The following is a 57671-nucleotide window of genomic DNA, read 5'->3' as shown; positions in this document are numbered from 1 at the left end:
TCGGTCTGTTCGGCCCGGCGACACTAACCGGGCAGAACTCCGGGGACGGGCCGCGGCACAGCCGATCTCACAGTGCGGACAGGTCTAGAGGAAGTGACGAATACCGCCCCGCTGTGACGCTTCATGCTCGTCGGTTCTGTCCCTGTCGCATTCCTCGCCGCCGCCTGTCTACTGGCAAAGCCTCCGCGATTGCGCTCCACCGGCACGGGCCGACAGGCCGGCTGTGCCTACCAGTCGGGCACGTGGGCCGAGCCGTCGCGAACGAGGCTTGTGGGATTCGGTACGCCGCCCGCGCATGACTTCACCCTTCCCCTTTTGCCGCACGGATCTGCGGGTCGGTCACGTCTCTTTCCCTGCCGTACGGATCTGCGGCGCCACTCCCCGTTGAAAGACAGTTCGAAGCTGTACCACCGGATGTAAGGATGAGGCACGTTGAGTGACATTCGCCATGAACTCGCCCGGCACATCGAACAGGGCGTCATTCCGCCCTTCAACTACGCGTACCCGTCCCGCTCCGCCTACCGCCCGCTGAACGGAGCCTGGAACATCCAGGACATCTGGGCGGAGGATCTGAAACGGCATCCCGTTCCCGAGCTCAACCTGTACCTGCACGTGCCTTTCTGTCGGTACAAGTGCGGGTTCTGCAACCTCTACACGGTCATCTCCGAGGACATGGACGTGTACGACGCGTACATGGACGCGCTGTGCACCCAGATCCGCGACCACGCCGAGATCATCCAGAGCCGGCGGCTGCGCACCATCTACATCGGCGGCGGCACCCCGAGCCTGCTGAGCCTGCGCCACTTCGACCAGCTCTTCGCGACGCTCGACGAGGTGTACCCCAACTGGCGCAGCACGGTGGAGGAGGTGGCCATCGAGGCCACCCCGGACTCCATCGTGAACGAGCCGGACACCCTGGGGGGCCTCATCGACCTGGGCCTCACCCGGGCCAACATCGGCATCCAGTCCTTAGTACCCGCGGAGATCCGCGAGGCCGGCCGCGGCCAGGCCAACGAGCGGGTCATCCGCCAGGCCGTCGAGATCATCCGCGAGAAGCAACTGCCCAACCTCAGCACCGACTTGATCATGGGCTTCGCCGGACAGACCCCGGAGAGCTGGCGGCACTCCGTCGACGAACTGGCGGCGCTCGCCCCCGAGACGATCAGCACCTACTTCCTGACGGTGCGGCCGGACGCCTGGTTCTCCCGGACCGGCGCGTACCAGTACATGATGAGCCCGGACCTGTACGAGCGGTACGACTACGCGAACGCCGCCTTCAAGGCGGCCGGATACGTCCAGGAGTCGAACGTCCGCTACAAGAAGCTCGGACGCGGCGGCTATCAGCAGAAGGTCCTGACCTTCCACGGCGTCCCGCTCCTCGGTCTCGGCGCCGGCGCCCGCAGCTACACGAGCTCGGTCGACTACATGGTCGGCAGCGTGAAGCCGAGCCTCACCGAGGTCGCCGACTACATCACCAAGGCGCGGAACCACGAGCTGATCCCGGTCACGGGATTCGTCCTCAACGACGAGGAAATCATCCGCAAGCGCCTGGTCCTCGACACCTTCGATCTGGACCTGGGCGAGCTCGACCGCTTCGGATTCCGGGAGAAGGCGCACCTCTTCGAGCCGGTTCTCGAAGCGGCGGAAGAGGTCGGTCTGATCCGGCGACTGCCCACCGACCGGATCCAGTTGACGCCGTCCGGATTCAAGTACCGCGACATTCTGTCGTGGATGTTCTTCTCCAAGAACGTGATCGACCTGGACCGTGAGTACTACGCCGGTCTGCACAAGAGCAACAAGCGGGCGCAGAAGCACATGGGTGCCGAGCCCCTGAGCATCTCGGGTCTGAAGACCGCGAACCGCTGATGCGTATCAACTGAATCCCCCCCCGCAATCCGCGGATCCCGGTGCGGTCGTCGAACGGACTCGGTGACCGCGCCGGCTGCCGTGACTCTTTGATTCCCCTTGCCCTTGCAGCGACTTCTCAGCGACTGGCTCAGGAAAGCGTGATGACGCAACTTCTCATTGCCGCGGGCGGCGGCGGCGACGCGATCGGTACGACCCTGGTGCACCACGCGCTGCACGGCGACGAGCCGGCGGTGGTGCTCAGCTATTCGTGGGAGCGCCTGGTCGTCGACCCGGTCCCCGGCCCGCGCGCGGAGCGGGACTTCACCGGGCTGCGCCCGCTCACAGCGAGGGTCTCGCAGATCACAGCCACCTCGTCCGCCGTCGCCCCGGCAGGCTCCACGCTGCCCCGACTGGCCCACGAACTGCCCATCACTCTCGGGCTGTTGAATCCATACAGGGGTGTCCCTCACTTGGCCGGCCAGATCGCGGAGGCGGCGGAGAAGTACGCCGTCGACGAGGTCAAGGTGGTGGACGTCGGCGGGGACGTCTTCGCCCGCGGCGACGAGCCCACACTGCTCAGCCCCCTGCCGGACGCTCTGGTGATCGCCGCGTGCGCCACCGCCGGCGTCCCGGCCCGGCTCTTTCTCGCGGGCCCCGGGCTGGACTGCGAGGTCCCCGAGCGGGACCTCCTGCCCGACGCGGGCACGGACTACGTCACCCTCACCGCATCCGACACCCGCAGCGTCGAGCACGTCTTCGACTGGCATCCGTCGGAGGCCAGCGCGCTCCTGGCCGCGGCCGCCCGCGGCCTGCGCGGCGGCTGCGTCGTGCGCGACACCGGCCGTCCGGTGGTCCTGAGCGACGCCGGCGCCCGCGTCTACCGCATCCCCATCGACCGGGTCCTGGCCCGCAACCGCCTCGCGCATGCGCTGTACGTGCGCGATGTCGACAGCCTCGACGCCGCCGAGCAGGTCAGCCGGGACGTCTGCGGCTTCTCCGAGCTGCAGCGCGAGCGCGAACGCGCCCTGCGGCCACAGGAGATGGGCTCCTCGGAAGGGTCGGTGGACGAGGCCCTGAACGACCTCGACCTCTGGGTGAAGGAACTCCAGGCCACCGACGCCGAGGCGCGGTACGCCACCTTCCGCTGCGTGGCCGAGGGCCTCGGCCTCACCGGAGCGGCGGCGCGGTCGCTGCGTACCCGCCTCGTCGAGGAGCGCCCCCGCCAGTACGCCGCGCCCCTCTTCGCCCTGTCCGCACCCGACTAGACGACCCCGCAGCCGCCGTCTTCTCCCACACCGCCACCTCTCGGAGGGCCGTACCGCCATGCCCACACTGCTCCTGCTCGAAGCCATGGGAAACACCGGGGAGTACGTCCTCGACGCCGCCCGGGACCTGGGCGTCGAGGTCATCGTCGTCACCCACGAGGACGTCTTCGAGGAGTGGTACTCGCCCACCCTCCAGGCGAAGATCAGGAACCACGCGAAGCTCGTGTTCACCGACTTCTCCGACAGCGAGGGCGCGCTGCGGCAGCTCGCGGAGCTGGCCCGGGCCGAGCACGTCGACGGCGTGGTCGCCTGCTGGGAGTTCCTCACCCCGCTGGTCGCACGACTCACCGCCGACCTCGGCCTTCCCGGCAACGACCCCTCGCGGGCACTCAGCTGCCGCAACAAGCGCATCATGGCGCGGGCCTTCACCGAGCACGGCATCCCGGCCCCGCTCACCCTCGCCGCGCGGACCGTCGAGGAGGCGTTCGCCCGGGTGGAGGCGGCGGGCCTGACCTATCCGATCGTCGTCAAGCCCTCCGAGCAGTCCGGCTCCTGGGGCGTGTCGGTGGTCCGTAGCGACGAGGAGCTGGCGACGGCCTTCGCGCTCGCCCAGTCCCACCTCTTCCAGATGCCGCACGGCATTCCGCTGGACGCCCATGTGGTCGTCCAGGAGTACGTCGGCGGCGTCGAGTTCAGCATCGAGACGGTGGTGGCCGACGGAGTGGCGACACCCCTCGTCCCGTACGACAAGTTCACCACCGACGGCGCCAAGCGCGCCGAGTTCGGGCACACCGTGCCGGCGGAGCTGGAGGACGCGTCGGTACGCATCCTGCAGGAGGCCGCGGTGGCGGCCGCGCGGGCCCTCGGCATCACCGACGGCGTCGCCCACACCGAACTCAAGCTGCTGCCGGACGGCACCACGCGGATCATCGAACTCGGCGCCCGGCTCCCCGGTGACCACGTGGTCGCCCTGATGCGGCAGGCCCGGGGGATCGACGAGGCCAAGGTGTACGTACAGATCGCGCTCGGCCTCGCGCCGGACCTCACCCCCACCGCCGACACGGCCGCGGGCATCCGGTTCCTGGTGCCGCCGCGCGGCGGCGTCCTCCGCTCGGTCAGCGGGATCGGCGAGTCCGCCGCGGTCGCACGGAGCAGTCTCACGGTCCGGCCCGGCGGCCAGGTGCGCGCACCCGGGGACAACGACGCCCGGGTCGGCTACGTGATCGTGCACGCCGACACCGCCGCCGAGGTGAACAGGGCCGCGGCGGAGGCGATCGCGAACGTCACCATCGAGGTGGACTGATGAACACGTACACGCACACCCACGCGCACACCGACGCCGCCGCCTCCGGAGCCGCTGCCCGGCTGACCCGGGAGTATCTGAAGGGCCTGCCGGCCGGCTGCGCCCCGGAACGCTCCTGCCAGACGTCGGCCCTGGCCGGCGACATCTACGGCAGCGCCTTCCTGACCCGGCCCGTCTTCTTCGGCCGCGGCGAGAGCCGCGAGCTGGGCGCCCGGCTCAGCGGGCTGTACGACCTGCTGCTCACCCTGCCCCAGCGCCTCCACGACGGTGATCTGCGTGCCTTCACCGCCGCCCTCGGCTGGTCGCCGGAGCAGATCGCCGCGACGCTGCGGCCCGACGGCAGGCCCCGTGAGCTGCCCCGGTCCGCCCGCGCCGACCTGTACCGGGAGGAGGACGGTTTCCGGCTGCTCGAACTGAACGGCGGGAGCCCACTGGGTGGTTGGGACATCGCCCTGCTCAACGAGGCTTTGCTCCGCGAGCCGTACACGGCCTCCTTCGCGCAGGAGCACCGGCTCGACTTCACCGACGGCATCGACGTGCTGCGGAACCTCTGGCACGAGTCCTTTCCCGGTCCGGACCCGTCAACGAACCCGGTCGTCGCTCTGCTCGAATGGCCCGAAAGCTACCCGGTGATGGAGCGGCATCTGCGCCGGATGGCCGGCCTGCTCGCCGCGCACGGCGTCGAGGCCGTGCCCTGCCACCTCGGTCAGGTGGAGTACCGCGCGGACGGGATCCACGTCGCCGGGCGCCGGATCGACGTGGTGCACCGCTGGTTCGTCATCAACGACGTCGTCACCGCCGGGGACGCGGCCCTGCTCGCGCCGCTCTCCGAGGCCGCCGACCGAGGGCTGGTCCACCTGTTCACCCCGCTGGAGAACGAGGTGTACGGCACCAAGGCCGCCCTGGCCCTGCTCAGCGACCAGCGCAACCGGTCCCTGTTCGACCGGGCCGAGCTGGAGGTGATCGACGTGCTGCTGCCGTGGACCCGGCTGGTCCGGGACGAGAAGGTCGAGGTCGCCGGGGAACGCGTGGACCTGCTCCGCCACGCGCTGGCCCACCGGGAGGACCTGGTGCTCAAGGCGAGCAGCTCGCACAGCGGCCTGGACGTGCTGGCGGGCTGGGAGACGTCCGCGGACGAATGGGCCGGCCGCATCAGCGCCGCGGTGGACGGCCCGTACATCCTCCAGCGGCGGGTCCGCCCCGTGGCGGAGGACTTCCCCGCCCCGGGCGGCGGCCCCGTCGAACCCGCCGTCCTCACCTGGGGCGTGTTCCTGGCCGGCCGGGGCTACGGCGGGGCGTACCTCCGCGGCACGACCGACCTCGACAGCGGAGTCATCAGCTCAGGCCGGGGAGGACGCCTCGGCACCCTCTTCCTCTGCGACGACGGAGAGGAGACTCCGTAGCGGAGAGGCCGACGGCCCTAGCGGGACGACCGTCAGTCGACCGTGAGCCCGACCGTCAGCCCACGTGGACGCGCGGGCGGCGGTCCCGGTCGGGCTCGGCCTCGCGCAGGATCTCGCGGGTGACCGGGGCGACCTCGCCCTGGCCGAAGAGGAAGAAGCGCACGAAGTTGGCGAACGGATTGCCCTCGGTCCACTCGAAGTAGACGTGCGGACGGGTGCCCGTGCTGTCGCGGGCGTGCAGGAGCAGCGCGGCGAGCGCGTTGGGCACGGACGAGCTCTCCACCGTGAGGACGCGGTAGCGGTCGTGCATGATCTCGCCGCGGACGGTCAGGCCGGCCTCGAACTCGGACGGGTCGGTGACCGTGACCTCGATGAAGACGAAGTCCTCCTGCGTGGGGATGTCGTTGTCGTGGCGGATCTGCTCGATCTTGTCGCGGTACTCGGCGATGTCGCGGCTGTCCGGCTCGTTGGCGATGAAGCGCGGCGTGCGGTTCGCGACGTCGCGAATGAATCGTTCCGCCATGTCGTCGAGTTCGACGTGCGTGACGCGCAGCTCGAAGGCGCGGCCGAGCCGCGAGAGCAGGGAGATCAGGATGATGCCGGCGATGAAGCAGGCGCCGATCTTCACGCCGTCCGGCCGCTCGATGACGTTCACGACCGTCGTGTAGAGGAACACCGCGGAGATGATGCCGAAGCCGATGGTCCAGCCGCGCTGACCGGCCTTGCGGGCCGCGATGGTCACTGCGATGGCGGCCGAGCAGATCAGCACCAGGACGCCGGTGGCGTACGCGCCGCCCTGGGCGTCGACGTCGGCCTGGAAGATCCAGGTCACCAGGAAGGCGACCAGGGTGAAGACGATGACCATCGGGCGGACGGCGCGGGCCCAGTGCGGCGCCATGCCGTACTTGGGCAGGTAACGCGGCATCAGATTCAGCAGCCCGGCCATGGCGGAGGCGCCGGCGAACCACAGGATCGCGATCGTCGAGACGTCGTAGATCGTGCCGAAGGTGTTGCCCAGGTACTCGTGCGCCAGATAGGCCAGAGCCCGGCCGTTGGCCTTGCCACCGGACTCGAACTCCTCCTGCGGGATCAGCACGGTGGTGATGAAGCTGGTGGTGATCAGGAAGACGCTCATGATCAGCGCGGCGGTGGTGAGCAGCTTCTTCGTACCGCGGATCCGACCGGCGGGGGCGGCCTCGGTGTCGGCGGCGTCACCCTTCACGTGCGGCATGACGGCCACACCGGTCTCGAAGCCGGACAGGCCGAGCGCGAGCTTGGGGAAGACGAGCAGGGCGACGCCGATCATGGCGAAGGCGTTGCCGTGCTCGGCCGTCAGGGCCGCGGACCAGTCGGTGACCACATGGCCCTCGGTCACGACGTGCCAGAGACCGCTGACCACGACGACCACGTTGAGCACGAGGTAGACCCCGACCAGCGCGACGGCGACACCGATGGCCTCCAGGAAGCCCTTGAGGAACACCGCGCCGAGCAGCGCGATCAGCACCATCGTGATCAGGATCTGCTTGTCGTGCAGCGCCTCTTCGAGATGCGGGTTCTCCACCAGGTGGGTGGAGGCGTCCGCCGCCGAGAGGGTGATCGTGATCAGGAAGTCGGTCGCGGCGAAGCCGAGCAGCGTCAGGACGAACAGCTTGCCCTTCCACTTGGAGAGCAGCCGCGACAGCATCGCGATCGAGCCCTCGCCGTGCGGGCTCTCCTCGGCCACCCGCCGGTACACGGGCAGTGCGCCCGCGAGGGTGACGATGACCAGCACGACGGTCGCGACGGGGGAGAGCAGCCCGGCCGCGAGGGCGGCGATACCCGGCTGGTAGCCGAGGGTGGAGAAGTAGTCGACACCCGTCAGGCACATCACCCGCCACCAGGGCTGCCCCTGGTGCCCGGTCGCCGGTTCGGCCTTCGGAACCGACGGCCGACCCTTGCCCATGTCGGACAGGCCCTCCAGCATCCACGCGCGCAATCGGTTCGCACGCGTCGGGGTCGTGGTGGACATGGGAATGCTCCTGCGGGCTGTCGAGGGGAGGTTTTCGGCCGTCGCCCGTACGGCCGAGCCAGCGTAAGCAGCACGCATCGCGCGAGCCCCGCCGCTCGCGTCAGGGAAGCGTCAAGATCCGTCCTCCGGGCGTCGGCTGCGTCACACCCGGCGCAGCCTTGAGGCGTACGACACAAGGAGGCGGACGATGCGGACATCGCTCCGGGACACGGTCGCCCTGGTGGCCGGGCTCCTCGCTCCGTTCCTGACGGCACTCGCGCTCGTACCGCTGCGGACGAGCGTCACCCACACCAACCTGGCGCTCCTGATGGTCGTCGTGGTCGTCGCCGTCTCGGCGCTCGGCAACCGGTACGCCGGGGCCCTCGCGGCCCTGTCCGGCGCCGCATGGTTCGACTTCCTGCTCACCGAGCCGTACCAGAGCTTCCACATCCGGGACCGCGCCGACATCGAGACCGCGGTGCTGCTCCTGCTCGTCGGCCTGATCGTGTCGCAGCTCGCCGCCCGGGCCCGGACGCTGCGCACGGTGGCGGTCACGGACGCCTCGTACCTGGAGCGGCTGCACGGCACCACGCGGCTGTCCCGGTCCACCGCCTCGCCCGACGAGGTGGTCGCGCGGGTCCGCGCCGAACTCGTCGACGTACTGGACCTGAGGTCCTGCCGGTTCGAGTACGGGACCCTGGTCGGCCGCCCGCCGAGGCTGGAATCCGACGGCTCGCTGGAGGTGCCGGGCTGGATCTGGGACGGGGAGCGGCAGGGCTGGCCGGAGGGCGAGACCGAACTCCGCGCCACGGCTCGGGGCCGGTATCGGGGCCGGTTCATGCTCACCCCGGCCGCCGGCGCACCGCTGCCCTCGCTCGAAGCCCGTCTGGTGGCGGTGGACCTGGCGAGTCAGGCCGCGGCGGCCCTCGCGGAGCGAGCCGCGGACCCGGAACGGGTCTGAACCCGGGGGGCTCGTGAGTGGAGCCCGTCCGTCGAGGCCGGCTTCTGGGGTCGGCGTACGAGAGGCGTCAAGACGGGCGCGGTCGACGTCAAGAGGCCGTCAACGGCGGCGGCGGGGTGGCTGAGCAGGGGTTTCCTCGTAGAGGTCCGCAGGACTGCTCATCTCAACCACTCACATCCAGGAGCTCACGATGGCCGACGTGGCCTTCGTCGTCACCACGATCGCGATCTTCGCGCTGGTGGCCTTCATCGCCAAGGGGGTGGCCAAGCTGTGACTGCCGAGAACATCGTCGGTCTCCTCGTGGCCGTCGCGCTGGTGGGTTATCTCGTCCTCGCCCTCGTCAAGCCGGAGAGGTTCTGAGCCCGGATATGAGTCCCGTTCTGGCTGGAACCCTCCAGCTTCTGGCGCTGCTCGTCGCACTGGGTCTGGCCCACCGGCCGCTGGGCGACTACATGGCGCGTGTCTACTCCTCGGAGAAGCACTACAGGCCCGAGAAGTGGATCTACAAGGCGATCGGTGCGAACCCGAACGTCGAGATGCGCTGGCCGGCGTACCTGCGCGGAGTGCTCGCGTTCTCCGCGGTGAGCGTCCTCTTCCTCTACCTGCTCCAGCGGGTGCAGGGCTCGCTGCCCGGTTCGCTCGGCTTCGCGTCGATCGATCCGGACCAGGCGTTCAACACGGCCGCCTCGTTCGTGGCCAACACGAACTGGCAGTCGTACTACGGCGAGCAGGCCATGGGCCACGTCGTGCAGACCGGCGGCCTGGCGGTGCAGAACTTCGTCTCGGCGGCGGTGGGGATCGCCGTGGCGGTCGCCCTCGTCCGGGGCTTCGCCCGGTCCCGTACCGGTGAGCTGGGCAACTTCTGGGCCGACCTGGTCCGCGGCACCGTCCGCATCCTGCTCCCGATCTCCGTCGTGGGCGCGCTGGTCCTGGTCGCGTGCGGCGCGATCCAGAACTTCTCCGGGATCCACGAGGTGGGGCAGTTCTCGGGCGGCACGCAGCAGTGGAACGGTGGCGCGGTGGCCTCGCAGGAGGTCATCAAGGAGCTGGGCACCAACGGCGGCGGGTACTTCAACGCCAACTCCGCCCACCCCTTCGAGAACCCCAACGGGATCTCCAACCTGTTCGAGATCTGGCTGATCCTGGTCATCCCGTTCGCGCTGACGCGGACGTTCGGCCGGATGGTCGGCTCGCTGAAGCAGGGCTACGCGATCCTGGCGACGATGGCCACCATCTGGCTCGGCTTCACCGCGCTGATGATGTGGACCGAGTTCGCCCACCACGGGCCGGCGTTCGAGCTCGCGGGCGGTGCGATGGAGGGCAAGGAGACCCGGTTCGGGGTCGGCGGCTCGTCGATCTTCGCGGTGGCCACCACGCTCACGTCCACCGGTGCGGTGAACTCCTTCCACTCCTCGTTCACCGGCTTCGGCGGCGGGATCACGATGCTGGGCATGCAGCTCGGCGAGATCGCGCCCGGCGGTGTCGGGTCCGGCCTCTACGGCATGCTGATCATGGCGATCATCGCGGTGTTCATCGCCGGTCTCATGGTCGGCCGCACCCCGGAGTACCTGGGCAAGAAGATCGGCACCCGCGAGATCAAGTACGCGGCCTGCTACATCCTCGTCACCCCGGCCCTGGTGCTCTGCTTCACCGCTGCCGCGATGGCGCTGGACACCCCGGCGAACTCGATGACGAACTCCGGCGCGCACGGCTTCTCCGAGATCCTCTACGCCTACACCTCCGGCGCCAACAACAACGGCTCCGCCTTCGCGGGGCTGAACGCCGACACGCAGTGGTTCAACTCGACCATCGGCATCGCGATGCTGCTGGGCCGGTTCCTGCCGATGGTGTTCGTCCTGGCGCTGGCGGGTTCGCTGGCCGAGCAGCAGCCCGTCCCCGAGACCGCGGGCACGCTGCGGACCGAGAAGCCGCTGTTCACCGGTCTTCTGGTCGGCACGATCATGATCATCACCGGTCTCACCTATTTCCCGGCCCTCGCGCTGGGCCCGCTCGCCGAAGGGCTCGCGGCATGACCATCGACGTGAAGAAGCAAGAGGACACCATGTCCACCGCAGAGACCGCCGTCACCGAGACGAAGGCGCCGCACGGCGGACCGTCCGCCGGGCACGAGCCGGCCGGCCGGGTCGGCGGGGGCCTGTTCGACCCGGAGCAGCTGATCAAGTCCTTCCCGGACGCGGTCAGGAAGCTCGACCCGCGCGTGATGATCAAGTCGCCGGTCATGTTCGTGGTGCTGGTCGGTTCGGTGGTCACCACCGTGCTGGCGGTCAAGGACGCGGGCAACTGGTTCGGGTGGGCGATCACCGCCTGGCTCTGGCTGACCACGATCTTCGCCAACCTGGCCGAGGCCGTGGCCGAGGGCCGGGGCAAGGCCCAGGCCGACACCCTGCGCAAGGCCAAGACCGACACCGTCGCCCGCCGGATCACCAAGACCGGAGAGGAGCAGGTGCCCGGCACCGAGCTGAGGATCGGCGACCTGGTGGTCTGCGAGGCCGGCGACATCATCCCCGGCGACGGCGACGTCGTCGAGGGGGTCGCGAGTGTCGACGAGTCGGCGATCACCGGCGAGTCGGCGCCCGTCATCCGCGAGTCCGGCGGCGACCGGTGCGCGGTGACCGGCGGTACGAAGGTGCTGTCCGACCGGATCGTCATCAAGATCACGGCGAAGCCCGGCGAGACCTTCATCGACCGCATGATCAACCTGGTCGAGGGCGCCGCCCGGCAGAAGACGCCCAACGAGATAGCCCTCAACATCCTGCTGGCGTCCCTCACGATCGTCTTCCTGCTCGCCGTCGTCACCCTGAAGCCCTTCGCGATCTACGCCGGGGCCGACGACCAGACCTCGCTCGTCGTCCTGACGGCGCTGCTGGTCTGTCTGATCCCGACGACGATCGGCGCGCTGCTCTCCGCGATCGGCATCGCCGGCATGGACCGGCTCGTCCAGCGCAACGTGCTCGCCATGTCCGGCCGGGCGGTCGAGGCCGCCGGCGACGTGTCGACGCTGCTGCTCGACAAGACCGGCACCATCACCCTCGGCAACCGCCAGGCCGCCGAGTTCGCGCCGGTCAAGGGCACCACCGAGGCCGAACTCGCCGACGCCGCCCAGCTCTCCTCCCTGGCGGACGAGACGCCGGAAGGCCGCTCGGTCGTCGTCCTGGCGCAGGAGAAGTACGGGCTGCGCGAGCGTCACCAGGGCGAACTCGCCCACGCCAGGTGGGTCGAGTTCACCGCCCAGACCCGCATGTCGGGTGTGGACGTCGACGGTCGGCAGATCCGCAAGGGCGCCACCGGATCGGTCGTGGCCTGGGTCGAGGAGCAGGGCGGCGCCGTCCCCGGCGACGCCCAGGCCCTCACCGACCGGATCTCCGGGGCCGGCGGCACGCCGCTCCTGGTCGCCGTGAAGGACGACGAGGGTGCCCGGGTCCTCGGCGTCGTCCACCTGAAGGACGTCGTCAAGGACGGCATGCGGGAGCGGTTCGACGAGCTGCGGCGGATGGGCATCAGGACCGTCATGATCACGGGTGACAACCCGCTGACCGCCAAGGCGATCGCCGAGGAGGCGGGCGTCGACGACTTCCTCGCGGAGGCGACTCCCGAGGACAAGATGGCGCTGATCAAGCGGGAGCAGGCGGGCGGCAAGCTGGTCGCGATGACCGGCGACGGCACGAACGACGCCCCGGCGCTCGCGCAGGCGGACGTCGGCGTGGCGATGAACACGGGCACGTCGGCCGCGAAGGAGGCCGGCAACATGGTCGACCTCGACTCGAACCCGACGAAGCTGATCGAGATCGTCGAGATCGGCAAGCAGCTCCTCATCACCCGGGGCGCGCTGACCACCTTCTCCATCGCCAATGATGTGGCGAAGTACTTCGCCATCATCCCGGCGATGTTCGCGGTGGCCTACCCCTCGCTGGACAAGCTGAACATCATGGGCCTGGCCTCGCCGGAGTCCGCCATCCTGTCCGCCGTCGTCTTCAACGCGCTGATCATCATCGCGCTCGTGCCGCTCGCGCTGAAGGGCGTGCGGTACCGGCCGACCAGCGCCGACCGGATGCTCCGCCGCAACCTCGGGCTCTACGGACTCGGCGGCCTGATCGCCCCGTTCATCGGCATCAAGATCATCGACATGCTTCTCTCCCTCGTCCCCGGGATCGGCTGATCATGAACAACTCCGCAGGAAACGCAGGGCGACTGCTCTGGGCCGGTCTCCGCGCCCTTCTCGTCCTGACCGTGATCACCGGCGTCCTCTACCCGCTGGCCGTCACCGGCATCGCCCAGATCGCGTTCAACGACAAGGCCAACGGCTCCGAGATCAAGGACGCGAGCGGGAAGGTCGTCGGCTCCGAACTCATCGGCCAGACCTACGACCTTCCGACGAAGGAGGGCGAGGAGACCGCGAGCCCGGACCTGAAGTGGTTCCAGCCGCGGCCGTCCAACGGCCTGGGCAGCAACAGCGTCAACACCCGGTACGAGCTGATCCTCTCCGGCGCGACCAACCGTTCCGGTGACAACGCGGACCTGATCCAGTGGGTGACCGAGGCCAAGGCGGCCGTGGTGAAGGACAACTCCACCGCCGGTCACAAGGTGAAGCCGTCCGACGTCCCGGCCGACGCCGTCACGTCCTCCGGCTCCGGGCTCGACCCGCACATATCCCCGGAGTACGCGAAGCTCCAGGTCCACCGCGTCGCCGAGAAGAACCACCTGACCGTGGCCCAGGTCGACAAGCTCGTCGCCGACCACACCGACGACCGGATCCTCGGCTTCATCGGCGAGCCCCGCGTCAACGTCCTCGTACTCAACATCGCGCTCAAGGACCTGGTGGCCAAGGGCTGATGGCTCTACGCCCGACGAACAGGAGCCGGCGGTCGGGAATCCACCGGCCGCCGACTCCGCGCGCGTCCGGCACCACGCTCGACGCGCCCGGCCGGCGGCTGCGACGCGTCGCTAGGGCCGGACCGCGGCGTGGCCCCACGGGCGGGTGGACAGCATCCGCGCCAGGGCGAGCGTGCTGAGGGCGAACATCAGCACACCCAGGGGGACATGGACCGACGACACGTGCGCGATGCCCACGACGACCTGCACCGTGGCGAGGACGAGGAACCCGGTCGCGTACAGGATGGGCCGGGGCGAACCGCCGCCCGGCCGCCAGGCGAGGATCGCGGCGAGGAGGTACAGCATTGCCGCGGCGTACATCACGCGCGAGCCGATGTCGTGGATCAGGTATCCGGTGGACGAGGTCAGCAACAGCCCGGCGGTGGACGCCTGGAAGAACAGGGTCAGGGTCTGCAGGGCGACCGAGACCTTGAGGAACGTGTGGCTGCGCTGCGTGGCCGTGGTCGGTCTGGCCATGATGTGGTCCTCTTCTCCGTTGTGCGGCAGGGCGTGGGACGGTCTGTGGTCCGGCGAGGTCATCGCAGGGTGAGCGGGGTCTCGGTGCCGACGCGGGTCAGCTTCTCGGGGTTGCGGACGATGTAGAGGCCGGTGATGGCGGCGTCCTCGACGCGGAACGCGATGACGCCGTCGAACTCGCCGTTCACGCGCAGGGCGAGCGCCGGCTGGCCGTTGACCACGGTGGGGTCGCAGCTGATCGTGACGCCGTGCTTCGCTGCGCCGCCGAGGTAGAAGCGGACCAGCTTGTCGGCGCCGACGATCGGCCGTACCGCTGCCCGCTTCACGCCGCCGCCGTCGCTCACCAGGACGACGTCGGGCGCGAGCACGTCGAGGAGTGCCTGCGGGTCCCGGCTCTCGATCGCGCGCCGGAACGATTCCACGGCCGTCCGGGCGGTGCCGGGCGAGACGGTGTTGCGGGGGCGGCGGGCGTCCACGTGCTTGCGGGCGCGGTGGGCGATCTGGCGGACGGCGTCGGGGCTCTTGCCGACGGCCTCGGCGATGTCGTCGTAACCGATGTCGAAGGCCTCGCGCAGGACGAAGACGGCGCGTTCCGTCGGCGTCAACGTCTCCAGGACGAGCATCATCGCCATCGACATGCTCTCCGCGAGTTCGACGTCGTCCGCCACGTCCGGCGCGGTGAGCAGGGGTTCGGGCAGCCAGGGGCCGACGTACGCCTCCTTGCGGCGCTTCATGGTGCGCAGCCGGTTGAGCGCCTGGCGGGTGGTGATCCGGACCAGGTAGGCGCGTTCGTCGCGTACCTGCTCCTGGTCCACCTTGACCCAGCGCAGCCAGGTCTCCTGGAGGACGTCCTCGGCGTCCGCCGCCGAGCCGAGCATCTCGTACGCGACGGTGAAGAGCAGGTTGCGCTGGGCCACGAAGGCCGCCGTCGCCGGATCTGCGCCGTGCTCGCTCATGAGGTCTCCTCCGTCTTCGGTGGTTCGGCCTCAAGACACCGCCCACCCGCTCCCCGTGACACGGTGTGGTGCAGGTCACATGCACTGTCGGGTGGAGGCCGTCGTTGCCGCGCCGCGTGCCGTGCGGTCGTGATCAAGGCCGCCGCGCGCGGGATAGGTTGGAACTCGGCGGCAGGGGCCAGGTGACCACGGAGCCCGGCCGCCGGGGAGCTGAGGGGGAGACGTACATGCCGGACGGCCGGAACGGCCGGAGTGGGCGGAGCGGGCGGAACGGCGGGCCGGAGAGCGGGCGGGCCGGCGGGCCGGAGAGCGTGCGGGAGGCGCTGGAGGGTCCGTACGCGCAGTTCCTGCTGTCGGCCTGGCCGCTGAGATGCTGGGCGTACGTGTTCAGCGGGGCCGTGTTCGGCTACGCCGTCCTGGTTCTGCTCTTCATACTCACGCTCGCCGGTGTGGCGCTCTCCGTTTTCGGGATCGGCATCGCGGTCCTGGCCGGCACCTCGGTGCTCGGCGTCCCGGTCGCCGCCGTGGAGCGCCGCCGGCTGCGCCTCGTCGACCCCGTACCGCTCGCCGACCCGCACCGCCGGCTGTCCGGCGTCGGTGTCCGGGGCTGGTTCCGAGCGCGGTTGAAGGAGCGGGCCACCTGGCGGGAGCTCGGCCACACGGCCGTACTGGGCGTGCTGTTCACGCTCACAGGCTCCGGCCTGGCCCTCCTGCTGGCCCTCTCCCTGGGATTCACGGCCGCGCCCCTGGTGGTGTGGGCCGTCGCTCCGGACACGGTGATGCTGCTGCCCGGAGTCGCCGCGGCGAGCCCGGCCGCCGCGCTGCCGGCGACCCCCGCCGGGCTCGTCGGCGTGCTGCTGTGCGCGCTCGCGGGCGGCCGGCTGGCCGGGATACAGACCAGGATCGCCCGGTCCCTGCTGTCGCCGCGCGACGAGGACCTCAGCAACCGCGTCATCGAACTCACCCGTTCCCGGGCCCGGCTGATCGACGCGTTCGAGGCCGAGCGGCGACGCATCGAGCGCGACCTGCACGACGGGGCCCAACAGCAGCTGGTCGCACTCTCCATGACGCTGGGTCTCGCCGAGATGCGGCTCGAGGACGACGACTCGCGCGCCAAGGAGCTGATCGTCCGGGCCCGCGGCGAGGCCCGACTCGCGCTGGAGCAACTCCGCCGCCTGGTCCGGGACATCCACCCGCAGGTGCTGACCGACCACGGCCTTGCGGCGGCCGTCGCGGAGGTCGCGCTGCGCAACCCCATCCCCGTCACCGTGGACATCGATCTGCCGCGCCGGCTGCCCGGACCGGTCGAGTCGATGGCGTACTTCACCGTCACCGAGGCCCTGACCAACGCCTCCAAGCACAGCGGCGCGTCCCGCATCGCCGTCGTCGGCAGGTTCGCCGGCGAGCGCCTCGACCTGACGATCACCGACGACGGGCGCGGCGGGGCCGCCCCGGCCGCCGGCGGCGGGCTCCAGGGGCTCGCCGACCGGATGGCGATCCTGCGTGGTCGGCTCACCGTCTCCAGTCCCCCCGGGGGACCGACCGAACTCCGTGTGGAGGTGCCGTGCTCCGGGTAGTCCTGGCCGAGGACGCCGTCCTGCTCCGTGCCGGGTTGGCGGAACTGCTCACCAGCGGCGGACACGAGGTGATCGCCGCCGTCGGCGACGCCGACGCGCTGGTCCGCGCCGTCGACGAGGGCGGCCCCGACGTCGTCGTCACCGACGTCCGGATGCCGCCGGACTTCAAGGACGAGGGCCTCAGGGCCGTCCTGGCGCTGCGCGAGCGGCAGCCGGGGCTGCCCGTCGTCGTGCTGTCCCAGTACGTGGCCACCGTGTACGCCACCCAGCTCCTCAGCGGCAGCCGGGAGGACAGCGGCGGGCTCGGCTATCTGCTGAAGGACCGGGTCGGGGAGGTCTCGGAGTTCCTCGACGCGCTGTCCAGGGTCGCGGCGGGGGAGACCGTCATCGACCCGGAGGTGGTGCGGATGCTCCTCGTCCAGCAGGCCGAGGCGCAGACGCTGCGCCGACTCACCGCGCGGGAGCGGGAGGTGCTGGGTCTGATGGCCGAGGGGCTGAACAACCAGACCATCGCGCGGCGGCTCTGCGTCACCGAGTCGTCCGTGGTCAAGCACGCCGGCAACATCTTCATGAAGCTGGACCTCGACCCGGCCGAGGGCAACCGGCGGGTCCTCGCCGTCCTCGCCCACCTGCGGGACGGCCTCGCCTGAGGGCCTGACGGCGCCTCAGGGCCGACGGTGAGGGCCACCCGCGGGTCACGGCCGCGCGTCCGGCTCCGAGCAGCGTTCCTCCGCCGGGGCGAGGAGCCGGGCCAGCTGACCGACCGCCGCTTCCCACGACCACTCCCGCTCGACCCAGCGGCGGCCCGCCTCGCCCATGGCCGCGCTGTCCGGGGACACCAGCAGCGACGTGACCGCCCGCGCCACCGCGTCCACGTCACGGCCCGGTACGACGTGGCCGGTCTGGCCGTCGAGGACGGCGTCGGGAGCGCCGCCGGAGTCGCCGGCGACCACGGGCAGTCCGCTCGCCGCCGCCTCCAGGAACACGATGCCCAGGCCCTCCGCCTCCAGACCCGCCCTGCGCGTGCGGCACGGCATGGCGAAGACGTCGGAGGCCGCGTAGTACTCGGCGATCTCGGCGTGGCTCCGGCCGCCCGCGAAGACGACCGAGTCCGCCGGGCAGCTCACCGCGAGCCGGCGCAGCCGCCGTTCGGCCGGACCCTGGCCCACCACCAGCAGGACCGCTTCCGGCACCGCGCGCCGGACCAGGGGCAGGGCGCGTATGAGGGTGTCCTGTCCCTTGCGGGCGACGAGCCGGGAGGCGCAGAGGATCACCCTCCGGTCGTCCGCGATGCCGTGCCGCTCGCGCACGGCCCGACGGGCCCCCGAGGCGGGGTCCGGCCGGAACTCGGCGGCGTCCACCCCCGGCGTGAGCCGGCTCAGGCGGGCCCGGGGGCCCAGCGCGGGGGCGATCCGGGAGCGGGTGTACTCGCCGAGGTACGTGACGACGTCCACGTGGTCGCCGATGCGACGCAGCAGCCGACGGGCGCCGGGCGTCCGGGCCCACCAGATCTCGTGTCCGTGCGTGGTGGCCACCATCCGCCGGATGCCGGCGCGCCGCAGCTCCGGCGCCATGGCCGCGAGGGGCGCGGCGGCGCCGAACCAGACCCGGTCGCAGCCGTGCTCGCGGGCCAGCTCGATCGCGCGCCGGGTGACCCGACGGGTCGGCAGCAGAGTGCGGGAGGGATCGCGGACCACCGGGAACGGCAGCCCGGCGTCGAACGCCCCGGAGCCGGCTTCGCCGGAGGTGTAGACGACCACGTCTCCCGGCATCCGGGCGGTGACCTGGTACACGAAGGTCTCGATGCCGCCCTGCCGGGGCGGGAAGTCGTTGGTGATGACGAGGGTGGTACTCATGACGTCGCCGCCTTCAGTCGCGGAGGAGGGATGCGGTGGGCACGCGCGCGGAGCGCGGCGAGAGCGTCAGGGACGCCGGCCGGCGGGCCTTCCTCCGGTGCACGGGGTCGGCCTGACGGATCCACAGCATCAGGAACAGGGGCAGGGCGAAGTAGCCGAACCGGCCGGCGGGCGCCAGCAGGAAGGCCAGGCACAGTCCGGCCCCGAGCCGGTCCGCGGCGGCCACCGCGGTCGCCGGGGGCCGTACGACGAGCCACACCGCCATGGCCGTGCCCCCGAGCGCCAGCAGGAGGACGGCCGCGTACCAGCCCAGGGATCCCGAACTTGCCAGCAGTTGGCCCGGCATGGGGCCGACGGCCGGTGTCGCGACGTCGCCCCGCCCGGTCGGGAAGGCCAGCACCTGCTGGACCATCGGCCCGGGCGAGACGAGGGCGCTGGGCAGGACCAGGACGACGGTGCCGCCGACCGCCGCGAGCGCGCAGCGCACGGCCGGACGCGAGCCGCCGAGCCGGGCGAGCAGCACCACCGCGACGACGATCGCGGGCAGCGCGGTCCACTTGAGCGAGCACGCCGCGGCGAGCACGAGTCCGGCCGCGACCGGACGGCGCACCCCGGTCAGGGCGATGGCCAGACAGCACAGACCGGTCAGCGGGAGGTCGACCCCGCTGACGCAGATCGGCATCGCGATCAGCGGCGAGGCGACGAGCACGGACAGGGACGTGGCGTAGGTACGAGCCGTGCCGCGCGCCTCCTCCTCGTCGCCGCCGGCGGCGCGCGCCAGGACGGTACGGCCCACGCACAGGCAGATGAAGAAGGCCGCCGCGCACCACAGCCGGGCGTCGCCCAGCAGCCGCAGAGCCCCGGGGCCGTCGCCGAGCAGCACCCGGGGCATGCCGAAGAGGGCCATCCCCGGCAGGTAGGGCGTGTAGTCGAGAGAGTCGCGCGGGTGCGGCAGGTACGGAGTGCCCTGTTCGAGCAGGAGGGCCCCCGCCCGCTCGATCACCCGGACCTCGCTCTGCGCCTGGCCCGTCAGCGCCAGATGGAGGATCGGCAGTACGACGGCCCCGGCGAGGGCGAACCCGAGGGCCGCCGGCCTCGCGCGCGGCCGCGGGAGCCGGCAGGCCGCGGCAGCCGCCAGGACGTACCCGACCGCGGCGAAGAGCCCCCAGATCCGATGCGCTCGATGGTCGGAGCAGAGGGGGAAGAACCCGGCCCACAGCGCGGCGAGAAGCCACCCGGCGACCCACGTCCTTCTCCGGCTCCACCCGCGCGCGAGCCGCACCACCGGGCTGTCCGCCGCCTTGTCCTTGCGATGAGTTGACACCCCTTCATTGCAGCCGTGAACAGGGCGGCGTACATCGCACCCAGGTCGAGACCTGGAGGTGGGGTTTTCCCCACGTGGACTACGTCCTGGAGGCGGTTGCGGGGACGGGCTCGGCCCGTGTGACGCGCCTGACCGCCCGCGTCAGGCGCGTCACCCCGCTCGCGTACACGACGCCGAAGACCAGCGACGCGACGAGCGCGAGAGGCTCCGAGACGTCGTCGAAGATCGGGTAGATCTGCCAGTGGGTCAGGTAGATGGCGAGCGAGCTGCCTGCCAGGAGGCCGGCCAGCTGGTTGGCGCGGCGGGTGCTCGGCAGTGTGGGCAGCCAGGTCAGGAGGGCGAAGCCCGCCATGACGAAGAGTTCGCGGCGGAGTTCGCCGGGGAAGAAGCCGGGGATCGTCGCGAGGGCGGCGAGCGTCACCAGGAGGCGCTGCGGGACGGTGCGCGTCCTGGCGGCGGCCCAGCCGAGGGCGAACAGCCAGAAGACGGTGACCGCGTCGGTGATCTGGCTGCGGTCGGGCAGCCCCACCAGCTCGTAGCGGGTCAGCAGGCCGAGGGCGACGAGGGCGACCGGCAGCGCGAACGGGAAGCGGCGCTCGGCCCGGTCGACGGCGGGCACGGCCAGCAGGAGCAGCATCGTCAGCAGGATGTAGACGAGCGCCTCGACGAACCACAGATGGATGCCCGGACCCATGTCCTGAGGGTTGATCAGGTTGTGCACGAGCAGCAGGTTCGTCAGGTCGTAGTCGTCGTCGACCAGCAGCGCGAACCCGGTCCAGGCCATGCAGGGCAGCGCGATCCGCGCGATGCCCCGGCCGGTGCGGCGGAGGCGCTCGCGCCGCTCGGCCGACGTCAGGAGGAAGCGGGCGAAGTTGAAGCCCGCGACGGCGAGCAGCAGATGGGCGCCGCCCCTGATCTCGAAGAGCCGGATGTGGGTGCCCACGACGCACACGATCGCCACCGCGCGCAGCGCGACGCTCGTCTCCATCGCCCGCCCGGGTCCGCGGCGCCGCTTCAGCTCGCGTATCGGGGTGAGGTGCCAGTTCGGCGGCAGGTGGCCGAGGCGTTCCTCGAGCTGGAGCGACATCTCCACGTACGAGAGGGAGTCGCCGCCCAGGCCCACGAACGAGTTGTCCGGGGTGACGTCGGTGCGGTCCAGGATCCGCGCGTACAGGGCGCACAGGTCCGCGGCCGACGCGCCGCCGGAATCCGCGCCGCCGGAATCCGCGCCGCCGGAATCCGCGCCACCGGAATCCGCACCGTCGGAATCGGTGCCGCCCGCCCCGGCCTTCGCCGCCGGGCGCGCAAGACCCCGTACCGCCGGGTAGTCCGGCTTCCCGTTGGCCAGCCGGGGCAGTTCGTCGACGAGACGGACGTCCACCGCCCGCACCGGCAACCCGCACTCCTCCGTGACCCGGCGCCGGATCCGTCGTACGTCCCAGCCGGGCCGGCGGACGGCCGCGACGACGATCCGGTCGTCGTCGCCGGCGCACAGCGCCCGCACTCCGTACCGTTCGAGCATCGTCTCCACCTGCCGCGGGTCGATGCGCAGGCCGAGGATCTTCAGGAACCGTGAGCGCCGGCCCACGATCTCGTACAGGCCCTCGTCGGTGCGCCGGGCCAGGTCGCCGGTGCGCAGGACGTCGACGGTGCGGCCGAGCGCGAGGTCGTCGGGGGTGCGGGCGTAGCCGAGCATGACGTTCGGGCCGGAGTAGACGAGCTCGCCGACGCCGGCCGCCGTCCCCTCGTCCGGTACGGGTTCGAGAGCGAACGAGCCGCCGGGGACCGGGACTCCGATCGCCTCGGGACGCGCCGCGGCCAGCTCCGGCGGCAGGTACGCCATCCGCGCGGTCGCCTCGGTCTGGCCGTACATGACGAAAAGGTCCCAGCCCTGCCGCTGCCCCAGTTCGGCGTAGCGCACCACGCGTTCGGGGGCGAGCCGGCCGCCGGCCTGGGTGACGTACCGCAGATGGGGCAGGTCCATGTCGGCGAAGCCCACCCGGTCCAGCAGGTCGAAGGTGTAAGGCACGCCGGCGAGCGCGGTGCCGCGGGCGGCACGGAACAGGTCCCAGAAGCAGGCGTCCGACACCGAAAGGCCGGCCAGCACGAGCCCGGCGCCGCGCAGCAGGTGACTGTGCAGCACGGACAGGCCGTAGCAGTAGTGCATCGGCAGGGTCGTCGCGGCGCGGTCGGACGCGCGGATGCCGAGGTACTCGGCGATCGACTCGGCGTTCGCCTGGAGGTTCTCGTAGGAGAGCCGGACCAGCTTGGGGGAGCCGGTGGATCCGGAGGTGCTGAGCAGCAGGGCCAGATCGGGGTGGAGGGTGTGGGCGGAGCCGGCCCGGCGCTCCTCGATCCGCCATTGGCCGGGCCCGGGGTGGACCACGACGTCCGGGTCGTAGGCGGCGGTGAGCGCCGCCGCGGCCTCGGGGTGGTCGCCGGGGACGAGGAGCACGGGATGCCCCGCGGAGAGGGCGGCCAGGTGGACGACGAGCGCCTCCACGTCGTTGGCGCCCGGCAGCAGTACGAGCCGGCGCCCGGTGCCCAGCCGCAGGGCCGTGCGGTCGACCCGCTCGGCCAGGTCACGGTACGAGATCTCGCCGTCGGCGGTCACCAGGGCGGTGCGGTCGCCGTGCAGCGCCAGCGTGCGGGCGAGGGGGAGAACACTGCCGCGAGCGGGCGGCGAAGGGAGGAGCGTCACGGGCGCATAGTAGGTAAGGCTTTCCTAATCGAAAAGAGGGGGAGTGTGTTCCGGATACCGCTTCGCGACCGGTTCGTTATCAGGGTTTGGGTTGACCCTTAGGTTAGCTTTACCTTACAAATACCGTGTTCACAGGCTTCTCAGGCACAATCCGCCGCTCGTCACCCGCCCGCCGTCCGCGCGGTGCCGGGAGGCCGGCACGGCAGGAAGGCACCCCCGTCCCCATGCGCCGCCCCCTGGCCCGCACGCTCACCGCGCTCGCCGCGGCCGCCCTGCTCGGTCCGATGCTCGCCGCCTGCGGCAGCGACGAACCGGCCGACCTCGTCATCTACTCCGGCCGCAACGAGAACCTCGTGAAGCCGCTGATCGAGAAGCTGGAGAAGCACCTCGGCGCCAACGTCGAGGTCCGCTACGGCGACAGCGCGGAACTCTCCGCCCAGCTCATGGAAGAGGGCGACAAGACCGAGGCGGGTCTGTTCCTGTCCCAGGACGCCGGCGCGCTCGGCGCGCTCTCCAAGGAACACCGCCTCGCCCCGCTCCCCAAGGCAACCCTCGACAAGGTCGCCCCGGAGTACCGCGGTTCGGCCGGCGACTGGACCGGGGTCAGCGGCCGTGCCCGCGTCATCGCGTACCACCCGGACAAGGTCCCCACCCCGCCGGACAGCGTCCACGAGCTGGTGAAGCCCGAGTGGAAGGGCAAGATCGGCTTCAACCCGACCAACGCCTCGTTCCAGGCGTTCGTCACCGGCATGCGCATCCTGGAGGGCGACGACGCCGCCCGTACCTGGCTCGAGGGCCTGAAGGCCAACAAGCCCAAGGCGTACGACAACAACCTCAAGGTGCTGGAGGCAGTCGACAAGGGCGAGGTCTCCGTCGGTCTGATCAACCACTACTACTGGTTCGAGCAGGCGGCCGAGAAGGGCGAGGACAAGCTCAAGGCCAGGATCCACTACCTGCCCAAGGGTGACCCGGGCGGCCTGGTCAACGTCGCCGGCGTCGGCATCCTCAAGGGTGCCGACAAGAAGCAGGCCGGGTACGCGCAGAAGGCCGTCGACTATCTGCTGTCCGCCGAGTCCCAGAGCTACTTCGCCGAGGAGACCAAGGAGTACCCGCTGGCCGCCGGCGTGAAGCAGGCGAAGGGCGTTCCGCCGCTGGAGACCCTCCAGCCGCCGAAGATCGACCTCGGCAGGCTCGACTCCCTCAAGCAGACCCTGGCCATGATCCAGGATGTCGGACTTGTCTGACGTGACCTCACCGGAGCGCCCCGCCCCGGACCGTCACGCCCCCCGCCCGGCGAGTGCCCCCGCACCCGCCGGGCGGCGGCGTGCCGCGGCACGGCCCGCGTGGATCCTCGTCGTGCCCGCCACGGCCGCCGCCCTGCTCGCCGTCCTGCCGCTCGGCTACCTCGCCGTCCGCGCCCTCGAACACGGCCCGGCCTACGCCTGGGACGTCGTCGCCGACGCCCGCACCGGCGAACTGCTGCTGCGCAGCCTCGGCCTGACCGCGGCCGTCGTCGCCGCCTGCCTGGTGCTCGGCGTCTCGCTCGCCTGGCTCACCGTCCGCACCGCCCTGCCCGGCGCCCGCGCCTGGTCCGTGCTCGTCACCCTGCCGCTGGCGGTGCCCAGTTACGTCACCGCCTTCGCCTGGCTGTCCGCCGCGCCCACCCTGGCCGGCTTCACCGGCTCTGCCCTCGCGCTCACCCTGGCGAGCTTCCCGTACGTGTACCTGCCGGTCGCCGCCGCCCTGCGCGGCACCGACCCCGGGCACGAGGAGGTCGCCCGCTCCCTCGGACACGGGCCGCTGCGCACCTTCCTGCGCGTCACCCTGCCCCAACTGCGGCCCGCCGCCGCGGGCGGCGGACTGCTCGTCGCGCTGTACGTGCTTTCCGACTTCGGCGCCGTCTCGCTCATGCGGTACGACACTTTCACCCGCGGCATCTACACCTCCTACCGGGCCAGCTTCGACCGCACCCCGGCCGCCGCGCTCAGCGCCGTGCTCGTCCTCATGACCGTCGCGCTCGTCGCCGCCGAGACCCGCACCCGGGGCCGCGCCGACTACGCGCGCACCGGCACCGGCACCGCCCGGCGGGCCGTGCCCGCCGCCCTCGGACGATGGCGGCCGGTCGCCCTCGCGTGGTGCGGCGTCCTCGTCGCCGCGTCCGTCGGCTTCCCGCTCGCCGTGCTCGGCTACTGGCTCGCCATCGGCTCCTCCGCCACCTGGGACCCCGCCGGCCTCACCGCCACCGCGCTCACCACCCTGGGCGTCGCCGCCGGAGGCGCCGCCCTCACCACGCTGCTCGCGCTGCCGGTCGGCGTCATCGCCGCCCGCCACCGCGGCCGGGTCGCGCACCTCCTTGAACAGGCCGCGTACGCCGGCCACGCCGTGCCCGGCATCACCGTCGCGCTCGCCCTGGTCTTCTTCGCGGTGCGCTACGCCCGCCCGGTCTACCAGGAGACCCCACTGCTGATCTGCGCGTACGCGGTGCTCTTCCTGCCTGTCGCGGTGGCCGCGACCCGGGCCGCCGTGCTGCAGGCGCCACCCGTCCTCGACGACGTCGCCCGCTCCCTCGGCCGCAGCCCGTTCGGCGTGCTGCGCGAAGTCACCGTGCCGCTCGCGGCGCCCGGCGTCGCGGCCGGCGCGGCCCTCACCTTCGTCGTCTGCATGAAGGAACTCCCCGCCACGCTGCTCCTGCGCCCCACCGGCATGGACACGCTGGCGACCCGGCTGTGGACGGAGACCGGCAGCGGATCGTTCGCCGCCGCAGCCCCGTACGCCGCCGCGCTGATCCTGCTGGCCGCCGTCCCCTCGTACCTCCTCGGAAGGCACCGCACATGAGCGACGACACGAACGACCTCCGGGTCGCCGGAGTGGTCAAGTCGTACGGCCCCGGCACGCCGGTCCTCGACGGCCTCGACCTGACCGTGCCGGGCGGCGCGCTCGCCGCCGTCCTCGGCCCGTCCGGCTGCGGGAAGACCACGCTGCTGCGGGTCGTCGCCGGATTCCTGCGCGCGGACGCGGGCACGGTCGAGGTCGCGGGACGGGTCCTCGGCGGCCCGGGTGTCCATCTCCCGCCCGAGCGGCGGCGGATCGGCATAGTGCCCCAGGAGGGCGCGCTCTTCCCGCACCTCGGCGTGGCCCGCAACATCGCTTTCGGCCTCACCGGCGCCGACCGCGCCACCAGGCGGGCGCGGGTGTCCGAGATGCTGGACCTGGTAGGGCTCGCCGGCTATGGCGACCGCATGCCGCACGAGCTGTCCGGCGGCCAGCAGCAGCGCGTCTCGCTCGCCCGCGCGCTGGCGCCCGAGCCCCATCTCGTCCTGCTCGACGAGCCGTTCAGCGCCCTGGACACCGGACTGCGCGACGCGGTGCGGGCCGACGTCCGGGCCGTACTGCGGGCCACCGGCGCGACCGCCGTGCTGGTCACCCACGACCAGCAGGAGGCGCTCTCCACGGCCGACCTGGTCGCCGTCGTCCGGGAGGGACGGGTCGCCCAGTGCGCCGCGCCGGAGGAGCTGTACCGCCGGCCGGCCGACCCGTGGGTGGCCTCCTTCGTCGGCGACGCCGTCCTCCTCCCCGGCGAGGCCGACCGGGGCACCGCCACCACCGCTCTCGGCCGCATCCCGCTCGCCGCCCCGGCCGCCGCCGGCGCGGGCCTGGTCCTGCTGCGCCCGGAGCAGTTCGAGGTCACCGCCCCGGACAAGGCCGCCGCCGAGGGCACGGTGACGGACGTGCGCTTCCTCGGCCACGACGCCCTGCTCGCCGTCACCGTCGAGGGCCTCGACACGCCGCTCACCGTCCGCACCCCGGCCCCGGTCCCGGCCCGGAACGGCGACCGCGTCGGCATCCGCGTCACCGGAGAGGCGACGCTGCACGCGCCGATGTGATGTCGCGTCATGCGGTCGTCCTCAGGCGTCGCTCGGGAGTCTCGCCTCGCCCGCCGGGCGGTGCTCCGCGGCAGCCACCAACTCGGCGACCCGCTCCCGCGGGACGGGGACGCCGGGGGTGCGGAGCGTCCAGCGCAGGAAGTCCTCGACGTTCATGGCAGGCACCTCGCCGAGGTACGGCCGGATGTACACCGGTGTGTCCGGCTCGCTCCGCCAACTGCCCGAGAGCGGGCCGATGTCCACCGCGTCCCAGCCGAGCACGTCGAGCAGCTCCGTGGCCTGCGCCACGGCCTCGGCGTCGTCGCCGGCGACGGGCAGCGCGCTGCGGTCCGGCGCGCCCGCGGGGCGGGCCAGCGTGAGCAGCTGGTGCGGGGTGACGGTGTTGAGGGCCTTGACCACGCGAGACCCGGCGAGGCTGCGCTGCAGCAGGGCGCTGGAGGTCAGCGCCCCGGTGTCCAGGGCGGCCAGGCGCCCGTCCCGCTCGGGGTAGTAGTTCGCCGTGTCCAGCACCGTCCTGCCCGCCAGGGCCTCGGCCGGCAGCCGGTCGTACGCCCGCAGCGGGACGGCGGCCACCACCAGGTCCGCGGCGCGGGCGGCCTCTTCCGGGGTGCCCGCACGAGCCCGCCCGCCCAGGTCGGCGATCAGTCCGGCCAGCGTCTCGGGGCCGCGCGCGTTGCTGAGTACGACGTCGAGTCCCGCCGCGACGGCGAGCCGGGCGACGGCCGAGCCGATCATTCCGCTGCCGATGAGTCCGAGCGTTCGGGGCATTTTCCGCTCTCCGTTCGTCGAGGGCTGTGCCGATGACAGCCCGGGGTCGTGGTCGGGTGGTTCGCCCACAGTCTGGAAGTGGCGGGGGCGGGGACCCAGGCCCGAGCGCTGCGTACTCACGCGCCGATCACCCTCCGCGCGCCCCGGCGTAGGCTGGCCGCGTGGACGACCGGACCGAGCTGACCACGTTCCTCAGGTCGCGCCGTGCGCGCCTGCGCCCGGAGGACGTCGGGCTCCCCGACTACGGCCGGGTGCGCCGGGTCGAGGGCCTGCGGCGCGAGGAGTTGGCCCGCCTCGCGGGTGTGAGCCTCGCCCACTACACGCGGCTGGAGCAGGGCAACGGGGACGGTGTCTCCGGCGAGATCCTGGACGCCGTCGCCGCGGCGCTCCGCATGGACGAGGACGAACGCGCGTACCTGCACGCCGTCGCGCGCCGTCCCGCACCCTGTCCGCCCGCCCCGCCGGAGGTGCCGGCGGCACTGCGCCACCTGCTGGAGTCGACCACCACGACCCCGGCGCTGGTGGTCGGCCGGCACACCCAGATCGTCGGCTGGAACGCCCTTGCCGTCGCGGTCTTCGGCGACTTCCCCGCCCTGCCGCCGGACCGGCGCACGCTCTCGCACCTGCTGTTCGCCGAACCGTACGGACGCGCCCTGCACGCCGCCGGCTGGGAGCGCACGGCCCGCGAACACGTCGCGTCCCTGCGTGTGCTGCTCGGCCGGTACCGCGGCGATGCCGAACTCACCGCGCACATCGACCGCATGCGGGGGCTCGACGCCGACTTCGACCGCCTGTGGGCCGAGCAGACGGTGGCGCGGGCGCCCAGTCGCCCGTACGCGTTGCACCACCCTGTCGTCGGCCCGATGACCCTGCACGGCGAGCGCGTCACTCTGCCCGACCGTCCCGCCTGCTACGGCCTCGACCTGTACGCCGCCGAGCCCGGCTCGGCGTCGGAGGACGCGCTTCGGCGGCTCGCCGGTGGTCGGCGTCCGCAGCGCGGGACGGTGGTGTTGTGCGGCGGGGGTGATCGGCATACTGGCCGCTCTTGATCACCGCTGCATCGCAGTCGTACCCGCAGGAGGAAGCATGGCCGCGAGTTTCAGGACCGTCATCGAGGTGGGCCCTGACCACCTCGAACAGGCCCGGGCCGTCGACCGGTTGTTCCAGGAGGCGATCGCTCCGGCGACCGTCAACTTCGACTTCGAGCACATCCGGGAGGCGGCCGCCGCCGTGCCCGGCAGCGAGATCGTGAAGATGGTCCGCGGCTGGGGGCTCCAGGAGAACGCCCCCGTCATGGTCATGGTGCTGTCCCTGAAGGAGGCCGTACGGCAGGCGCTGCCCGCGGAGTTCGCCGAGGCGGGCTTCTGGGACACGGTCGAGCAGGAGCTCGTCCGCGCCTTCACCGGGCTCGCCGCGCAGGAGGGCGCGCCGGGTCTCTCGTACTACGACGAGGGCGCGGACCGCACGAGTTACTACCGGGACCTGTTCTTCGCGCTGCAGGACGCCGACACCGGCGAGCACCTGTACGCCATCGCGTTCTGCATCGACGTGACGCTGGGCGTGGACCGGGCCAGGGCCGGGGCCCTGGAGATCATGGACGTGGTGCCGTTCTCGATCCGGCTCAACGCGATCGTGCTGCGTCAGGGACTGTCGCTCGCGGCCTGACCGCGACGCGTGTCGGCCCGCCGTCCCGGGCCGCTCCGGCCGCGAGCAGCGCTTCGGTGACGAGGCGGACGCCGCGCGCCAGCCGTCCGAGCTGTTCGAGCTCGACGGCGTACATCTGGATCGCCGTCTCTATGACGGGATCGGGCACCCCGAGCGAGGGCAGTTCCGCCCGCGAGGTCTGCAGTGCCACCCGTACCGTCCGGAGCTCCTGCTGGAGCTGGAGCTGCGCGTGCCGCGCGAGCAGGACGGGGTGCCGGGTGAGCGGGGTGTAGCCGGCGTAGCGGGCCGGCAGAAGGTCGCGCAGCCAGCGCGTCGCCGTGCGTTCCCAGTCGCGGTGCACGGGAGTCATGACCTGACAGGGCCAGTCGGCGCCGACGGGGGATGAGGTCGGGGACATCGTTGTCGCTTCCAACGGGGTACGGGAAGGGGGCGGCGGTCCCGGCCCAGGGGTCGGCCAGGACCGCCGCGAGGGGGACACCAGGGGTCCGACAAAGAGGAGGGGGGTCGGCAGGGGCCCGGCGTCCACGTCAGTAAATATATATACTGTCGAGTAAGCAAGGGTATGAAAAATTTCATTCCGTTCGAAGGTCTGAAAATGGGCCGTGAACCCGCCGTGGTTCCGGCCCTCAGTCGTCGAGGAAGAAGGTGTGCTGCTCCGCGGCCTGCTCGTACCCCTCCAGGCGCCGCTGGGTCCGTTCCGGATCCGCGTCCGCCATCGCCTGCAGCAGCGAGGCCGCCACCAACTGCGGCGCCGCGTACGAGTCGAACACCAGCCGCGAGCCCGTACCGGCCTTGAAGACCACGTCGGCCTCCTCCACCAGCGGATCGAGCGTCTGGTCGGTGATCAGCGCGATCTTCAGACCGATGCGCCGCGCCGCCCGCATCGCCGCCAGCGTCTCGTGCGCGTGCCGCGGCATCGCGAACGCCAGCACCCACGTCCCGCCCGCCTCCCGCGACTGCAACAGCGCGTCGAACGAGACGCTGCCGCCGCGCGTCACCACCCGCACGTCGGGGTGGATCCGCCGGGCCGCGTACGCGAAGTACTCGGCGAGCGACACCGAGATGCGCAGCCCCAGGACGGTCAGCGGCACCGAACGGGCCAGCTCCCGGCCGACATCGAGGACCTGGCCGGTGTCGGCGAGGACCCGGCGCAGCGACTCCAGGTTGTCGATCTCGGCGTCCACGGCGGCCTGCAGCTCGTTGCCGCGATCCTCCCGGATGTCGGCGGCGTCGGGCGCGCCGGCCACCGCGCTCAGCGCGATCGGCTGGAGCGCCTCGCGCAGCGCAGGGAACCCGCTGAACCCGAGGGAGGTCGCGAACCGCGTCACCGACGGCTGGCTCACCCCCACCCGGTCCGCGAGATCCGTGATCGACAGGAACGCCGCCTCGGTCAGGTGGTCCGTCATGTACTGCGCGATGCGCCGCTGGCCCGGCGACAGCCGGTGGCCGCCGAACAGGGCCCGCACGCGGTCCGTGGGGGTCGCCTCCGACCCCGTCTCCGGCGCGTGTCTGCCGGGCGTGATCGCGGCGGCCTGGGCGCGCGCCTGCTGATCTGATGGCACGGGGTGCCTCCCTCTGTGTCCCGCTCGAGCCCAATCTAGTTCACCGGGAGGGGCCCGTAGGGCGTGCACCCGGTGGTGATGATCTTGTCCTGGTCGGCGGCCGAGTCGTGTCGGTGTTGGGCCGAACGGGTGAGGAACGCGAGGATGGGTGCATGAGTAGGTACGAGAGGTACGACGTCACCGACGAACAGTGGGAGGGCCTCGCCCAGGTCCTGCCGCTGCGCGGGCGTGACGAATGGCCGTCCAGGGTCGACCACCGCACGTTCCCCGACCGGTACGACGAGGCCGCCGAGCAGCGCCGCATGGTCGTCCTGCGGGTCCAGGTCTTCGCCGACGCCCGCGAGGTCGCGGAGTACCTCATCGCGCAGATCCCGGTGCTGCTCGACCTGACCGGCGCGGACACCGATGTGGCCAAGCGCATCCTGGACTTCAGCAGCGGCGTGGTCTTCGGCCTGGGCAGCGGGATGCACCGGGTGGACCGGAACGTCTTCCTCCTCGCCCCGGTGGGCACCGAGGTGGAGGGCGCGGCGGAGGCGTCGGAGGCGTAGGGGCCGGCGTGAGGGGCGCGGGCCTCGGGCGCCGGGCGCCGGGCCTCGGGCCTCGGGTGCCGGGCCTCGGGTGCCGGGTGCGCGTGCTGCCGGGTGCCGGGGGCACGTGCTGCGCGCCGCGGGACACGGCTCGGGTCCCTCGTACGGTGGAAGGTCCCCGCGGTGGAACGGTTCGCCCTCCGCCGCCCTCCGCCGACCCGCCTACCGTCCGTGTCCATGGACACCCCCCGCCCCACCCGCCCCACCGTCACCGAAGTGCGGCTCTCCGCCTTCAAGTCGCACCGCGCGGCGGCCTACCCGCTCGGACCGGTGACCCTGTTCGCGGGGCCCAGCGGCAGCGGCAAGTCCAGTGCCCTTCAGGCGTACGAGGCCCTGGCCAGACTCGGCGCGGGCGACGAACTCGGACGCGTCTTCCCCGACCCGTCCGGCTGCGTCCCCGAACGGGCGGAGCCCGACGCACAGGGGCGCCGGGGCTTCCGCATCGGCTGCACCGTCGACGGGCCGGCCGGGCCCGTACGGCTCGACCTCGCCGTCCAGGCCGAACCCGAACTCCGCGTCGTCGGCGAACGTCTGACGCTGCGTGACCGCACGCTGCTGACCACCGCGCTGCGCGACCCGGGCCGCAGCACCGTCCAGGCCGAGTGGCACACCGCGGGCACCGTGCCCGTCACCCGCGCGCCCTTCCCGGACGACCTGCTCGGCACCGCCCTGCTGCCGCTGCGCGTCGCCGGCAAGACGGAGGGGCAGCGGCAGGTGCTCGCCGCCGCCGAGCAGGTCGTCCTCGGGCTGCGCTCGGTCTTCGCCTGCGACCCGCAGCCGCACCGGATGCGCGCGCCGGTGCCGCTCGGCGAGGGGCGGCTGCGGCGCGGCTGCGACAACCTGGCGGAGGTGCTGCACCGGACGCGGACCGGGTGCCCCAGGCGGCACGCCCGGCTCGCCGCCGTGGCGCGCGGCGGCTGCGCCGGGCCGGTCGCGGGGCTGGACGTGGAGGAGCTCGCCGACGGCAGGGTGCGGGCACTGCTCGCGCGGGGCGAGCCGGCCGGGGCCGCCGCGGGAGGGTCCGGTACCCCGCTGGAAAGGCTCGGCGAAGGGGAACTCCGCTACCTCGCGCTCGCGTTGGTCCTGTTGACGGGGCCGGGCGTGCTCGCCGTCGACCAGGTCGCCGAGGTGCCGGACGCGCTGCAGAGCCTGACCGTCCTCGCGGACGGCTTCGACCGCGGACTGGACCCGCGGCAGGCCCGTGAACTGCTCGGACTGGCCGCGGAGATCTGCGCCGGGGGACACCTCAGGCTGGTCGGGACGGTGGGGCCGGCCACGGCGGCCGGCGCGCGGGAGCTGCCCGGAGCCGCGGTGGTAGACCTGGAGTCGTGACAGAACTGGATGTAGCGGGATTGCAGCGCAGGCTGGCGGAGTTCGCTGCCGCGCGGAACTGGCAGCCGTACCACACGCCGAAGAACCTGGCGGCGGCGCTCAGCGTCGAGGCGGCCGAACTGCTGGAGATCTTCCAGTGGTTGACCCCGGAGCAGGCGGACCGGGTGATGGACGACGCGGAGTCGGCGCACCGCGTCGAGGACGAGGTCGCCGACGTCCTGGCCTATCTGCTGCAGTTCTGTGAAGTCGCGGGCATCGACGTGCTGGCCGCGCTGGCCGCGAAGATCGACCGGAACGAGGTGCGATTCCCGGCCGGACGGCCGCCGGGAGGGGGCGCACGACCCTTCACGGGGGAGGATGGTCACTCTTCGGAGTGAGCCGGTTTTCCCCATCGAGCTTCCTGTCCACAGATTTCCGAATTCCTCTGGCTTTTGTGCTCAGCCACCCTCACGCTGGGTAGTGGACTCAGTGAGCAGTAAGTCGTACGAACGGGGGCGGCGTACATGGAAGCGGAGCGACTCATCGCGGCGGGGCGGTACGCACTGGCACAGAGCCGTGCGGCTCTCGACATCGTCGCGGAGGCCTGGCAGGCGCAGACCCTCGCCCAGGCGGTGGGCAGTCATCTCGCGGTGCGTGGACCGCTGGAACTGCGGGGCGAGGCACGGGCGTTGAGCGAGATCGGCGGCGGGCGCGGTGTGATGGACCACCCGATGCTGCGCACCGGGGTCCCGCGCGCCGCGCAGCTCACCGAAGTGGCCGACGTGCGCACGGCGTTGAACGCGCTGAGCGCGTTGCTCGGGGAGGTGGGCATCGCCCTCGTCGGGGTGGCCTGCGACACCGACGAGGAGGGGCTCTACTGGCAGTGCATCGAGGCGATCGACGCCGCCGACGAGTCCAACGATCGAGTGCGCGGCCTGCTGCGCCGGCTCACGGTGCGGGAGCGGGGCAGGCCGCCCGATGCGGCGCGGGGCCGCGCCGACCCGGCGGACTCGCCGGCGGGGCCGTCATGACCGCGGCGACGGCGTCACGGCGGCGGTCACTGCGCCCGTCGTCACCGCTGGTCCTCGTCGGCAGGCGGCGCGGTGCGGTCGGCCGAGGACTGAAGATCGGCGTCGAGCTGGTTCAGGTCGGCGTTGAGCGCCGCCATCAGCTCCTCCATCTGCTGAAGCAGGCCCTTGGGGGCGCCGCCGCTCTTCTGCTCGGGCACGGACTGCGACGCGGTCTGCTGCAGCGGGTGCTCGGGCATCGCCCGGTCGGGCGCGGCTTCCTGGGACATGGCGGCCTCCTCGGCCCAGGCCCTCCCACCAGCGGGAAGGCCACACGAGAGAACGACGCACCGGCAGTGGCCGCCGGCACGCGGGCCGGGCGGTCCGGCTCCGCCCGAGCCAACGACGGGCGGATGCGGAGGGTCACTGGCCCGGCCGGACGCGCCCCGCCAGGTGGTCGGATATTCACCCGACCGAGCCGGGCCGGGCAGGCGGCTGACGGAGAGGTTGACGCGCACGCGGCGACGCGGCGGCAGCGCACGCCGGACGCGTGCAGGATGGAGGCATGGATCTTCGAATCTTCACCGAGCCCCAGCAGGGTGCGGACTACGACACCCTGCTCACCGTCGCCAAGGCCACCGAGGACCTCGGATTCGACGCCTTCTTCCGGTCCGACCACTATCTGCGGATGGGTGCCGCCGACGGGCTGCCCGGGCCCACCGACGCCTGGATCACCCTCGCCGGACTGGCGCGGGAGACCAAGCGGATCCGGCTCGGCACGCTGATGACCGCCGGCACGTTCCGGCTCCCCGGCGTCTTGGCGATCCAGGTCGCGCAGGTGGACCGGATGTCCGGCGGGCGCATCGAACTGGGACTGGGCGCGGGCTGGTTCGAGGAGGAGCACAAGGCGTACGGCATCCCGTTCCCGAAGGAGAAGTTCGGCCGGCTGGAGGAGCAGCTGGCGATCGTCACCGGACTGTGGGAGACCGAGGTCGGCAAGACGTTCTCGTACGAGGGCGAGTTCTACCGGCTCACCGACTCGCCGGCGCTGCCCAAGCCGGCGCAGGCGAAGGTCCCGGTGCTCATCGGCGGGCACGGCGCCAGCCGCACGCCGCGGCTCGCCGCGCGGTACGCCGACGAGTTCAACATCCCCTTCGGCTCGATCGAGGAGAGCGAGCGGCAGTTCGGCCGGGTCCGGGCCGCTGCGCAGGCCGCGGGCCGCGCCGCGGACGACCTGGTGTACTCCAACGCCCTGGTCGTCTGCGTCGGCAAGAACGACGCGGAGGTGGCCCGCCGGGCCGCCGCCATCGGACGCGAGGTGGAGGAACTGAAGGCCAACGGGCTGGCGGGCACGCCCGCCGAGGTGGTGGACAAGATCGGCCGCTACGGCGCGATCGGCTCCTCCCGGATCTACCTCCAGGTGCTGGACCTGGCGGACCTGGATCACCTGGAACTGATCTCCGCCCAGGTCCAGTCGCAGTTGGGCTGAGCCGATGCGACCTGTCCGCGCATTGGCCGACGCGCTCGCCGAGGAGGTCCTCGTCCTCGACGGCGGGCTCTCCAACCAACTGGAGGCCCAGGGCTGCGACCTCTCCGACGAGCTGTGGTCGGCGCGGCTGCTGGCCGACGGGCCCGAGCAGATCGAGGCGGCGCACACCGCCTATGCGCGGGCAGGTGCCCGGGTGCTGATCACCTCCAGCTACCAGGCGACCTTCGAGGGCTTCGCGCACCGGGGGATCGGCCGGGCCGAGGCGGCCCGGCTGCTCGGGCGGAGCGTGGAGCTGGCCCGGGCGGCGGCCGACCGGGCCGCCGGCGAGGTGTGGGTGGCCGGGTCGGTGGGGCCGTACGGGGCGATGCTCGCGGACGGCGCCGAGTACCGGGGCCGGTACGGGCTGACCGTGCGGGAGCTGGAGCGGTTCCACCGGCCGAGGATCGAGGCGCTCGCCGCGGCGGGGCCGGACGTGCTGGCGCTGGAGACGGTGCCGGACACCGACGAGGCGGAGGCGCTGCTGCGGGCCGTGGCGGGGTGCGGGGTGCCGGTGTGGCTGACGTACACCGTCGCGGGCGGGCGGACGCGGGCGGGCCAGGACCTCGCGGAGGCGTTCGTGCTTGCCGCGGGGACGGGGGACGTGATCGCGGTCGGGGTGAACTGCTGCGAGCCGGCGGACGTCGGACCGGCCGTGGAGATCGCGGCGGGCGCGACCGGGAAGCCGGTCGTCGTCTATCCGAACAGTGGGGAGGAGTGGGACGCGCGGGCGCGCGCCTGGCAGGGCGCGGGGACGTTCGACCCGTCCCTGGCGGGGGAGTGGCGGGCGGCCGGGGCCCGGCTGATCGGCGGCTGCTGCCGCGTCGGCCCGGACCGCATCGCGGCCCTGGCCGCCGCGCTGAGCAGTGAGGGCGAGGAGGCGGGCTAGAACCCCGCCTCGGTCGTCGCTCGTGCCTCAGTCTTCGCTCGTACCCCGGTCGACGCTCGTGCCTCGGTCTTCGCTCGTGCCTCGGTCTTCGCTCGTGCCGTCGGCGCGCAGTTGCTCGGCCGCTTCCCGGTAGGTTTCCACGGCAGCGCGCACCCTGCCGCGCCGACTCGTCCTCGGCGCGCTCGGCGGCGCGCCGGGAACCCGCCCGCGCCGCGAACTGAAGGCACCGAAAATGCCTGGTCGTGGCCGGAGCCGAGGGCAATACTCGGATGTGTGTTCCTGACGATCAGTACCACCGGTACCCCTGAGCGGCCCGCGACCGACCTCGGCTTCCTGCTGCACAAGCATCCCGACAAGGCCCAGCGGTTCTCGACCGCGCACGGCGCGGCGCATGTGCTGTATCCCGAGGCGACGGCGGAGCGGTGCACGGCCGCGCTGCTCCTGGAGGTCGACCCGGCGGCGCTGGTCCGCGCCGGGCGGGGCAAGGGACGGGGCGGCGCCCCGGACGCGGCGCTCGCGCAGTACGTGAACGACCGGCCCTACGCCGCCTCGTCGCTGCTGGCCGTCGCGCTGAGCACGGTCTTCAAGACCGCGCTGCGCGGGGTGTGCGAGCTGCGGCCGGAGCGTGCCGCGGAGCCGATGCCGCTGCGGATCGAGGTGCCCGCGCTGCCGGCACGCGGCGGGGTGGAGCTGGTGCGGCGGCTGTTCGAGCCGCTGGGCTGGAGCACGGTCACGGCCGACCCGGTGGTGCTGGACAGCGCGTTCCCCGAGTGGGGGGACTCGCGGTACGTCCGGCTCGTCCTCGAAGGGGAGTTGAGGCTCTCCGAGGCGCTGCGCCAGCTGTACGTGCTGCTGCCGGTGCTCGACGACGCCAAGCACTACTGGGTCGCACCCGACGAGGTGGACAAGCTGCTGCGGGCCGGCGACGGCTGGCTGGCCGACCACCCCGAGCAGAAGCTGATCACCAGCCGCTATCTGTCGCGGCGCTGGGGCCTGACCCGGCAGGCGATGGAACGACTGGAACTGGTCCGGCTCGCCGAGGCCGACGACCTGGAGGTCGAGGACGTCGACAACGCCGTCGACGAGACCACCGACACGGAAGAGAAGCCGGTGCCGCTCGCCGAGCAGCGCCGGGACGCGATCCTGGCCGCGCTGCGGGCCGCCGACGCGGGCCGGGTGCTCGATCTCGGTTGCGGACAGGGCCAGTTGGTGCAGGCGCTGCTGAAGGACGTGCGGTTCACCGAGATCGTCGGCCTCGACGTGTCCGCCCGGGCGCTCGGCATCGCCGCGCGCCGGCTGCGTCTCGAGCGGATGGGCGAGCGGCAGGCCGGGCGGGTGAAGCTGATGCAGGGCTCGCTCGCGTACACGGACAAGCGGCTCACCGGCTACGACGCGGCCGTGCTCAGCGAGGTGATCGAGCACGTCGACCTGCCGCGGCTGCCCGCCCTGGAGTACGCCGTGTTCGGGTCGGCGCGGCCCCGCACGGTGCTCGTGACGACGCCGAACGTCGAGTACAACGTGCGCTGGGAGTCGTTGCCCGCCGGACACGTCCGGCACGGCGACCACCGCTTCGAGTGGACCCGCGGGGAGTTCCGCGCCTGGGCCGCGCGCGTCGCCGAACAGTACGGCTACGCCGTCGAGTTCACCCCCGTCGGTCCGGACGACCCCGAGGTCGGCCCGCCGACCCAGATGGCCGTCTTCACACAGAACACCACCACCGAGAAGGAGGAACAGGCCGCATGACCAGCGACGACACCAGCACAAGCACCAGCACCGCCGTTCGCACCCTGCCCGTCACCGACCTGTCCCTCGTCGTGCTCGTCGGCGCCAGCGGATCCGGCAAGTCGACCTTCGCCCGCAAGCACTTCAAGCCCACCGAGGTGATCTCCTCCGACTTCTGCCGCGGGCTCGTCGCCGACGACGAGAACGACCAGAGCGCCAGCCGTGACGCCTTCGACGTCCTGCACTACATCGCCGGCAAGCGGCTCGCGGCCGGCCGGCTGACCGTCGTCGACGCCACCAGCGTGCAGAAGGAGGCCCGCCGGCAGCTCGTCCAGCTCGCCCGCGAGCACGACGTGCTGCCGATCGCCATCGTGCTCGACATGCCCGAGTCCGTGTGCGTGGAGCGCAACGCGGTCCGGCCCGACCGGGCCCACCTGCCCCGCCAGGTCGTGCAGCGCCACCGTCGCGAGCTGCACCGCTCCCTGCGCGGACTGGAGCGCGAGGGCTTCCGCAAGGTGCACGTGCTGCGCACCGTCGAGGAGGCGGAGTCCGCCCAGGTCGTCCTGGAGAAGCGGTACAACGACCTGCGCCACCTCACGGGGCCGTTCGACATCGTCGGTGACATCCACGGCTGCCGCTCCGAGCTGGAGACCCTGCTCGCGAAGCTCGGCTATGTGGACGGACACCACCCCGAGGGCCGTACCGCCGTGTTCGTCGGCGATCTCGTCGACCGCGGACCGGACAGCCCCGGCGTCCTGCGCCGCGTGATGTCCATGGTGGCCGCCGGCGACGCCCTCTGCGTGCCCGGAAACCACGAGAACAAGCTCGGCCGCTGGCTCAAGGGCCGCAAGGTCCAGGAGACCCACGGACTCGCCGAGACCATCGAGCAGCTCGGCCGGGAGAGCGAGGAGTTCCGCGCCGAGGTCGGCACCTTCATCGACGGGCTGGTCAGCCACTACGTCCTCGACGAGGGCCGGTTGGTGGTCTGCCACGCGGGTCTGCCGGAGAAGTACCACGGCCGCACCTCCGGCCGGGTCCGCTCGCACGCCCTGTACGGGGACACCACGGGTGAGACCGACGAGTTCGGCCTGCCGGTGCGCTACCCGTGGGCGGAGGAGTACCGGGGCCGGGCGACCGTGGTGTACGGCCACACACCCGTGCCGGACACCAGCTGGATCAACAACACCATCTGCCTGGACACCGGCGCCGTGTTCGGCGGGAAGATGACCGCGCTGCGCTGGCCGGAGCGCGAACTCGTCGACGTGCCCGCCGAGCAGGTCTGGTACGAGCCGGCCCGGCCGCTCAGGACCGACGCGCCCGGCGGACACCAGGGCCGGCCGCTGGACCTGGCCGACGTGCACGGCCGCCGGGTCGTGGAGACCGGGCTGCTCGGCAACGTCGGCGTGCGCGAGGAGAACGCGGCGGCGGCCCTGGAGGTCATGAGCCGGTTCGCGATCGACCCCCGGCTGCTCGCCTACCTCCCGCCGACGATGGCGCCCACGGCCACCTCGAAGGAGGAGGGCTACCTGGAGCACCCCGCCGAGGCGTTCGCGCAGTACGCGGCGGACGGCGTCGAGCGGGTCGTGTGCGAGGAGAAGCACATGGGCTCCCGGGCGGTCGCGCTGGTCTGCAAGGACGCCGACGCGGCCCGCGAGAGGTTCGGGGTCGAGGGGGTGACCGGCGCGCTGCACACCCGTACCGGCCGGCCGTTCTTCGACGATGTCGCGACGACCGAACAGGTCCTGGAGCGACTGCGCGCGGCCGTGACCGCCGTCGGGCTGTGGGACGAGCTCGACACGGACTGGCTGCTGTTCGACGGCGAGCTGATGCCGTGGTCGCTGAAGTCGGCCGGGCTGCTGCGCTCGCAGTACGCGGCCGTGGGTGCGGCCTCCCGAGCCGTCTTCCCCGACGCGCTCGGCGCGCTGGAGCAGGCGGCGGCCCGGGGTGTGGCCGGCCTGGACGGGCTGCTCGCCAAGCAGCGCGAACGGGCCGTGGACGCCGAGGCGTTCAGCGAGGCGTACCGTCGGTACTGCTGGCCGACGCAGGGTCTCGAGGGTGTGCGCTTCGCGCCGTTCCAGATCCTGGCCGCGCGGGGCCGCTCGCTGGCGGCCGTGCCGCACGACCAGCAGCTCCGGTGGATCGACTGGATCGTCGACAGCGACCCGAGCGGGCTGCTCCAGGGCACCCGACGGCTGGTGGTCGAGACGGGCGACGAGGCGTCCGTGCGGGCCGGCGTCGCCTGGTGGTTGGAGATGACGGCGGCCGGAGGCGAGGGCATGGTCGTGAAGCCGCTCTCGCCGACCGCGCACACGCTCGTGCACGGCCCCGACGGCCGGCCCGTCCAGCCGGGCGTCAAGGTACGCGGCCGGGAGTACCTGCGGATCATCTACGGACCGGAGTACACCCGTCCGGAGAACCTGGAGCGGCTGCGCAACCGCTCGCTGGGTCACAAGCGTTCGCTCGCCCTGCGCGAGTACGCGCTCGGACTCGAAGCGCTCGACCGGCTGGCCGCCGGTGAGCCGCTCTGGCGGATCCACGAAGCGGTGTTCGCCGTCCTCGCGCTGGAATCGGAGCCGGTCGACCCGCGGCTCTGAGGCCGTCCGCCCCGGGGTGAGCTCCCCCGGGGCGACGTCCGTATGCCTGCTCGTCATCGTTCTGATCGCGGTCCGATAGCGGTCCGCCGCCCGGCTCGGCCAGGATGGCTCCATGGGATTCCATGTCGACTCCGAGACCGGGCGGCTGCGCCGCGTCATCCTCCACCGTCCCGATCTGGAGCTGAAGCGACTCACCCCGACCAACAAGGACGCCCTGCTCTTCGACGACGTCCTCTGGGTCCGCCGGGCGCGCCAGGAGCACGACGGATTCGCCGACGTGCTGCGCGACCGCGGCGTCGCCGTGCACCTCTTCGGCGACCTGCTGCGCGAGACCCTGGAGCTGCCCGCCGCCCGCGCGCTCGTCCTCGACCGGGTCTTCGACGAGAAGGAGTACGGCCCCCTCGCGACGGACCACCTGCGCGCCGCCTTCGACGCGATGGACACCGGCGAGCTCGTCGAGGCCCTGATCGGCGGCATGACGAAGCGTGAGTTCCTGGCCGCCCACCGCGAGCCCAGTTCGGTCCGCTTCCACGTCATGGACCTGGACGACTTCCTCCTCGGCCCGCTGCCGAACCACATCTTCACCCGTGACACCTCCGCCTGGATCTACGACGGCGTCTCGATCAACGCGATGCGGCTGCCCGCCCGGCGGCGCGAGACGGTCCACTTCGAGGCGATCTACAAGCACCACCCGCTGTTCACCGGCCCCGAGGCCGGCACCTTCCATCACTGGTCGGAGGGCCAGGCGGACTACCCGTCGACGATCGAGGGCGGCGACGTCCTCGTCCTCGGCAACGGCGCCGTGCTCATCGGGATGAGCGAGCGCACCACCCCGCAGGCCGTCGAGATGCTTGCCCGCGGCATGTTCGCGGCCGGGTCGGCCCGCTCGATCGTGGCGCTGGACATGCCGAAGCGGCGGGCCTTCATGCACCTGGACACGGTGATGACGATGGTCGACACCGACACGTTCACCCAGTACGCGGGCCTCGGCATGCTCCGCTCGTACACCATCGAGCCGGGCGCGGCCGGGCAGACGCTCCAGGTCAGCGACCACCCGCCGGAGCAGATGCACAGCGCCATCGCGGCGGCGCTCGGGCTGACCGAGATCCGGGTGCTGACCGCGACGCAGGACGTGCACGCCGCCGAGCGCGAGCAGTGGGACGACGGCTGCAACGTGCTGGCGGTGGAGCCGGGCGTGGTCGTCGCGTACGAGCGGAACGTCACCACCAACACCCATCTGCGCAAGCAGGGCATCGAGGTCATCGAGATCCCGGGCAGCGAGCTGGGCCGGGGCCGGGGCGGCCCGCGCTGCATGAGCTGCCCCGTGGAGCGCGACGCGGTGTAGTGGGTGGGGTCGGTGAGGTGGGTGGGCCGGGTGCGGTGGGCGGGGCCGGTGTAGCCCACCTCACCGGGCGCTCGCTGTATATAAATGCCGAACCGCGTATAGACTTCCATGGTCCCGTCATCGGAAACCAGGAGTGCCCCCATGGCCACTGACCTCATCGGCCGCCACTTCCTCAAGGAGCTGGATTTCACCGCCGAGGAGTTCCGCGGCCTGATCGCGCTCGCCGCCGAGCTGAAGGCGGCCAAGAAGGCCGGCACCGAGGTCCAGCGGCTGCGCGGCCGGAACATCGCGCTCATCTTCGAGAAGACCTCGACCCGCACCCGGTGCGCCTTCGAGGTGGCCGCCGCCGACCAGGGCGCCTCCACCACCTACCTCGACCCGTCCGGCTCCCAGATGGGCCACAAGGAGTCGGTGAAGGACACCGCCCGGGTGCTCGGCCGGATGTTCGACGCCATCGAGTACCGGGGCGACAGCCAGGCCGCCGTCGAGGAACTGGCCGCGAACGCCGGCGTCCCGGTCTTCAACGGGCTCACCGACGACTGGCACCCCACCCAGATGCTCGCCGACGTGCTCACCATGACCGAGCACTCCGACAAGCCCCTCACGGAGCTGGCGTTCGCCTACCTGGGCGACGCCCGCTTCAACATGGGCAACTCGTACCTGGTCACCGGCGCCCTGCTCGGCATGGACGTGCGGATCGTGGCCCCGAAGGCGTACTGGCCGGCCGAGGAGATCGTCGCCGAGGCTCGGGCGCTGGCCGAGGGCAGCGGGGCGCGGATCACCCTGACCGAGGACGTCGCGGAGGGCGTGCGGGGCGCGGACTTCGTGGCCACCGACGTCTGGGTGTCCATGGGCGAGCCCAAGGAGGTCTGGGACGAGCGGATCGCGGCGCTCGCGCCGTACGCGGTGACCATGGACGTGCTGCGGGCCACCGGCAACGCGGACGTGAAGTTCCTGCACTGCCTGCCGGCCTTCCACGACCTCGGCACGGCCGTCGGCCGGGACATCCACGCGCGGTACGGGCTCGCGGAGCTGGAGGTGACGGACGAGGTCTTCGAGTCCGCGCACTCCGTCGTCTTCGACGAGGCCGAGAACCGCATGCACACGATCAAGGCGATCATGGTCGCCACGATGGCGGGCCCGGCCGCGTAACCGGCCGTTCTCGCCGGCCGGGCCGCACAGCCAGTCAGGTCGCACGGCCGGTCCGGCCGCGTGACCGCTCAGGCCATCTGGCGGCGCTGCGCCGGGATGCCCGGCAGGCGGAACCAGACCGCCTTGCCCCGGTCGGTCGGCCGGTGGCCGCAGTCCTCGCTGAGCGCGCGGATCAGCAGCAGACCGCGGCCGTGCTCCAGCCACGGGTCGGGCTCGTCCTCCGGATCCGGGCAGATCAGCTCGCCCGGCCGGACCGGCTGTGCGTCGTGCACCTCGACGTGGCAGCCGACCTCCAGGAGCTCCACGACCAGCTCGATGGGGCCGGAACCCGCGGTGTGCTCGACGGCGTTGGCGACCAGTTCGGCGGTGAGCAGCTCCGCCGTGTCCTCGTCCGGGCCGGCGTCGTGCTCCGCGAGCGCGGTGCGGACCAGGGCGCGGGCGAGGGGGACGGCAGCCGTGTCGTGCGGAAGCTCGAGCCGCAGCGGGGCGGGGCGGGAGCGATCGTCCATGACGGGTCCGTTCGGCCGGGAGTGGGTCGGGGCGCCGCTGCCGTCCGTGACGTCCCAATTTCAACCTTACAGAGGGCAAGGCGAGCCTCCAGAGGCGGCCGTCCATAGCCGTACGGGACCTTCGCCCCCACGCCCTCATATCGCGCTCTCGTGACGACAGTCACGGCAGAGTGATACGCTCACGGAAGGTGCCCCGCCCTCAGCACGCTCGCCCGCACCGGGAGGCCGTCCGCATGAGCCCCTTCACCGGATCCGCGCCACGAACCCAGGAATGGCGGCATCTCCGCCTCGCCGTCGACGACGGAGTCGCCACCGTCACCCTCGCGCGCCCCGCCAAACTCAACGCGCTCACCTTCGGCGCCTACGCCGACCTGCGCGACCTGCTCGCCGAACTCGCCCGGGAACGCGCCGTCCGCGCACTCGTCCTCGGCGGTGAGGGCCGTGGCTTCTGCTCCGGCGGCGACGTCGACGAGATCATCGGTGCGACCCTCTCCATGGACACCGCCCAGCTCCTCGACTTCAACCGGATGACCGGCCAGGTCGTCCGCGCGGTCCGTGAATGCCCCTTCCCGGTGATCGCCGCCGTGCACGGAGTCGCCGCAGGCGCCGGCGCCGTCCTCGCGCTCGCCGCCGACTTCCGGATCGCCGACCCCACCGCACGTTTCGCCTTCCTCTTCACCCGGGTCGGCCTCTCCGGCGGCGACATGGGCGCCGCGTACCTGCTGCCCCGCGTCGTCGGCCTCGGCCACGCGACCCGGCTGCTCATGCTCGGCGAGCCCGTACGGGCCCCCGAGGCCGAACGGATCGGCCTGATCAGCGAGCTCACCGAGGAGGGCGGGGCCGGCGCCCGCGCCGCCGAGCTGGCCCGCCGCCTCGCCGACGGCCCCGCCCTCGCCCACGCCCAGACGAAGGCGCTGCTCACCGCCGAGCTCGACATGCCGCTCGCCGCCTCCGTCGAGCTGGACGCCGCCACCCAGGCGCTGCTGATGAACGGCGAGGACTACGCCGAGTTCCACGCCGCCTTCACCGAGAAGCGCCCGCCGAAGTGGCGGGGGCGGTGACGATGCCGAGGCAGGTACGTCCGCTGCGCATCGCCGTCGTCGGCGGCGGTCCCGGCGGGCTGTACGCCGCCGCGCTGCTCAAGCGACTCGACCCGGCCCGCGAGATCACCGTCTGGGAGCGCAACGCCCCCGACGACACCTTCGGCTTCGGCGTCGTCCTCTCCGACGAGACCCTCGGCGGCATCGAGCACGCCGACCCGGCCGTCTACCAGGCCCTTCAGGACGAGTTCGTCCGCTGGGACGACATCCAGATCGTCCACCGCGGCCGTACGCTCACCAGCTCGGGGCACGGCTTCGCCGCCCTCGGCCGCCGCCGGCTCCTGGAGATCCTGCACGCCCGGTGCGCCGACCTCGGCGTACGGCTCCGCTTCCGCACCGAGGCCCCGCCCGCCGCCGAGCTCGCCGCGACCCACGACCTCGTCGTCGCGGCGGACGGCGTGCACAGCCACACCCGCGAGCAGCACGCCGACGTCTTCCGGCCCCGGATCACCCCCCACCGCTGCCGCTACATCTGGCTGGCCGCCGACTTCGCCCTCGACGCCTTCCGCTTCGAGATCGCCGAGACCGAGCACGGCGTCATGCAGCTGCACGGCTACCCCTTCTCAGCCGAGGCATCCACCGTGATCGTCGAGATGCGCGAGGAGGTCTGGCGGGCCGCCGGCTTCCACGAACTCGACGAGCAGCAGTCCACCGAACGCTGCGCGAAGATCTTCGCCGAGACCCTCGGCGGGCGTCCGCTGCGCGGCAACAACTCCGCCTGGACCGCCTTCCGCACCGTCGTCAACGAGAACTGGTCGCACGGCCGCACGGTGCTGCTCGGCGACGCCGCGCACACCGCCCACTTCTCCATCGGCTCCGGCACCAAACTCGCCGTCGAGGACGCCCTCGCCCTCGCCGCCTGCGTCGAGGAGCAGCCCACGCTCGACGAGGCCCTCGCCGCGTACGAGGCCGAACGCCGCCCCGTCGTCGAGTCGACCCAGCGCGCCGCCGCGGCCAGCCTGCGCTGGTTCGAGGAACCGGCCCGCTACCTCGACCAGCCGCCCCGCCAGTTCGCGTTCAACCTGCTCACCCGCAGCCGCCGGGTCACCCACGCCAACCTGCGGCTGCGGGACCCGCACTTCACCGACACCGTCGAACGCGACTTCGGCTGCCCGCCCGGCACCCCGCCCATGTTCACCCCCTTCCGGCTGCGCGGACTGACCCTGCGCAACCGGGTCGTCGTCTCGCCCATGGACCTGTACGTCGCCGAGGACGGCGTCCCCGGCGACTTCCACCTCGTCCACCTCGGCGCCCGCGCCCTCGGCGGCGCCGGCCTGGTCATGACCGAGATGGTCTGCGTCAGCCCCGAGGGCCGGATCACCCCCGGCTGCACGGGCCTGTGGACCGACGAACAGGGCGTCGCCTGGTCCCGGATCGCCGACTTCGTGCACGCGCAGGCCCCCGGTACGGCCTTCGGCGTCCAGCTCGGCCACTCCGGCCGCAAGGGCTCCACGAAGCGCATGTGGGAGGGCATCGACCAGCCGCTGCCCGCCGGCAACTGGCCGCTGAGCGCCGCCTCGCCGCTGCCGTACCGGCCCGGGATCAACCAGACCCCGCACGCCCTCGACCGCGCCGGGCTGACCGCCGTACGGGACGACTTCGCCGCCGCCGCCCGACGCGCCGCACGCAGCGGCTTCGACCTGCTCGAACTCCACTGCGCGCACGGCTACCTGCTGTCCGGCTTCCTCTCCCCGCTCACCAACCACCGCGACGACGCCTACGGCGGCCCCGTCGAGAACCGGCTCCGCTTCCCCCTGGAGGTCTTCGACGCGGTACGGGACGTCTGGCCGGCCGACCGGCCCATGACCGTCCGTATCTCCGCGACCGACTGGGCCGAGGGCGGCACCGCCCCCAGGGACGCCGTCGCGATCGCCCGCGCCTTCGCCGCGCACGGCGCCGACGCGATCGACGTCTCCACCGGCCAGGTCGTCCCCGAGGAGCGGCCCGAGTACGGGCGCTCGTACCAGACCCCGTACGCCGACCTGATCCGCAACACCCTCGGCGTCCCGGTGATCGCCGTCGGCGCGATCTCCTCCTGGGACGACGTCAACTCCCTGCTCCTCGCCGGCCGCGCCGACCTGTGCGCCCTGGCCCGCCCGCACCTGTACGACCCGCACTGGACCCTGCACGCCGCCGCCGAACAGGACTACTCCGGGCCCGCGGCCCCCTGGCCCGACCCGTACAGGGCGGGCAGCCGCCGGCCCCCGACCGGCCGCACGGACGCGCCGAAGCCGCGGCTCAGTCTCGACCCTCGCCCGTGAGGCAGGCATGGCACAGGCACGGGTCCGGGTGCGGGCCGGCGTGGTAGGTCCCCCGCTGCTCGCGCGCGATCCGGTCGAGCGTCTCCACGAGGCGTTCGACCGCCTCGCGCCCGACCGGGAGCCCGCCGCAGCGACGCAGCACCGCGGGCGCGTGGACCAGCTTCGCGCGGAAGGTGTGCAGGTGCCGGGTCGAGGTGTCGATCGTGATCCACCGGCCGGTGTGCCGGCCGCGCCCCACCGTGGTCAGCTGCTCGTTGCCCATGCCGGCGTAGGTGTCGACCACGTACACCCTCGCCCCGCCCTTGTACGCCTTCGTGCCCGGCCGCAGCTCCTGCCCCAGGTCGCCCCACCGCCGCCACCGCACCACGTTCGCCGCGACGAGCCACCGAGGCTCCGGCGCTTCGTCCTGCCCGCTCACGTCGGGAACCACCCCGGCCACCACGGCGGCACGTTGTCGGCCGGACACAGCCCCGAATCGCCCGGATAGCCCGCAGGGGTCGCCTCCGCGGTCACGTACCACCAGGCCAGCGCCGTCACCACGAACAGGACGACGGCCACCTGGGAGGACGCCCGGACCGACCGTGGTCCGCGGACCGTCGCCCAGCGGGCCAGGACCGCGGCGGCCACCGCGAGGCCGGCCGCGGCCGCCGTCAGGACCAGCCACTCGAAGCCGTGCGCGAAACGGTGCTGCGGCTCCCAGGCCGCGTCGCAGTACGACCGCGCCGACGCCACCAGCGTGCTCGCCGCGTACGCGCCGACCGTGCCGGCCAGGGCCGCGGCGCCCCAGGAGAGCCATTGGAGACGGGAGACAGGATGTGCGCTCACGCTTCCGACGGACGATCGTCCGAGCCGTACGGTTGCACGAACCGCGCCCCCGCGTCCCGCAGCCGCTCGTGCAGCGCCGCGAAGACCTCCGCCGAGCGGGCGCCCGGCCAGCCGGCCGGCAGCAGCTGCGGCGGCAGCCCGGGGTCGGTGTAGGGGAGCCGGCGCCAGGAGTCCAGGGTCGGCAGATAGTCCTTGTACGCGTCCTCCGGCGGGGTGTCCGGGCGGGCCTCCCAGGCGTGCAGGACCGGCTCGTACACGGCGAGGAAGTCCTCGTGCGCCTTGGCGATCGCCGCCAGGTCCCACCAGCGGCCCACCGCCTCCGCCGTCGCCGCGAAGCCCAGGTGGTCGCCCCGGAACAGGTCCACGTACGGGTCCAGGCGGAGCCGCTCCAGGGTGTGCCGGGTCTCCTCGTACAGCCGCGCCGGGGCGATCCAGACGCCCGGGGCCGCCGTGCCGAAGCCCAGGCCGCCCAGCCGCGAGCGCAGCAGGTGCCGCTTGTGCCGCTCGGACTCGGGCACCGAGAACACCGCGAGCACCCAGCCGTCCTCCAGGGCCGGCTCGGCGCGGGAGTAGATCCGGCGGTCGCCGTCGTCGAGGAGCTGCCGGGCCTCCGCCGACAGGGCGTACCCGGCGGCCCGGTCGGCGGTGCGCGCGGGCAGCAGCAGCCCGCGCCGCTTGAGCCGGGACACCGAGGACCGCACCGAGGGCGCGTCCACGCCGAGCACCCCGAGCAGCCGGATCAGCTCGGCCACGGGGAGCGTGGCGTCGTCCGGGGTGCGCCCGTACGCGCCGTACAGGGAGACGATCAGGGATCGGGGGGTGTGTTGCTCGGCCACGTGGTCACTCTAGATCGCGCAGCCGGTACCGCTGCAGTTTCCCGGTCGCCGTGCGGGGCAGTGCGTCCAGGAACACGATCTCGCGGGGGCACTTGTACGGCACCAGCCGGGCCTTCACGAAGTCCCGCAGCGCGTCCGCCGTCCGGGTGTCCCGCGGCACCCCGTCCCGCAGCACCGCGTACGCCACGGCGATCTGGCCGCGCAGCTCGTCGGGGCGGCCCACGACCGCCGTCTCCAGGACGTCGGGATGGGCGAGCAGGGCCTCCTCGACCTGCGGTCCCGCGATGTTGTACCCGGCCGAGACGATCATGTCGTCGGCGCGGGCCACGTAGCGGAAGTAGCCGTCCGGCTCGCGGACGTACGTGTCGCCGGTGAGGTTCCAGCCGCCGCGCACGTACTCGGTCTGCCGGGGGTCGGCCAGATAGCGGCAGCCGACCGGGCCGCGCACGGCGAGCAGGCCCTCCTCGCCGTCCGGGACGGGCGCGCCCGCCGCGTCGACGATCCGGGCCTGCCAGCCCGGCACGGGGGTGCCGGTGGTGCCGGGGCGGATGTCGCTCTCGGCGGCCGAGATGAAGATGTGCAGCAGCTCGGTCGCGCCGATCCCGTTGATCAGCCGCAGTCCGGTCCGGTCCCGCCAGGCCTCCCAGGTCGCGGCGGGCAGGTTCTCGCCCGCGGAGACGCAGCGGCGCAGCGAGCCGAGGTCGTGGCCGTTCATCTCGTCGAGCATCACGCGGTACGCCGTCGGCGCGGTGAACAGCACGCTCACCCGGTGCTTCGCGACCGCCTCGAGGAGTTGCCGCGGCCCGGCCTGCTCGAGCAGCAGGGCGCTGGCCCCGGCCCGCATCGGGAAGATCACCAGGCCGCCGAGTCCGAAGGTGAAGCCGAGCGGCGGACTGCCCGCGAAGACGTCGTCGGGACCGGGGCGCAGCACCTGCGCGGAGAAGGTGTCGGCGATCGCCAGGACGTCCCGGTGGAAGTGCATGCAGCCCTTGGGGCGGCCGGTGGTCCCGGAGGTGAAGGCGATCAGCGCCACGTCGTCGGCCGCGGTCGGTACCGCCTCGTACGTGTCCGGTCTGCCGATCGCCAGGGACAGCAGGTCGTCCGGGGCGTCGCCGCCGAAGGCGGTGATCCGCAGCCCCGGGACCTCGGCCTTCACCAGGTCGTCGACGCTCCGTACGTCGCACAGCGCGTGCGTGCAGCGGGCCATCTCGCACATCACGGCCAGCTCCCCGGCCCGCTGCTGGGCCAGCACGGTCACGGCCACCGCGCCGGCCTTCATCACGGCCAGCCAGCAGGCCGCCAGCCACGGGGTGGTCGGGCCGCGCAGCAGCACCCGGTTGCCGGGGCGGACGCCGAGGTCGGTACTGAGCACATGGGCGATCCGGTTCACCCGTTCGCGCAGCTGGCCGTACGTCCAGACGGCGCCGGCCGCGTCGCGGAAGACCGGCCGGTGCGCGCCGAAGCGCTCCGTGGTGCGGTCGAGCAGTTCGGTCCCGCAGTTGAGACGGTCCGGATAGCGCAGGTCCGGCAGGTCGAAGAGCAGTTCCGGCCACTGCCCGGCGGGCGGCAGGTGGTCGCGGGTGATGGTGTCCTGGTGCGCCGAGGGTGTCAGCTCCATGGGTTTCGCCCCTTGTCGTGGTGGGGTCGCCCAACGAGCGTATCGTGATGATGACGACAGTCAACGGTTCGCGATAAAGCAGTGATGCCGTGGGAGATCCGACCGACGCGACGGAAGTGGGGGCCAGAATGCCCGAATTCTCGCTCGATCCGGCACATGTCGAATGGTGCGCCGCGCTGCGCGCCCTGGCCGCGGACCGGCTCCGCCCGCTGGCCGAGAAGGGCGAGCCGGGCCGGGTGAACCGCCCCCTGATCGCCGCGCTCGGCGAACTCGGGCTCCTGGAGCGGCTGTTCTCCTCCGGCGCGCTCGAGCTCTGCCTGCTCCGCGAGTCCCTCGCCCACTCCTGCACGGAGGCCGAGACCGCGCTTGCCCTGCAGGGGCTCGGCGCCCATCCGGTGGCCTCGGCCGGCACGCCGGCCCAGCGGGAGCGCTGGCTGCCCGAGGTCGTCGCCGGACGCGCGGTCGCCGCCTTCGCGCTCAGCGAGCCCGACGCCGGCTCGGACGCTGCCGCGCTGGCCCTCGACGCCGCGCCCGACGGCGTCGGCGGCTGGCGGTTGACCGGCGAGAAACGCTGGATCTCCAACGCCCCCGAGGCCGACTTCTACACCGTCTTCGCCCGTACGACGCCCGGCGCCGGGGCCCGTGGCGTGACGGCCTTTCTCGTCCCCGCCGACCGGCCGGGTCTCACCGGCAGCCCGCTCGACATGCTCAGCCCGCACGCCATCGGCGCCCTCGCCTTCGACGGCGTCCCGGTCGGCCCCGACGACGTGCTCGGCGAGCCCGACCAGGGCTTCCGGGTCGCCATGGGCACCCTGAACCTCTTCCGGCCCAGCGTCGGCGCCTTCGCCGTCGGCATGGCCCAGGCCGCGCTGGACGCCGCGCTCGACCACACCGCGGGACGGTCCGCCTTCGGCGGCGTCCTGGCCGACCTCCAGTCCGTCGCCCACCAGGTCGCCGAGATGGCGACCCGCACCGAGGCGGCCCGGCTGCTGGTGTACGCGGCGGCATCGGCGTACGACTCCGGAGCGCCGGACGTGCCCCGGCGCTCCGCGATGGCGAAACTACTGGCCACCGAGACAGCGCAGTACGTCGTCGACGCAGCCGTCCAACTGCACGGCGCGCGCGCCCTGCAACGCGGCCACCTGCTCGAACACCTCTACCGGGAGGTGCGGGCGCCGAGGATCTACGAGGGGGCGACCGAGGTGCAGCGCTCGATCATCGCGAAGGAGCTGTACCGGCGGCACGCCGCCGCGGCACGGACGATCGGCGAGGGGGCCCGCGCATGACGCTGCACCGCCACAACCCCGCCGAGCTGTCCCCGCCCGCCGGCTTCTCGCACGCCGTCACCGCCACCGGCTCCCGCCTGGTCTTCCTCGCCGGGCAGACCGCGCTCGACACCGACGGCAAGGTGGTGGGGGAGACCCTGCCCGAGCAGTTCACCACCGCCCTCACCAACCTGCTCGCAGCCCTGCGCCACGCCGGCGGCGCCCCCGCCGACCTCGCCCGGGTCACCGTGTACGCGACCGATGTCGCCGAGTACCGCGCCCACGCGGCCGAACTCGGCCGGATCTGGCGGGCGTTGGCGGGCCGGGACTACCCCGCGATGGCCGTGATCGGTGTCGTGCGGCTGTGGGACGAGCAGGCCCGGGTGGAACTGGACGGCTTCGCCGTCGTGGACTGAGGGAGGCGGTGCGGACCGGACGAACTCCTCCGTCAGGATGGCCTGTTGAAGGCCGGGGGAGCACCCGTCCCCCGATCGCCGGGGGCCGGCCGAAACAGCCGGCCACGGCGCCGCGCGCGGCCGTCGCGGAGGGGGCCGTACGGGCTTCTTGATCGACTGGTGGGCCCTAGGAGGCTGGCTTATTTTCGAGGGGTGGACTGACCGGCCCACGGGACCCTCACGTGAGGGGCACGATGCGCGATGACACACCCCAAGCCGACGACACCAGCACAGGCCGCCGCCCCGAAGAAGAAGGGCGACGGAAAGGGCATCGCCCTCTTCGTGATCGCCTCCTGCCAGCTGATGGTCGTGCTCGACATCACGATCGTGAACATCGCGCTCCCGCACATCCAGAGCGCCCTCGACTTCTCCACCACCAGCCTGTCCTGGGTCGTCAACGCGTACACGCTGACCTTCGGCGGACTGCTGCTGCTCGGCGGACGTGCCGGTGACATCCTCGGCCGCCGCCGGGTGTTCATCTTCGGCGTCCTGCTCTTCGGCGCCGCGTCCCTGCTCTGCGGCGTCGCCCAGACCAGCTGGCAACTGCTCGCCGCCCGCGCCCTCCAGGGCGTCGGCGGCGCGATCGCCTCCCCGACCTCGCTCTCCCTGATCACCACGAACTTCGACGAGGGGCCGGAACGCAACCGGGCCTTCGGCGTGTTCGCCGGCGTCTCGGCGGGCGGCGGCGCGATCGGCCTGCTGGCCGGCGGCATCCTCGTCGAATGGCTCGACTGGCGCTGGATCTTCTTCGTGAACGTGCCGATCGCGCTGCTGATCGCCTTCCTCACGCCGCGCCACGTCAAGGAGTCCGAGCGGCATCCCGGCCACTTCGACATCGCCGGCGCGCTCACCTCGACGCTCGGCATGGTGGCGCTGGTGTACGGCTTCATCCGCGCCGCGCAGGAGGGTTGGCGCGACGCGCTGACCCTGGCCTCGTTCGGCATCGCGGTGGTGCTGCTGGTCAGCTTCATCCTGGTCGAACGGCGCTCGCGGCAGCCGATCACACCGCTGCACATGTTTGCCGACCGGAACCGGGCGGGCACCTACGGGATGATGCTCTGTCTCGCCGCGGCGATCTTCGGGATGTTCTTCTTCCTCACGCTGTTCGTCCAGCAGGTGCTCGGCTTCAGCCCGCTGGAGGCCGGCCTGGCGTTCCTGCCGGTCAGCGCGGTCATCGCGGTGGCGGCGGGCTTCACCTCGCAGCTGCTGCCCAAGTTCGGGCCGAAACCCTTCATGGTGGTCGGCTCGCTGTGCCTCGCGGCCGGCCTGTCCTGGCTGACGCAGACCGACGTCCACTCCACGTACGCGGGCTCCATCCTCGGCCCGATGCTCGTCTTCAGCGTCGGCATGGGCCTGATGTTCGTCTCGCTGACCCTGATGGCCCTGTCCAACGTGGAGCCCCAGGAGGCGGGCGCGGCATCCGGCCTGCTCAACGCGACCCAGCAGGTGGGCGGTTCGCTGGGCCTGTCGATCCTGGTCACGGTCTTCGGCACGGTCAGCAACAACGAGGCCGAGGACCAGGTCCCCGCCTTCCTCGCCCAGGCGACTCCCCTGGAGAAGGCCCAGTTCGCGAAGACCGGCGTGCTGCCCCCACCCTGGGGCGACGAGGTCCTCAGCGCGGGCGTCTCCGCCGGCTTCATCGTCGCCGCCGCCTTCGCGGTCCTGGCCTTCGTCATCTCCATCCTGGCCATCCAGGTCCGCCCCTCCGACATAGAACGCCTCAAGGGCGGTATGGGACCACCGGCGGGCTGAGGCCCGATGTGCCGCGAACAGTAGGATCGCGAGCGTTGTCGCCATCGCGCTCACAAGGAGAAACTCGTGGCTCAGACCGCTTTCAAGGGCAACCCGGTACAGGTCAACGGCACCCTGCCGGCCCCGGGCAGCATCGCTCCTGCCTTCTCTCTGGTGGCGAAGGACCTGTCCGACGTGTCGCTGGACGACTACGCAGGCAAGCGCAAGGTGCTGAACATCTTCCCGAGCGTCGACACCGGCGTCTGCGCGGCCTCCGTCCGCAAGTTCAACGAGGTCGCCGACGGCCTGGAGAACACGGTCGTGCTGTGCGTCTCCGCGGACCTGCCGTTCGCCCAGGCCCGCTTCTGCGGCGCCGAGGGTCTTGAGAACGTGGTCAACGTCTCCACCGTGCGCGGCCGCGCGTTCCACACCGACTACGGCGTGGACATCGCCGAGGGCCCGCTGGCCGGCCTCGCCGCCCGCGCCGTCGTCGTCCTCGACGAGACCAACAAGGTCCTTCACTCGGAGCTCGTCAACGAGATCACGACGGAGCCCAACTACGACGCCGCCCTCGCGGCCCTGAAGTAGCAGCACGACGCGAGGCCCCGTCCCCCGACGAGGAGGGGGACGGGGCCTCGCCATGGGCGCAGTGTCCTCAGATGTCCCGGAAGATCTCGATCTGCGCGCCCACCGAGTTCAGCCGCTCCGCCAGGTCCTCGTAGCCGCGGTTGATGACGTAGACGTTGCGGAGGACCGACGTGCCCTCGGCGGCCATCATCGCCAGGAGGACGACCACCGCCGGGCGCAGGGCCGGGGGGCACATCATTTCGGCGGCGCGCCAGCGGGTGGGGCCCTCGACCAGGACGCGGTGGGGGTCCAGGAGTTGGAGGCGGCCGCCGAGGCGGTTGAGGTCGGTGAGGTAGATGGCGCGGTTGTCGTAGACCCAGTCGTGGATCAGGGTCTTGCCCTGGGCCACCGCGGCGATCGCCGCGAAGAACGGGACGTTGTCGATGTTCAGGCCCGGGAACGGCATCGGGTGGATCTTGTCGATCGGCGCCTCCAGCTTGGAGGGGCGGACCGTCAGGTCGACCAGGCGGGTGCGGCCGTTGTCCGCCGGGTACTCCGGCGAGCGGTCGTGGTCGAGGCCCATCTCCTCCAGGACCGCGAGCTCGATCTCCATGAACTCGATGGGGACACGGCGGATGGTGAGCTCCGATTCCGTGACCACCGCGGCCGCCAGGAGGCTCATCGCCTCGACCGGGTCCTCCGAGGGGGAGTAGTCGACGTCGACGTCGATGTCCGGGATGCCGTGGACCGTGAGGGTCGTGGTGCCGATGCCGTCGACGCGGACGCCCAGCGCCTCCAGGAAGAAGCAGAGGTCCTGGACCATGTAGTTGGAGGAGGCGTTGCGGATGACCGTGGTGCCGTCGTGGCGGGCGGCGGCCAGGAGGGCGTTCTCCGTCACCGTGTCGCCGCGTTCGGTCAGGACGATCGGGCGGTCGGGAGCCACCGAGCGCTCCACCTGCGCGTGGTAGAGGCCCTCGGTCGCCGTGATGTCGAGGCCGAAGCGGCGCAGCGCGATCATGTGCGGCTCGATCGTGCGGGTGCCGAGGTCGCAGCCGCCCGCGTACGGGAGCTTGAAGCGGTCCATGCGGTGCAGCAGCGGGCCGAGGAACATGATGATCGAGCGGGTGCGGATGGCCGCCTCGGCGTCGATCGCCTCCATGTCGAGCTCGGCCGGCGGCACGATCTCCAGGTCGACCCCGTCGTTGATCCAACGCGTCTTCACGCCGATGGAGTTGAGGACCTCCAGCAGGCGGAAGACCTCTTCGATGCGGGCGACGCGGCGCAGCACCGTGCGCCCCTTGTTGAGCAGCGTGGCGCACAGCAGCGCGACGCAGGCGTTCTTGCTCGTCTTGACGTCGATGGCGCCGGAGAGCCGGCGGCGGCCTACGACCCGCAGGTGCATGGGACCCGCGTACCCGAGAGACACGATCTCGCTGTCGAGCGCCTCTCCGATGCGGGCGATCATCTCAAGGCTGATGTTCTGATTGCCACGTTCGATGCGGTTCACGGCGCTCTGGCTTGTGGCCAGAGCTTCGGCGAGCTGCGTCTGGGTCCAGCCGCGATGCTGACGGGCGTCGCGGATGAGCTTGCCGATGCGTACGAGGTAGTCGTCTGCCATGGCCGCAGGTTATCTCAGATATGAGATGGGGCGTGTGGTGATGGTGTGTTGAACGGGTGATTCAGGGCGAATTGTCGTGTGCGGTGGGATGGCGCGGCTCGTAGAGCGGCAGTTCGGCCCCGCTCGGCAGGCGCACCCCGCTGAGCAGCCCCCAGCCCTGGTCGGTGACGGACCGTGAGATCTCCGCGCCGCGCGCTTCCAGCTTGCGCAGCATCGCCGCGATGTCGTCGCACATGAGGTAGAGCTCGTGTCGTGGTTCGCCGGACGTCGGATGCACCGCGAGCTCGGCCGGCGGCAGCGTGAAGATCAGCCAGCCCCGTCCCGCGTCGACGTGTCCGAAGCCCAGGACGTCCTTGAGGAAGGCCCGGTCCGCCTCCGCGTCCGTCGTGTAGAGGATCACATGTGCGCCGCTGATCATGTCCCGATCGTCGCCCTGCGCCACCGGTGCGGCAATCGCACCGCCGCCGTACGGGGGCCTCGTCGGCCGTTCGTCGTGACGTCGGGCATGCCGGGCATGACCGCGCGGCGGGGATGCACTAGAGTTATCTCGACATCGAGATAACTGCTTACGGCGCACCGCAGCCGCCCCGCCTGGTAAGGGTTACCTAACTAAGCCTTACCTTAGCGGATCTGCGAAGGGTCGTGGCGGCAGCATGGCGGTAGAACGCGCACTTTGATGAAGGAGACTGTCGTGTCGGCGAACAGCTTCGACGCCCGCAGCACGCTGCGCGTGGGCGACGAGTCGTACGAGATCTTCCGGCTGGACAAGGTGGAGGGCTCCGCGCGCCTCCCTTACAGCCTGAAGGTCCTCCTGGAGAACCTGCTCCGCACCGAGGACGGCGCGAACATCACCGCCGACCACATCCGGGCCCTGGGCAGCTGGGACTCGCAGGCCCAGCCGAGCCAGGAGATCCAGTTCACGCCGGCTCGCGTGATCATGCAGGACTTCACCGGTGTCCCCTGTGTCGTCGACCTCGCCACCATGCGTGAGGCCGTCGCGGCGCTCGGCGGCGACCCGGCGAAGATCAACCCGCTGTCCCCGGCCGAGATGGTCATCGACCACTCCGTCATCGCCGACAAGTTCGGCACCAGCGACGCGTTCGCGCAGAACGTCGAGCTGGAGTACGGCCGCAACCGCGAGCGCTACCAGTTCCTGCGCTGGGGCCAGACCGCCTTCGACGACTTCAAGGTCGTCCCGCCCGGCACCGGCATCGTCCACCAGGTCAACATCGAGCACCTGGCCCGCACGGTCATGGTCCGTAACGGCCAGGCGTACCCCGACACCCTCGTCGGCACCGACTCGCACACCACCATGGTCAACGGCCTCGGCGTGCTCGGCTGGGGCGTCGGCGGCATCGAGGCCGAGGCCGCGATGCTCGGCCAGCCGGTCTCCATGCTCATCCCGCGCGTCGTCGGCTTCAAGCTGACCGGCGAGCTGCCCACCGGCACCACCGCCACCGACCTGGTGCTCACGATCACCGAGATGCTGCGCAAGCACGGCGTCGTCGGCAAGTTCGTCGAGTTCTACGGCGAGGGCGTCGCCGCCACCTCCCTCGCGAACCGCGCCACCATCGGCAACATGTCGCCGGAGTTCGGCTCCACCGCCGCGATCTTCCCGATCGACGGCGAGACCCTGAACTACCTCAAGCTCACCGGCCGCTCCGAGCAGCAGGTCGCGCTCGTCGAGGCGTACGCCAAGGAGCAGGGCCTCTGGCTGGACCCGTCCGCCGAGCCCGACTTCTCCGAGAAGCTGGAGCTCGACCTCTCCACGGTCGTCCCCTCCATCGCCGGCCCGAAGCGCCCGCAGGACCGCATCGTCCTCGCGAACGCCGCCGCGCAGTTCTCCCAGGACGTCCGCAACTACGTCACCGCCGCCGACGAGGCCGGCATCGAGTCCTTCCCGGCCTCCGACGCCCCGGCGAACCACCCGAACGGCGCCCCGTCGAAGCCGGTCACCGTGACCGCCCCCGACGGCTCGACGTACGAGATCGACCACGGCGCCGTCACGGTCGCCGCGATCACCTCCTGCACCAACACGTCCAACCCGTACGTGATGGTCGCCGCCGCGCTCGTCGCGAAGAAGGCCGTGGAGAAGGGCCTGACCCGCAAGCCGTGGGTCAAGACCACCCTCGCCCCGGGCTCGAAGGTCGTCACCGACTACTTCGACAAGGCGGGTCTGACCCCGTACCTCGACAAGGTCGGCTTCAACCTCGTCGGCTACGGCTGCACCACCTGCATCGGCAACTCCGGCCCGCTGCCGGAGGAGGTCTCCAAGGCCGTCAACGAGCACGACCTCGCGGTCACCTCGGTCCTCTCCGGCAACCGGA

The 57671-nt window shown here is 72.0% G+C and carries 50 protein-coding genes (1 of these 50 cut by a window edge); 33 read left to right on the top strand and 17 right to left on the bottom strand.

The features are described 5' to 3' along the window. Nucleotides 1-432 precede the first annotated feature (432 nt). From R2D22_RS09245 to R2D22_RS09230, 4 genes are all read left to right on the top strand, one after another. Nucleotides 433-1866 (top strand): coproporphyrinogen-III oxidase family protein, encoded by a 1434-nt coding sequence (locus tag R2D22_RS09245; RefSeq protein ID WP_318102580.1) that lies wholly within the window; start codon nt 433-435, stop codon nt 1864-1866. A gap of 143 nt (nt 1867-2009) precedes the next feature. After that, a complete protein-coding gene (locus R2D22_RS09240; RefSeq protein WP_318102578.1) occupies nt 2010-3113 on the top strand; it encodes a DUF1152 domain-containing protein in 1104 nt (367 codons plus the stop codon). 58 nt (nt 3114-3171) lie between these two features. Beyond that, on the top strand, nt 3172-4416 hold the full coding sequence (locus tag R2D22_RS09235; RefSeq protein ID WP_318102576.1) for an ATP-grasp domain-containing protein: 1245 nt from the start codon (nt 3172-3174) through the stop codon (nt 4414-4416). Further along, complete coding sequence (locus R2D22_RS09230) at nt 4416-5819, top strand: hypothetical protein (RefSeq protein WP_318102574.1); 1404 nt, start codon at nt 4416-4418, stop codon at nt 5817-5819. The genes R2D22_RS09235 and R2D22_RS09230 overlap by 1 nt, the downstream gene beginning before the upstream one ends. Nucleotides 5820-5874: 55 nt before the next feature. On the opposite strand, the gene R2D22_RS09225 is transcribed toward R2D22_RS09230, so the two are convergent. Beyond that, nucleotides 5875-7827, bottom strand: coding sequence for an APC family permease (locus R2D22_RS09225; protein ID WP_318102572.1), 1953 nt, complete (start codon nt 7825-7827; stop codon nt 5875-5877). A 187-nt stretch (nt 7828-8014) separates the two neighbouring features. Between R2D22_RS09225 and R2D22_RS09220 the strand changes: the two genes are divergently transcribed. From R2D22_RS09220 to R2D22_RS09200, 5 genes are all read left to right on the top strand, one after another. Further along, the gene (locus tag R2D22_RS09220) at nt 8015-8767 is read left to right on the top strand and encodes a DUF4118 domain-containing protein (protein ID WP_318102571.1); all 753 of its coding nucleotides are present in this window, start codon (nt 8015-8017) and stop codon (nt 8765-8767) included. Between the two features lie 270 nt (nt 8768-9037). Next, complete coding sequence (gene kdpF, locus R2D22_RS09215) at nt 9038-9127, top strand: K(+)-transporting ATPase subunit F (protein WP_318102569.1); 90 nt, start codon at nt 9038-9040, stop codon at nt 9125-9127. Between the two features lie 8 nt (nt 9128-9135). After that, the gene (gene kdpA, locus R2D22_RS09210) at nt 9136-10800 is read left to right on the top strand and encodes a potassium-transporting ATPase subunit KdpA (RefSeq protein WP_318102567.1); all 1665 of its coding nucleotides are present in this window, start codon (nt 9136-9138) and stop codon (nt 10798-10800) included. Beyond that, on the top strand, nt 10797-12944 hold the full coding sequence (kdpB, locus tag R2D22_RS09205) for a potassium-transporting ATPase subunit KdpB (protein ID WP_411976997.1): 2148 nt from the start codon (nt 10797-10799) through the stop codon (nt 12942-12944). Before kdpA ends, kdpB begins: the two co-directional genes overlap by 4 nt. 2 nt (nt 12945-12946) lie before the next feature. Further along, nucleotides 12947-13618 (top strand): potassium-transporting ATPase subunit C, encoded by a 672-nt coding sequence (locus R2D22_RS09200; protein ID WP_318102565.1) that lies wholly within the window; start codon nt 12947-12949, stop codon nt 13616-13618. A gap of 111 nt (nt 13619-13729) precedes the next feature. On the opposite strand, the gene R2D22_RS09195 is transcribed toward R2D22_RS09200, so the two are convergent. Both R2D22_RS09195 and R2D22_RS09190 read right to left on the bottom strand, forming a co-directional pair. Continuing rightward, entirely contained in the window at nt 13730-14134 is a 405-nt protein-coding gene (locus tag R2D22_RS09195) for a hypothetical protein (RefSeq protein WP_318102563.1), read from the bottom strand. Nucleotides 14135-14193: 59 nt separating this feature from the next. Further along, the gene (locus tag R2D22_RS09190) at nt 14194-15090 is read right to left on the bottom strand and encodes an RNA polymerase sigma-70 factor (protein WP_318102562.1); all 897 of its coding nucleotides are present in this window, start codon (nt 15088-15090) and stop codon (nt 14194-14196) included. 227 nt (nt 15091-15317) lie between these two features. Here R2D22_RS09190 and R2D22_RS09185 point away from each other — a divergent pair, with 227 nt between their 5' ends. Together R2D22_RS09185 and R2D22_RS09180 are read left to right on the top strand one after the other, a co-directional pair. Further along, complete coding sequence (locus R2D22_RS09185) at nt 15318-16667, top strand: sensor histidine kinase (protein ID WP_318102560.1); 1350 nt, start codon at nt 15318-15320, stop codon at nt 16665-16667. Further along, on the top strand, nt 16655-17317 hold the full coding sequence (locus R2D22_RS09180; RefSeq protein ID WP_318102559.1) for a response regulator: 663 nt from the start codon (nt 16655-16657) through the stop codon (nt 17315-17317). Before R2D22_RS09185 ends, R2D22_RS09180 begins: the two co-directional genes overlap by 13 nt. Before the next feature lie 45 nt (nt 17318-17362). Here the strand turns inward: R2D22_RS09180 and R2D22_RS09175 are convergent, their stop codons facing one another. From R2D22_RS09175 to R2D22_RS09165, 3 genes are all read right to left on the bottom strand, one after another. After that, a complete protein-coding gene (locus R2D22_RS09175) occupies nt 17363-18523 on the bottom strand; it encodes a glycosyltransferase family 4 protein (protein WP_318102557.1) in 1161 nt (386 codons plus the stop codon). 13 nt (nt 18524-18536) lie between these two features. Continuing rightward, nucleotides 18537-19847 (bottom strand): glycosyltransferase 87 family protein, encoded by a 1311-nt coding sequence (locus R2D22_RS09170; RefSeq protein ID WP_318102555.1) that lies wholly within the window; start codon nt 19845-19847, stop codon nt 18537-18539. A 79-nt stretch (nt 19848-19926) separates the two neighbouring features. After that, complete coding sequence (locus tag R2D22_RS09165) at nt 19927-22548, bottom strand: AMP-binding protein (protein WP_318102554.1); 2622 nt, start codon at nt 22546-22548, stop codon at nt 19927-19929. A 224-nt stretch (nt 22549-22772) separates the two neighbouring features. On the opposite strand from R2D22_RS09165, the gene R2D22_RS09160 reads away from it, so the two are divergent. The 3 genes from R2D22_RS09160 to R2D22_RS09150 are packed head-to-tail and all read left to right on the top strand — an operon-like array spanning nt 22773 to nt 26432. Then, nucleotides 22773-23792 (top strand): iron ABC transporter substrate-binding protein, encoded by a 1020-nt coding sequence (locus R2D22_RS09160; RefSeq protein WP_318102552.1) that lies wholly within the window; start codon nt 22773-22775, stop codon nt 23790-23792. A 1-nt stretch (nt 23793) separates the two neighbouring features. Next, complete coding sequence (locus R2D22_RS09155) at nt 23794-25383, top strand: ABC transporter permease (RefSeq protein ID WP_318109664.1); 1590 nt, start codon at nt 23794-23796, stop codon at nt 25381-25383. Continuing rightward, entirely contained in the window at nt 25380-26432 is a 1053-nt protein-coding gene (locus tag R2D22_RS09150; RefSeq protein ID WP_318102549.1) for an ABC transporter ATP-binding protein, read from the top strand. The genes R2D22_RS09155 and R2D22_RS09150 overlap by 4 nt, the downstream gene beginning before the upstream one ends. Nucleotides 26433-26453: 21 nt before the next feature. Here R2D22_RS09150 and R2D22_RS09145 read toward each other — a convergent pair whose 3' ends face one another. Continuing rightward, the gene (locus R2D22_RS09145) at nt 26454-27239 is read right to left on the bottom strand and encodes an NADPH-dependent F420 reductase (RefSeq protein ID WP_318109662.1); all 786 of its coding nucleotides are present in this window, start codon (nt 27237-27239) and stop codon (nt 26454-26456) included. Between the two features lie 122 nt (nt 27240-27361). Here R2D22_RS09145 and R2D22_RS09140 point away from each other — a divergent pair, with 122 nt between their 5' ends. Then, nucleotides 27362-28249, top strand: coding sequence for a helix-turn-helix domain-containing protein (locus R2D22_RS09140; RefSeq protein WP_318102548.1), 888 nt, complete (start codon nt 27362-27364; stop codon nt 28247-28249). A 37-nt stretch (nt 28250-28286) separates the two neighbouring features. Further along, the gene (locus tag R2D22_RS09135; protein ID WP_318102546.1) at nt 28287-28865 is read left to right on the top strand and encodes a Type-2Aa cytolytic delta-endotoxin; all 579 of its coding nucleotides are present in this window, start codon (nt 28287-28289) and stop codon (nt 28863-28865) included. On the opposite strand, the gene R2D22_RS09130 is transcribed toward R2D22_RS09135, so the two are convergent. Then, on the bottom strand, nt 28822-29214 hold the full coding sequence (locus R2D22_RS09130) for a hypothetical protein (protein WP_411976996.1): 393 nt from the start codon (nt 29212-29214) through the stop codon (nt 28822-28824). The two genes, R2D22_RS09135 and R2D22_RS09130, sit on opposite strands and share 44 nt — an antisense overlap. A gap of 277 nt (nt 29215-29491) precedes the next feature. Then, the gene (locus R2D22_RS09125) at nt 29492-30427 is read right to left on the bottom strand and encodes a MurR/RpiR family transcriptional regulator (RefSeq protein WP_318102543.1); all 936 of its coding nucleotides are present in this window, start codon (nt 30425-30427) and stop codon (nt 29492-29494) included. Between the two features lie 152 nt (nt 30428-30579). Here R2D22_RS09125 and R2D22_RS09120 point away from each other — a divergent pair, with 152 nt between their 5' ends. The 4 genes from R2D22_RS09120 to R2D22_RS09105 all read left to right on the top strand — a co-directional run bounded on the left by R2D22_RS09120 (nt 30580) and on the right by R2D22_RS09105 (nt 33356). Further along, nucleotides 30580-30975 (top strand): cell division protein SepF, encoded by a 396-nt coding sequence (locus R2D22_RS09120; protein WP_318102542.1) that lies wholly within the window; start codon nt 30580-30582, stop codon nt 30973-30975. 216 nt (nt 30976-31191) lie between these two features. Continuing rightward, complete coding sequence (locus tag R2D22_RS09115; RefSeq protein WP_318102540.1) at nt 31192-32346, top strand: AAA family ATPase; 1155 nt, start codon at nt 31192-31194, stop codon at nt 32344-32346. Next, a complete protein-coding gene (locus R2D22_RS09110; RefSeq protein ID WP_318102538.1) occupies nt 32343-32723 on the top strand; it encodes a nucleotide pyrophosphohydrolase in 381 nt (126 codons plus the stop codon). The genes R2D22_RS09115 and R2D22_RS09110 overlap by 4 nt, the downstream gene beginning before the upstream one ends. A 126-nt stretch (nt 32724-32849) precedes the next feature. Next, on the top strand, nt 32850-33356 hold the full coding sequence (locus tag R2D22_RS09105; protein ID WP_318102536.1) for a DUF6099 family protein: 507 nt from the start codon (nt 32850-32852) through the stop codon (nt 33354-33356). Between the two features lie 41 nt (nt 33357-33397). Here the strand turns inward: R2D22_RS09105 and R2D22_RS09100 are convergent, their stop codons facing one another. Continuing rightward, nucleotides 33398-33622: a hypothetical protein gene (locus R2D22_RS09100; protein WP_411976995.1), complete on the bottom strand. Its 225-nt coding sequence runs from the start codon at nt 33620-33622 to the stop codon at nt 33398-33400. 275 nt (nt 33623-33897) lie between these two features. Between R2D22_RS09100 and R2D22_RS09095 the strand changes: the two genes are divergently transcribed. The 6 genes from R2D22_RS09095 (at nt 33898) to argF (ending at nt 42559) form a co-directional block, all read left to right on the top strand. Continuing rightward, complete coding sequence (locus tag R2D22_RS09095) at nt 33898-34821, top strand: LLM class F420-dependent oxidoreductase (RefSeq protein ID WP_318102535.1); 924 nt, start codon at nt 33898-33900, stop codon at nt 34819-34821. A gap of 4 nt (nt 34822-34825) precedes the next feature. Next, nucleotides 34826-35746 (top strand): homocysteine S-methyltransferase, encoded by a 921-nt coding sequence (gene mmuM, locus R2D22_RS09090; protein WP_318102534.1) that lies wholly within the window; start codon nt 34826-34828, stop codon nt 35744-35746. Nucleotides 35747-36019: 273 nt separating this feature from the next. After that, nucleotides 36020-37489 carry a 3' terminal RNA ribose 2'-O-methyltransferase Hen1 gene (locus R2D22_RS09085; protein WP_318102532.1) on the top strand — a complete coding sequence of 490 codons (1470 nt, stop codon included), beginning with the start codon at nt 36020-36022 and terminating at the stop codon, nt 37487-37489. Beyond that, on the top strand, nt 37486-40062 hold the full coding sequence (locus R2D22_RS09080; protein WP_318102530.1) for a polynucleotide kinase-phosphatase: 2577 nt from the start codon (nt 37486-37488) through the stop codon (nt 40060-40062). The genes R2D22_RS09085 and R2D22_RS09080 overlap by 4 nt, the downstream gene beginning before the upstream one ends. A 112-nt stretch (nt 40063-40174) precedes the next feature. Then, entirely contained in the window at nt 40175-41407 is a 1233-nt protein-coding gene (locus R2D22_RS09075; protein ID WP_318102528.1) for an arginine deiminase, read from the top strand. 141 nt (nt 41408-41548) lie between these two features. Continuing rightward, nucleotides 41549-42559 (top strand): ornithine carbamoyltransferase, encoded by a 1011-nt coding sequence (gene argF / locus R2D22_RS09070; protein WP_318102526.1) that lies wholly within the window; start codon nt 41549-41551, stop codon nt 42557-42559. A gap of 68 nt (nt 42560-42627) precedes the next feature. Here argF and R2D22_RS09065 read toward each other — a convergent pair whose 3' ends face one another. Beyond that, complete coding sequence (locus R2D22_RS09065) at nt 42628-43068, bottom strand: ATP-binding protein (protein ID WP_318102524.1); 441 nt, start codon at nt 43066-43068, stop codon at nt 42628-42630. Nucleotides 43069-43301: 233 nt separating this feature from the next. Between R2D22_RS09065 and R2D22_RS09060 the strand changes: the two genes are divergently transcribed. Then, nucleotides 43302-44129 carry an enoyl-CoA hydratase family protein gene (locus R2D22_RS09060; protein WP_318102522.1) on the top strand — a complete coding sequence of 276 codons (828 nt, stop codon included), beginning with the start codon at nt 43302-43304 and terminating at the stop codon, nt 44127-44129. A 2-nt stretch (nt 44130-44131) separates the two neighbouring features. Continuing rightward, on the top strand, nt 44132-46429 hold the full coding sequence (locus R2D22_RS09055; RefSeq protein WP_318102520.1) for a bifunctional salicylyl-CoA 5-hydroxylase/oxidoreductase: 2298 nt from the start codon (nt 44132-44134) through the stop codon (nt 46427-46429). On the opposite strand, the gene R2D22_RS09050 is transcribed toward R2D22_RS09055, so the two are convergent. From R2D22_RS09050 to R2D22_RS09035, 4 genes are read right to left on the bottom strand one after another with little or no spacing between them, the layout of a single operon-like run. Continuing rightward, entirely contained in the window at nt 46407-46847 is a 441-nt protein-coding gene (locus R2D22_RS09050; protein WP_318102518.1) for a hypothetical protein, read from the bottom strand. The two genes, R2D22_RS09055 and R2D22_RS09050, sit on opposite strands and share 23 nt — an antisense overlap. Further along, on the bottom strand, nt 46844-47254 hold the full coding sequence (locus tag R2D22_RS09045) for a hypothetical protein (protein ID WP_318102516.1): 411 nt from the start codon (nt 47252-47254) through the stop codon (nt 46844-46846). The genes R2D22_RS09050 and R2D22_RS09045 overlap by 4 nt, the downstream gene beginning before the upstream one ends. Further along, nucleotides 47251-48090 (bottom strand): PaaX family transcriptional regulator, encoded by an 840-nt coding sequence (locus R2D22_RS09040; protein WP_318102515.1) that lies wholly within the window; start codon nt 48088-48090, stop codon nt 47251-47253. The genes R2D22_RS09045 and R2D22_RS09040 overlap by 4 nt, the downstream gene beginning before the upstream one ends. A 4-nt stretch (nt 48091-48094) precedes the next feature. After that, nucleotides 48095-49708, bottom strand: a complete 1614-nt coding sequence (locus R2D22_RS09035; RefSeq protein WP_318102513.1) for an AMP-binding protein — start codon at nt 49706-49708, stop codon at nt 48095-48097. Nucleotides 49709-49836: 128 nt separating this feature from the next. On the opposite strand from R2D22_RS09035, the gene R2D22_RS09030 reads away from it, so the two are divergent. From R2D22_RS09030 to tpx, 4 genes are all read left to right on the top strand, one after another. After that, nucleotides 49837-50994, top strand: coding sequence for an acyl-CoA dehydrogenase family protein (locus R2D22_RS09030; protein WP_318102511.1), 1158 nt, complete (start codon nt 49837-49839; stop codon nt 50992-50994). Then, the gene (locus R2D22_RS09025) at nt 50991-51389 is read left to right on the top strand and encodes a RidA family protein (protein ID WP_318102509.1); all 399 of its coding nucleotides are present in this window, start codon (nt 50991-50993) and stop codon (nt 51387-51389) included. The genes R2D22_RS09030 and R2D22_RS09025 overlap by 4 nt, the downstream gene beginning before the upstream one ends. 240 nt (nt 51390-51629) lie before the next feature. Next, nucleotides 51630-53180, top strand: a complete 1551-nt coding sequence (locus R2D22_RS09020; RefSeq protein ID WP_318102508.1) for an MFS transporter — start codon at nt 51630-51632, stop codon at nt 53178-53180. A gap of 66 nt (nt 53181-53246) precedes the next feature. Then, entirely contained in the window at nt 53247-53747 is a 501-nt protein-coding gene (gene tpx / locus R2D22_RS09015; protein ID WP_318102506.1) for a thiol peroxidase, read from the top strand. Nucleotides 53748-53814: 67 nt separating this feature from the next. Here the strand turns inward: tpx and R2D22_RS09010 are convergent, their stop codons facing one another. Together R2D22_RS09010 and R2D22_RS09005 are read right to left on the bottom strand one after the other, a co-directional pair. Beyond that, nucleotides 53815-55344, bottom strand: a complete 1530-nt coding sequence (locus tag R2D22_RS09010; RefSeq protein ID WP_318102504.1) for a helix-turn-helix domain-containing protein — start codon at nt 55342-55344, stop codon at nt 53815-53817. A 61-nt stretch (nt 55345-55405) separates the two neighbouring features. Next, the gene (locus R2D22_RS09005; RefSeq protein WP_318102502.1) at nt 55406-55762 is read right to left on the bottom strand and encodes a VOC family protein; all 357 of its coding nucleotides are present in this window, start codon (nt 55760-55762) and stop codon (nt 55406-55408) included. A 273-nt stretch (nt 55763-56035) separates the two neighbouring features. Between R2D22_RS09005 and acnA the strand changes: the two genes are divergently transcribed. Next, nucleotides 56036-57671, top strand: the 5' portion of a protein-coding gene (gene acnA / locus R2D22_RS09000) for an aconitate hydratase AcnA (RefSeq protein WP_318102500.1). The gene runs 1082 nt beyond the window's last position; only the first 1636 of its 2718 coding nucleotides appear in the window; its start codon is at nt 56036-56038; its stop codon lies off the right edge, out of view.

Origin of the sequence: Streptomyces sp. HUAS YS2, assembly GCF_033343995.1 — a bacterium.
Lineage (GTDB): Bacteria > Actinomycetota > Actinomycetes > Streptomycetales > Streptomycetaceae > Streptomyces > Streptomyces solicathayae.
Note: the sequence above shows the minus strand (reverse complement) of the source record. Positions and strands in the feature narration are given on the sequence as shown.

Coding starts and splice junctions, on each gene's coding strand:
- R2D22_RS09240 (WP_318102578.1), top strand. CDS start 2,010: ATGACGCAACTTCTCATTGCCGCGGGCGGCGGCGGCGACGCGATCGGT.
- R2D22_RS09235 (WP_318102576.1), top strand. CDS start 3,172: ATGCCCACACTGCTCCTGCTCGAAGCCATGGGAAACACCGGGGAGTAC.
- R2D22_RS09230 (WP_318102574.1), top strand. CDS start 4,416: ATGAACACGTACACGCACACCCACGCGCACACCGACGCCGCCGCCTCC.
- R2D22_RS09225 (WP_318102572.1), bottom strand. CDS start 7,827: ATGTCCACCACGACCCCGACGCGTGCGAACCGATTGCGCGCGTGGATG.
- R2D22_RS09220 (WP_318102571.1), top strand. CDS start 8,015: ATGCGGACATCGCTCCGGGACACGGTCGCCCTGGTGGCCGGGCTCCTC.
- kdpA (WP_318102567.1), top strand. CDS start 9,136: ATGAGTCCCGTTCTGGCTGGAACCCTCCAGCTTCTGGCGCTGCTCGTC.
- kdpB (WP_411976997.1), top strand. CDS start 10,797: ATGACCATCGACGTGAAGAAGCAAGAGGACACCATGTCCACCGCAGAG.
- R2D22_RS09200 (WP_318102565.1), top strand. CDS start 12,947: ATGAACAACTCCGCAGGAAACGCAGGGCGACTGCTCTGGGCCGGTCTC.
- R2D22_RS09195 (WP_318102563.1), bottom strand. CDS start 14,134: ATGGCCAGACCGACCACGGCCACGCAGCGCAGCCACACGTTCCTCAAG.
- R2D22_RS09190 (WP_318102562.1), bottom strand. CDS start 15,090: ATGAGCGAGCACGGCGCAGATCCGGCGACGGCGGCCTTCGTGGCCCAG.
- R2D22_RS09185 (WP_318102560.1), top strand. CDS start 15,318: ATGCCGGACGGCCGGAACGGCCGGAGTGGGCGGAGCGGGCGGAACGGC.
- R2D22_RS09175 (WP_318102557.1), bottom strand. CDS start 18,523: ATGAGTACCACCCTCGTCATCACCAACGACTTCCCGCCCCGGCAGGGC.
- R2D22_RS09160 (WP_318102552.1), top strand. CDS start 22,773: ATGCGCCGCCCCCTGGCCCGCACGCTCACCGCGCTCGCCGCGGCCGCC.
- R2D22_RS09150 (WP_318102549.1), top strand. CDS start 25,380: ATGAGCGACGACACGAACGACCTCCGGGTCGCCGGAGTGGTCAAGTCG.
- R2D22_RS09135 (WP_318102546.1), top strand. CDS start 28,287: ATGGCCGCGAGTTTCAGGACCGTCATCGAGGTGGGCCCTGACCACCTC.
- R2D22_RS09130 (WP_411976996.1), bottom strand. CDS start 29,214: ATGACTCCCGTGCACCGCGACTGGGAACGCACGGCGACGCGCTGGCTG.
- R2D22_RS09120 (WP_318102542.1), top strand. CDS start 30,580: ATGAGTAGGTACGAGAGGTACGACGTCACCGACGAACAGTGGGAGGGC.
- R2D22_RS09115 (WP_318102540.1), top strand. CDS start 31,192: ATGGACACCCCCCGCCCCACCCGCCCCACCGTCACCGAAGTGCGGCTC.
- R2D22_RS09105 (WP_318102536.1), top strand. CDS start 32,850: ATGGAAGCGGAGCGACTCATCGCGGCGGGGCGGTACGCACTGGCACAG.
- R2D22_RS09100 (WP_411976995.1), bottom strand. CDS start 33,622: ATGTCCCAGGAAGCCGCGCCCGACCGGGCGATGCCCGAGCACCCGCTG.
- R2D22_RS09095 (WP_318102535.1), top strand. CDS start 33,898: ATGGATCTTCGAATCTTCACCGAGCCCCAGCAGGGTGCGGACTACGAC.
- mmuM (WP_318102534.1), top strand. CDS start 34,826: ATGCGACCTGTCCGCGCATTGGCCGACGCGCTCGCCGAGGAGGTCCTC.
- R2D22_RS09080 (WP_318102530.1), top strand. CDS start 37,486: ATGACCAGCGACGACACCAGCACAAGCACCAGCACCGCCGTTCGCACC.
- R2D22_RS09075 (WP_318102528.1), top strand. CDS start 40,175: ATGGGATTCCATGTCGACTCCGAGACCGGGCGGCTGCGCCGCGTCATC.
- argF (WP_318102526.1), top strand. CDS start 41,549: ATGGCCACTGACCTCATCGGCCGCCACTTCCTCAAGGAGCTGGATTTC.
- R2D22_RS09065 (WP_318102524.1), bottom strand. CDS start 43,068: ATGGACGATCGCTCCCGCCCCGCCCCGCTGCGGCTCGAGCTTCCGCAC.
- R2D22_RS09060 (WP_318102522.1), top strand. CDS start 43,302: ATGAGCCCCTTCACCGGATCCGCGCCACGAACCCAGGAATGGCGGCAT.
- R2D22_RS09055 (WP_318102520.1), top strand. CDS start 44,132: ATGCCGAGGCAGGTACGTCCGCTGCGCATCGCCGTCGTCGGCGGCGGT.
- R2D22_RS09035 (WP_318102513.1), bottom strand. CDS start 49,708: ATGGAGCTGACACCCTCGGCGCACCAGGACACCATCACCCGCGACCAC.
- R2D22_RS09030 (WP_318102511.1), top strand. CDS start 49,837: ATGCCCGAATTCTCGCTCGATCCGGCACATGTCGAATGGTGCGCCGCG.
- R2D22_RS09025 (WP_318102509.1), top strand. CDS start 50,991: ATGACGCTGCACCGCCACAACCCCGCCGAGCTGTCCCCGCCCGCCGGC.
- R2D22_RS09020 (WP_318102508.1), top strand. CDS start 51,630: ATGACACACCCCAAGCCGACGACACCAGCACAGGCCGCCGCCCCGAAG.
- R2D22_RS09010 (WP_318102504.1), bottom strand. CDS start 55,344: ATGGCAGACGACTACCTCGTACGCATCGGCAAGCTCATCCGCGACGCC.
- R2D22_RS09005 (WP_318102502.1), bottom strand. CDS start 55,762: ATGATCAGCGGCGCACATGTGATCCTCTACACGACGGACGCGGAGGCG.